We start from the raw sequence: 57671 nt of genomic DNA, 5'->3' as shown, positions 1-57671 counted from the left end.
ATGATGCCAAGGTGGCCGAGGCACCGTAGCGCTAGCTGCGTTGCCAATGCCCGGATATTCCGGGACACCAATGAAACGGGCCGCATCGCGGCCCGTTTTTGTTGGTGTTTCGCTCATCGAGGGAGAAAACGCCGCATCTGCGAGGTGACCGGGGCACCGCGAGCGAATGCCATTGGGTGCGAATGTCCCCCGGCACCGATGACGCCGGTGCCTCCTCCTTTACTTCGCCCCAACGGCATTCGCTCACGTTGTTCCAGCATCACGGCTGTTTGCTGTTTGCGTACCGCGACGATCCGACAGCGGGACCTGCCGGCCTTCGGGGCGAAATAAAGGAGGAGGCCTCCGCCGCAGGCGGGGCCGGGGGACATTCGCCCGGAAGGCCGGCAGGTCCCGCCCCACGCGTCAGATCAGCACCGGCCCAGCGATCGGAAGCATCTTCCCCTTCGCAACGTCACCAGTCGGTCGGCTTGTAGTCCTTCAGGAACTGGCCCCAAACGTGGGTGCCCGTGTTGAAGCCGTCGATGATCGGGTCCACGATCCGCGCCGCACCGTCGATGATGTCCAGCGGCGGATGGAAGCGCTCCTCAAGCGTCTTGCGCGCCGCCAGCTCGGCCGGATCCTCGTCGGTCACCCAGCCGGTGTCGACGCTGTTCATGTGGATGCCGTCGCCGTGGTAATCGGCCGCCGAGGTGCGCGTCATCATGTTCAGCGCGGCCTTGGCCATGTTGGTGTGCGGGTGCCGAGTGGTCTTGAAGTTGCGGTAGAACTGCCCCTCCACCGCCGATACGTTCACGATGTGCTTGTCCCGGGTCGGCTCGCCGCCGTCATCCGCGCGCAGCATCAACGGCTTCAACCGGGCGTTGATCAGGAACGGCGCGATCGCGTTGACCAACTGCACTTCCAGCAATTCCACCGAGGGCACCTCGTGCATCTGCAGGCGCCAGGAATTGCGTCCGCGCAGATCGACCTGCTGCAGATCCTGGTCCAGCCGGCCTTCCGGGAACAGGTGTTTCTGGCCCAGCAGCTCCTCGGCCAACAGCGGCACCTGTGACAGCTCGGCCGCGCGGACCAGTCCGGACATGTCGCTGCCGGTCGCCCGCAGGTCGCCACGCGCGGCGGCGGCCTGCACCGATGCGGACGCCTCGCCCAGCAAGTCCTGGCTGCGCAGACCTTCGTACCGGCCGATAAGTTTGCGCACCGCTTCGGGCGTATCGCGGAGTGCCGCAGTCTCGCCGGCCATCATGTGGGCGTAGAACTCCGGCGGGCGGCGCACCGTCTGGCAGGCGTTGTTGATGATGAAATCCAGTCGCGGTCGCGTCGCCACCAGCTCGGTACAGAAGGCTTCCACGCTGGGTGTATGGCGCAGGTCCAGACCGAAGATCTCCAGCCGGTCGCTCCACTCGCCGAAATCCGGCTCCTGCGCGTAGCGCGCGGCGGAATCGCGCGGGAAGCGGGTCGTCACGATCAAGCCGGCGCCGGCGCGCAGCAGCTTCAGGCCGGCCTGATAGCCGATCTTGACCCGCCCGCCGGTCAGCAGCGCGACCCGGCCGGTCAGGTCCGCCAGCTCGGTGCGCTTGTGGAAATTGAATGCCGCGCACTCGGGGCACAGCTGGTCGTAGAAGTGGTGGACCTGCGTGTATTTCTGCTTGCACACGTAGCAATGCAGCAGCTCGGGCGACTCCGTGCCGGCAGCGGCTGCGTCGGTTTGCGGATGCCCGTCGTGGGGTTGCTCTCCGGGCCCGCGCGGCGGGAAGTAGTTCAACGCGGTAAATACGGGCTTGCGGCGCAGCGCGCGGATGCCGGTCTGGTTCAGGAGCTCGTCGGCACGACGGATGTTCTCGGCGTTGCGCTGGCGCTCCTGAGCCTTGAGCTTTTGCCGGCGCTGTCCGGGCTCGGGGTGGTAGACCCTTGCCACCGCCCGGTGCAATCGGGAGCGGTCCGTTTTCGGCAGCTCGTCCAGGAGCGTGCGATCTGCAGCAACCGCCTCGAGCAGATCCAGCGCCACCTGCAGGCGCTGGGAAAGGGTGGTCGATTCAGGACTGTCGGTGGCAGGCGAGGGGTGTGGCGGGGTGGCGTCAGCGCTGGGCAAGGTGATGGTTTTGATCGGGACAAGACGACCAGTTTACCGGCCGCCGCCACAGGCGGCCCCGATCGATCGGCAATTCCCCGGCCAGCCACTGGCGGCGTCGGCTCCGGGCGCGCAGGTCAGTCGATGCCCAGTTTCTTCAACTTGTAGCGCAAGGCGCGGAAGGTGATGCCCAGCGATGCCGCCGTGCGGGTCTTGTTGTAACGGTTTTCCTGCAACGCGTGCTGGATCGCTGCCCGCTCGATCTCTTCGATGTAGGAGGGCAACGCACTGGTCGCGGTGTCGCGCGGATCGATCGTGCGCGGGTCGATTCCCGCCGCGGCTGCGGCCGCCTGCGGCGTCTGGGCGCCCGATGCGGGCGGCTGCAATGGGGCGGCGCCGGGTTCGCGCGGGGCCGGCCGGGGTGCGCCGTGGGCGGCAGCGTGGGCCGCGGTGGCCTGTGGCAGGTGCAGATCATGCACCTCGAGCCGGTCACCGTCGGCCATGGCCATGGCGCGCTCGAGGATGTTCTCCAACTCGCGCACGTTGCCCGGGAAGGCGTACTGGCCAAGCGCATCCATGGCCTCGGCGGAAAGCGCCGGCGGCTCGCGACCCAGGTCGGAGGCCAGGCGCTGGAGGATCTTGGCGCACAGGCCGGGCAGGTCGGAGAGGCGCTCGCGCAGCGGCGGCACGCGCAACTCGATCACATTGATGCGGTAGTAGAGGTCCTGGCGGAAGCGGCCTTCGGCGACCAGGCCGGCCAGGTCCTTGTGCGTTGCGGAAAGGATGCGTACATCCACCATCGTCTCCGCGTTGGCGCCCACCGGCTTGATGGATTTCTCCTGGATCGCGCGCAGCAGCTTGACCTGCATCGGCAGCGGCAGCTCGGCAACCTCGTCCAGGAACAGCGTGCCGCCGTCAGCGCTGTGGAACAGGCCCGGCTTGTCGGCGTGGGCCCCGGTGAAGCTGCCCTTCTTGTGGCCGAAGAACTCGCTTTCCATCAGTTCGCTGGGGATCGCGCCGCAGTTGACCGGGACGAACGGACCGGAACCGCGGCTTCCCTCGGCGTGGATCGTGCGGGCGACCAGTTCCTTGCCCACGCCCGACTCGCCGGCGATATACACCGGCGCCTGACTCCGCGCCACCTTGGTGATGGTCTCGCGCAGCTGCTGCATCGCGGGCGATTCGCCGTACAGGCGGGTGGCAACGTTTTCCGGGTTGGCACGTAGCGCGGGCTTCTCCTTCAGGTCCAGCGCATGGCGGACCAGGTCACGCAACACCGACAGCTCGACCGGCTTGGCGACAAAATCGAAGGCGCCGGCCTTGAGCGCATCGACGGCGGCATCCACGTTACCGAAGGCGGTAATCATCGCCACGGGGGTTTCGGGAAACTTCTCGGTGATCTCGGCGATCAGATCGATGCCAGAGCCGTCGGGGAGGCGCATGTCAGTCAAGCACAGGTCATAGCGGTTGCGGGCCAGTTGCGCGCGCGCGTCGCCCAGGCTGGACGCGGTATCGCATCGCAATCCCATGCGGCCCAGGGTCATCACCAGCAACTCGCGGATGTCCCGCTCGTCATCGACTACCAAAGCGCTGCGTGTCTCAGCCATCCCGTCCTCCGATCATGAAGGCTAGCTTAAGCGATCACGACGTATGGAGGCAGTGGAGGACAAGCGGATCCGGAAACAGCTGCCCCCGGCGGGCAGGGGGATGAAGTCCAAGGACGCCTGGTTGGCAAGGATCAGTTCGCGTGCGATGTACAGGCCCAGCCCGGTGCCGTGGCCGGAGGTGGTGAAAAATGGCTGGAACAGCTGATGGGCGACCCGTTCGGGAATCCCCGGTCCGCGGTCGGTGACATCGATGATCGGATGCCTGCGATCATCCTGGTGGACGTGCACGGTCACCCGCGCGGGCTCGCCCGGCATGCGGCCGTAGGTCAGCGCGTTGTGCACCAGCACGGTCAGCACCTGCAGCAGGTGGCGCGGATCGACCAGCGCCTGCACCTCGGGCCGCTCCGCCGTGGCCACCAGCGTGTCGTTTTCCAACGGATGGCCGGCGCGGTACTCGTTGACGAATCGGTTCACCAGCGCGACCAGATCCACGTAATCGGGTGAGGCGGGTTCGCGCCGCGCCAATCCCAGAACGTTCTCGACGATGCCGTTCATGCGCTGGCCCTGCTGGCGGATGATCTCCAGCAGGCGGCGGTCGGAGACGGCAATCTCTTCGGACTCCTCCAACAGCTGCACGGCGTAGTTGATCGCCGCCAGTGGGTTGCGGATCTCGTGCGCCAGGCTGGCCGAAAAGCGTCCCAGCGTGGCCAGCGTCATGGATTCGGCGCGGCGCGACAGCAGCGAGGTGTCATCCAGGAAGACCAGCGTCTGGTCGCTACCGGCCAGCAGGCGGGTGAACCGTGGGATCACGTCGTGCTGGTCGGTGGCCACCTGCAGCGGCGTATCGTCGACGACGCCCGACTCGCGCCAGGCCGCGAGGCGGCGGGAGAGCTCCGGCAGCGCCAACGCCAGATCGCGATGGCCGTCGCCGGCTTCGCCCAGCAGCAGCAGGGCCGCCTCGTTGGCCAGCTGCACCCGGTTCTGGCCATCCACCAGCAGCACGCCGGTGCGCAGGCGCCGGATGATCAATTCGTTGACCTCGGTGAGGTGGGCGGTCTGTACCCCACGCGTCTCGGCCAGTTCGTAGCTGTCGCGCATCTGCCGGCCCAGGATGCTGGTGGTGGTCGCAACGGCGAGATACCCGACCGAGAACATCAAGGGCTCGGTGATCGCGCGCTCGCTTTCCTCCAGCAGCGCTGACCAGAAGTGCTCACCGACGATCGCGGCCACGGCCACCATGGCCGCACCAAGGCCCAACCGCGGAGGCAGCAGCAGAGCCGCGGCGCCGACGTTGAACAACAGCATCAGGGCGATGCCGGTGCCGGCGACCGGAATGGCGTGGATGGCCAGGATCCCGAACAGGAGGTCGCAACAGATGCCCGCAAAAGCCTGTCCGCGCAGTTCCCCGCGACGGCCGAACGCAAACAGGACGGCGCCCAGGAACAGGTACGACAGTGCGACCACCCGCGCCATCAGGTCGTGCCGGGGCGCCTCGAGCATCTCCGCCACCGGCCCGAACAGGACCAGCACCAGCAGCGAGCCTTCCAGCAGGCGGTACAGGGTGAAGAAGTAGAGTTCGCGGCGCAGTGCGCTGTCGGCGTCGTCGTTGGCTTGGACGGCGAGGGCTGGCGACACGCGTTTCATCCTTGAGTGTTGATTCGCACGAGTATAGGCATGCGTGTTGCGATGTCGGCCAGCCCGGATTTTGCGGGGGGCGGCGCGATCAGCCACAATAGCGGGCCCCTCGCTCCCGAGCCGTTTCCGGCTGCGCCAGCGAGGGATGTCTTCCACTCCCCTCGGTGACGCATGAATTTTCACGAATACCAGGCAAAGCAGCTGTTTGCCGACTACGGCATTGCCGTGCCGGCCGGGCGCATCGCGCGCACTCCTGAAGAAGCGGTCGAAGCCGCCAAGTCCATCCCCGGCGACCTGTGGGTGGTGAAGGCACAGATCCACGCCGGGGGCCGCGGCAAGGCCGGCGGCGTCAAGCTTGCCAAGTCCTATGACGAGGTCAAGCAGTACACCAAGGCGATGCTCGGTACGTCGATGGAGACCTACCAGACCGCGGGGGTCGCGCTGCCGATCGACTCGGTGCTGATCTGCGAAGGCACCGACATCGACAAGGAGCTGTACCTCTCGGTCCTGGTCGACCGCAGCACCCAGACGGTGACCTTCATCGCCTCCGCCGAAGGCGGCATGGACATCGAGCAGGTCGCCGCCGAGAAGCCGGAGGCGATCAAGACCATCCACGTGAACTACGTGGAAGGCCTGCAGCCCTACCAGTGTCGCGCGCTGGGCTTCGACATGGGCCTGACGGCCAAGCAGGTCAACCAGTTGACCAAGATCATGACCGGCCTGTTCAAGCTGTTCCACGAGAAGGACCTGGCGCTCGTCGAGCTGAACCCGCTGGCGATCCTGACCAATGGCGACCTCGCGGTGCTGGACGGCAAGATCAACTCCGACGACAACGCGACCTACCGTCATCCCGACCTGGCCGGCATGCGTGACATCCGCCAGGAAGACGAGACCGAGGTCAAGGCCAGCCAGCATGACCTCAACTACGTGACCATGGACGGCAACATCGGCTGCATGGTCAACGGCGCAGGCCTGGCGATGGCGACCATGGACGTGATCAAGCTGGAAGGCGGCGAGCCGGCGAACTTCCTCGACGTGGGCGGCGGCGCCACCAAGGAGCGCGTGACCGAGGCGTTCAAGCTGATCCTGTCCAGCGACAAGGTGAAGGCGATCTTCGTGAACATCTTCGGCGGCATCGTGCGCTGCGACATGATCGCCGAGGGCATCATCGCCGCGGTCAAGGAAGTGGACGTCAAGGTGCCGGTGATCGTGCGCCTGGAAGGCACCAACGTGGATGCGGGCAAGGAGTTGCTGAAGAACTCCGGCCTGGCGATCACGTCCGCCGACGACATCAACGATGGCGCCCGCAAGGCCGTTGCCGCCGTTGCCGCCTGATCCACATCACCAGGATTCAATATAAATGAGCGTTTTGATCAACAAAGACACCAAGGTGATCGTGCAGGGCTTCACCGGCTCGCAGGGCACCTTCCACGCCGAGCAGATGCTCGATTACGGCACGAAGGTTGTCGGCGGGGTGACTCCGGGCAAGGGCGGCACCACGCACCTGAACCTGCCGGTCTTCAACACGGTCGCCGATGCGGTCGAGCAGACCGGCGCCAACGCCTCGGTCATCTACGTCCCGCCGGCGTTTGCCGCCGACGCGATCCTGGAAGCCGCCGATGCGGGCATCACCGTCATCGTGTGCATCACCGAAGGTATCCCGGTGCTGGACATGCTGCGGGTCAAGAACGTGCTCAATGATTTCGAGGACGTGGTCCTGATCGGGCCGAACTGCCCCGGCGTGATCACCCCCGGCGAGTGCAAGATCGGCATCATGCCCGGCCACATCCACACCGTGGGCAAGATCGGCATCGTCAGCCGCTCCGGCACCCTGACCTACGAGGCGGTCAAGCAGACCACCGACGCGGGCCTGGGCCAGTCCACCGTAATCGGTATCGGTGGTGACCCGATTCACGGTCTGGACTTCATCGACTGCCTGAAGCTTTTCCAGGACGATGAGCAGACCGAAGGCATCATCATGGTCGGTGAGATCGGCGGCAGCGCCGAGGAAGAGGCTGCCGAGTTCATCGCCCAGTACGTGACCAAGCCGGTCGTTGGCTTCATCGCCGGCGCCAGCGCCCCGGAAGGCAAGCGCATGGGCCACGCCGGTGCGATCGCCTCCGGCGGTCAGGGCACCGCCGAAGGCAAGTTCGCCGCGATGGAGAAGGCGGGCGTGACCACGGTCAAGTCGCCTGGTGATTTGGGCGCGGCGATTGCCAAGCGCCTGGCGAAGTAAGCCACGCGTCATGCTTGATTGAAAAAGGCCACCTTCGGGTGGCCTTTTTTGTGGGTTCCTCGCCCGACTCGGGGGCGCGGGAAGGCATTGCGCGATCGCTGGACTGACTTTGACCGACCGTCGGGGGCGCGACCTGCACGTCTTCCGGGCGAATGTCCCCCGGCTCCCGCCTGCGGCGGGAGTCTCCTCCTTTATTTCGCCCCGAAGACATACAGGTCACGCTTGTGCTGGCGGGTTTGCGCTTCTACATCCACCCGCCAGGCTGGAACGCCGGGGGTGGATGCCCTTGGGGCGAAGTAAAGGAGGAGGCACCGGTTTCACCGGTGCCGGGGGACATTCGCCGCAAGGGCATTCACCCCCGACTCCTCGGCTAGCCTTCAGCTGCCCGGATTTCCTCCGCGTCACCGGCATCGACCGCATCTTCCGCGCCCCACGGCGCCGGCGGAGCGGCAACCGGTTTGGTCAGGTCGAAGCCGACCCGGAACAGGCGGTCCTGGTCGGTGCGGGCCAGTTCGTAGACGAAGCTCTGCTCCGGCTCGATCTCAATCGCCCACACGTTGCTGTTGGACACGTCCATGCCCTCGCGGGTGAACATCGCCTGCGAGAACGCATCGACCGGAAATTCCTGCCGGTTCGCGCTGCCCGCGTTTGCGGTATCGCCGCCATACATGGTCACCGGGTCGTCGCTGCCGTCCTGCAGACGGTGGTCGTGCTTCAGGCGCAGGCCGTCGGCGGTGCGGGTAAGCACCCAGGTGCGCGAGCGGTCGTCGCCGACGTGGAAGGGGATGCGAATCTCCTGCTCGCTGCAGTCGCGGACATGCATCGTCAGGGGCTGGTCGCGGAACGGATCCGGCCCTGCGGCGGCTTCGGGGCGGTCGGTCAGCACACGGCCTTCAAAGGCCTGTCCGCACAGTGCGGTGAGGTGTTGAAAGAAGACTTGCTGGGGATCGGCGGTCGTTGACGCGGTCGCCGTGACTTCGGCGTCACTGATGGTTTCTGTGGCCGGCTGACTGCAGGCGGCGAGGGCGACGGCAAGCGCCGCGGGGAAGGCGATAGGGAAAAGTTTCATCCAGCCACGCTAGCCGGTTTGGCTCGGGGTTGCCATGCCGCGCGGTGGCCGCTTGCCGGCGACAGGTGGTTGTCGCCGGCAAGCTCCTTCCATCGTTCACGCGGTCGCAGTGTGTGCGCTCAGGCCGTCACGGAACGCGGCGTAGTCGAGTCCGAGCGGCTCGGCCGAGGCTGGACGCGCCAGCGCGGTGGCGAGCGCCGGTGGCGGCGCAACCACGTGACCGACCAGCGGTTCGACCACGGTCTCGAACTTGGCCGGATGCGCGGTTGCGACGACCGCCCACGGACGCCGGTCGCCCTTCGCACGCAGTCCCTCCAGCGCATGGAGGCCGATCGCGGTGTGCGGGCAGGGAACCACGCCGTGGCGGTCCGGCGCCGCGCTGATCGCCTGCCGGATCTGGTCATCGTCGACGCTGCAGGCCTGCATTGATGCGCGCACAGCGGCGTCATCGTCATGCCACCAGCGCAGGCGCTCGAAGTTGCTCGGTGCGCCGACATCCATCGCGTTGGCGATCGTCGCCTTGCCGGGCTGCGGCTGGTAATCGGCGCCGGCGAAGTAGCGTGGCAACACGTCGTTGGCGTTGCTGGCCAGCACAATCTCGCCGATCGGCAGGCCCATGCTGCGGGCCAGCCACGCGGCGAGGGCGTTGCCGAGGTTGCCGGTGGGGATGACGAAGTTGAGCGGTTCGCCGTGCTCGGCGCGGAACTGCAGCGAGGCGTGCGCGTAGTACGCCATCTGCGGCAGCAAGCGGCCCAGACTGATGCTGTTGGCCGAACCCAGCACGGCCGTCTCACGCAGCGAGGCATCCGTCAGCGCCTGCTTCACCAGTCGTTGGCAGTCATCGAAGGTGCCGTCCACGCGCAGCACCTGCACGTTGTCACCGAAGCAGCCCAGACCGTGGGCCTGACGCGGCGATACGCGGCCATCGGGATACAGGATCACCACCTGGAAGCCTTCACGGCGATGGAAGGCTGCACCGACCGCGGCGCCGGTATCGCCGGACGTCGCGACCAGGATGGTCGTCGGCGGAGCGTCGGGCGCGCGCAATCGCGACAGCGCCTCGGCGAGGAAGCGCGCGCCGATGTCCTTGAACGCGGCGGTCGGGCCGTGGAACAGCTCCAGCAAATAATCGCCGGACTGTTTCAGTGGTCGCAGCGGGACCGGGAAGTCGAACGCGGACCGGCACATGTCGGGCAGCTGTGCGGCCAGCCGCGAGCCTTCGAAGTAGGGCGCGAGCAGGACCGCCGCGGTGTCCGCCAGCGTGGCGCCGGCATGTGTGATGGTGACCTGCGGGATGGTCACCGGCACATACAGGCCGCCATCCGGGGCCAGACCGGCGGCAAGTGCGTCGTCGATGCCGACCTGTGGCGCCTGTCCGCGGGTGCTGGCGAACTTCATGCCACCAGCTCCGCGCGGGGGCCGTTGACCGGCGAGATATGCACGTCGCTGTCGAGGCCGACGTCGGCAAAAGCCGCCTGCATCGCCGCCGCGGCGATCTGCGCCTGCGCCGCACTGGTGAACCAGCCGAACACGCTGGGACCAGCGCCGGAGATGCTGGCGCCCAGTGCGCCATGGGCCAGTGCGGCGGCCTTGACCTCGGCAAACCCCGGGACCAGAGATGCGCGGCGGGGTTCGACCAGCACGTCGCGCAAGCCTTCAGCGATCAGGGCGAGGTCACCACGCGCCAGACCGGTCAGGAACAGCGCCAGGTGCTCGCTGTGCTGGACCACCTGCCGCAGCGGGTAGGGGGCCGACAACGCCTCGCGTGCGAGCCTGGTCTCAAGCACATGGTGCGGATGCACCACCGCACACACCAACGGCGGTGCCGACAGTGGAATGGCCCGGGTCGGCGTTGCCAACACGACACCGCCAAACAGCATCGGTGCGACGTTGTCGCCGTGCACGCTGCCGCTGGCCACCGACTCACCCAGCAGGGCCAGCGGATACAGCTGGTCGCGGGTCAGCGGCTGGTCGAGCACCGCATTGGCCGCCACCAGCGCCGCCACGCAGGAGGCCGCCGAGCCGCCAAGACCCGAACCCAGCGGGATGCCCTTGTGCAGGCGCAGCTCGAAGCCGTGCGCGATGCCATGTTGCGCACGCAACTCCATCAGCGCGCGACCGGCGGTGTTGCGCTCCGCCTCGCGCGGCAGCTGCGCTGCGCCGTCGCTGTCGCCGTCGATGCCGGTGATGGTCACCGTGGGGGCGTCGATCCGACGCACGAAGGCGCGGTCGCCCGGCCCCTCGATGCTGTGGCCGAGCAGGTCGAACCCCACGCCGATGTTGCCCACGGAGGCCGGCGCGAACGCCGTCGCACCCTCGCGGGCGGGCGAACGCGGACGTTGGGCGGAGGTGCCCAGCACCGCGCTCACAGCCTTGCCCCGAGTGCTTGCGCAATCGCGAGCACGTCGCCGAATACGCCGGCAGCGGTGACCTCCGGGCCGGCGCCGGGGCCCTGGACCACCAGCGGGTTGTCGGTGTATCGACGGGTGTGGAACTGGATCAGGTTGTCGGTCAGGCGGCTGTACAGGCTGGCGTGTCCCGTCGGCGGCACCACCAGCGCGACGCTGGCGCGACCTTCGTTGTCCATGCGGGCGAGGTAGCGCAATGCCCCACCGCTGGCCAGCGCCTCGTCCAGACGCGCCTGCAGCGGTGCGTCCAGCTCCTCAAGCCGGGCGAGGAATTCTTCCAGCGGCACGTTGTGCAGGGCCGGCGGCACCAGGTTTTCGATGTCGACATCCTCCAGCGACAGCATGCGGCCGGCCTCTCGGGCGAGGATCACCAGCTTGCGCGCGACATCGATGCCCGAGAGGTCGTCGCGAGGGTCCGGTTCCGTATAGCCCAGCTCGCGCGCCTCGCGCACCAGTGCGGAGAACGGCACGCTGCCATCAAAGCGGTTGAACAGCCACGCCAGCGTGCCGGAGAGCACTCCCTCGAAGGCGGTCAGTTCATCGCCGGTGTCGAGCTGGTTGCGCAGGGTCATGATGACCGGCAGACCGGCACCGACCGTGGCTTCGTAGAGGAAGCGGCCGCCGTGGCGGGTGGCGGCGCGGATCGCCCGGTAGCGGGCCAGATCGCCGCTGCCGGCGTGCTTGCTCGGGGTGACGACGTGGATGCCGGCGGCGAGCCACTGTGGGTAGTAATCGGCGATGGCATCGCTGCCGCTGCAGTCCACGATCAGTGCGTGCGGCAGATGGCTGGCGCGTACATGGTGCGCGAACGCATCCAGATCCAGGGCTTCGCCCGCTTCCAGAGCTGCCAATGCCTCCTGCGGCGGCAGGTTGCGCGGCGCCAGGCTCATGCGGCGGCTGTTGGCGATCGCGCGCAGCCGCAGGTCGATGCCGCGCTGGCCGTCGCCGGCGAGACGCTGCAGTGATTCGGACAGCTGGCCAAGCAGCGCGCGCCCGACCTTGCCAGGCCCGATGAGGCCAATGGAGAGTGTTTGCGGTGACAGCCAGAACGCCGAATGCACGGCGCGCAGACCGCGCACGGCGTCGGCGGCGTCCAGCGCCACAGAGATGTTGCGCTCACTCGCGCCCTGGGCGATCGCCCGGATGTTGACGCGGGCCTTTGCCAGGCCGTCAAACAGCCGTGCGGCAACACCGGGGGAACCGACCATGCCGTCGCCCACGGCTGCGAGGATGGCGATTCCCGGGGTCACGTCCACGCCGGCGACCAGCCCCTCCTCGATGGCATCGGCGAAGGCACTGGCGACCGCCTCGCGCGCCTGGGCGGCCTGCGCCTCGCGCACCACGCAGCAGATCGAATGCTCACTGGAACCCTGCGAGATCATCGTCACCGAAACGCCGGCGGCGTGCAGGGCGGCGAACATCCGCTCGGCGGTGCCCGGCACCCCGATAAGGCCCGCGCCGCTGAGTTCCAGCAACGCCATTCGCTCCACCAGGCTGAGGCCTTTCACCGGCGAGGCGGCCGGGGCGGACTCCAGGCTGATCACCGTGCCTTTTGCGTCGGGGTTGCGGGTGTTGCGGATCCGTATCGCCAGTCCGGCCTGCAGTGCCGGGGCCATGGTGCGGGGGTGCAGCACGCTGGCGCCGAAATAGGACAGCTCGTTGGCCTCGGCGTAGGACATCGAATCCAGGCACACCGCATCGGGTACCAGTCGCGGGTCGGCGCTGAGCACCCCATCCACGTCGGTCCAGATGGTGAGCTCGGTGGCATTCAGCAGTCGTCCGAACGCGGCTGCCGAATAGTCGCTGCCATTGCGGCCCAGCGTGGTGTTCGCGCCGTCGCCATCGCGGGCGACAAAGCCGGTGATGACGCGGCCACGCGCGCAGTAGTCCTGGCGCTCCGACCATTGCGCAAGGCGCGCCTGGCTGGCCTCCCAGTCCACGGTGACACCCAGCTCGCCGGGGTTGGCGACCAGCACGTCGCGCGCGTCCAGGCGGCCCCAGCCGGCATCGGCGCCACCCAGCGCGACCTGCAACAGCCGCGAGGAGCAGACCTCGCCCAGACCATGCACGCCTGCGATGTCGGCCTCGCTGCGCGCCTGTCCGGCCGCCATCGCCGTCAGCGTGTCGCCCAGCGCGGCGAACTGCGCTTCCAGCCAGGCGTGGAGGCCATGCGTGGCGTCGGCATCCAGCACATCGGCCGCGTCCAGATGGCGCTGGCGAAGTGCCATGAAGGCGGGCTTCCAGTCCGTACCGGACATGCTGGCATCGGCCAGGGCGATCAGGGTGTCGGTGACGCCGTGCATTGCCGAGACGACGACGAACTGAAGGCCGGGTGCCGCCGCATCCAGTCTGTCGAGGAGGGCGGCCACGCGCTGGTAGTGGGCGGCGTCGGCAAGGCTGCTGCCCCCGAACTTGTGCACGTGGACCGGCTTGAGGCCGGGTACGAGGGGCTGCCCCGGATCGGTGCGCGGCGGGGCAAGGGGGGAGGGCATTCGGGAATCCTGTTGGTCTGCGTGGGGGAGGGCGGGGCTTGCGGTTCAGTCGCGCATGCAAACGGCGTAACAGCGGACCTGCAGGTGCTCCAGTACCGCCGCTGTGGCGGCCTGTGTGCCGATCGCAGCGCTGGTGCCGTTGATGTCGGCGGTGAAGGCGCCTGCGTCCAGTGCCTGCGATACCGCCTGCTCCACGCAGTCCGCCTCGTCGTCCAGGCCGAGCGAGTGGCGCAGCAGCATCGCCGCACTGAGTATCGCCGCATACGGGTTGGCGATGCCGCGCCCGGCGATGTCCGGCGCCGAGCCGTGGATCGGCTCGTACAGGCCAGCACCTTCGTCACCGAGGGACGCGGAGGGCAGCAGGCCCATCGAACCGGCCAGCATCGAGGCCTCGTCGGTGAGGATGTCGCCAAACATGTTCTCGGTCACGATCACGTCGTACTCGCGCGGCCGCGACAGCAGGTGCATGGCCATGGAGTCCACCAGCTGGTGCTCCAGGGTGACATCGGGAAACTCCTCGGCGACCACGCGGGTGGCCACTTCGCGCCACAGCCGCGAGGTTTCCAGCACGTTGGCCTTGTCCACCGAGGTCAGGTGGCCGCGGCGCTGGCGGGCCAGTTCGGCGGCGCGGCGGACGACGCGCTCGACTTCGCCGACGCTGTACTCGCACAGGTCGCTGGCGCTGTCGGCGGTGCGCTGTTTCTGGCCGAAATAGATGCCGCCGGTGAGCTCGCGCACCACGACCAGATCCACGCCGTTGAGCAGGTGTGGCTTGATCGGCGAGGCGCCCAGCGCGGCCGGGTGCGGTTTGACCGGGCGCAGGTTGGCGTACAGCCCCAGCGCCTTGCGCAGCGCCAGCAGGCCCTGCTCGGGGCGAACGCTCGCTTTGGGATCGGACCACTTCGGTCCGCCCACGGCGCCCAGCAGTACCGCGTCGGCGGTGCGGCACGCATCCAGCGAGCTCTGCGGCAAGGCCTCACCGGTGGCGTCGATCGCGGAGCCGCCGATCAAATGCTCGTGGAAGCTGAAGCGGTGCCCGTAGGCGGACTCGACCGCGCGCAGTGCCTGCACCGCGGCGGCGGTGACTTCCGGGCCGATCCCGTCGCCGGGCAGGACAACAATGTCAGCGTGCATGGTTCTGTTCCTCGTAGCGAGCGATGGCGGGTTCTTGCTTGAGCAGGTAGCCGAGCTGGTCGACGCCTTCCAGCAGGCAGGTGCGGGCGAATTCATCCAGCGGGAACTCGAACTCCCGCCCGTCCGGCAGGCGGACGGTGCCGCGCGCCACGTCGATGTGCAGCTCGATGCCGGGCTGGGCGAGCAGCTCATCAACCACCGCGTCGGGCAGGACAATCGCCAGCAGGCCGTTCTTGAGCGCGTTGCTGCGGAAGATGTCGGCGATCTGGGCGCTGATCACCGCCCGCAGGCCGAGGTCGAGCAGGGCCCACGGCGCGTGCTCGCGCGATGAGCCGCAGCCGAAGTTGCGGCCTGCAACCAGGATCTGCGCATCGCGGTTGGCCGGGTCATTGAAGGGAAATGCCGGGTCCGGCGTGCCGTCGGCGCGCTGCCGCCAGTCATGGAAGGCGAACCGGCCCAGACCCTTGCGCTCGGTGGTGGTGAGGAAGCGCGCGGGGATGATCTGGTCGGTATCGATGTTGCGTTCGCGCAGGACAACGGTGCGCGAGCGCAGTTCGGTGATGGCGCTCATGGCGTTGCCTCCGCGGCGATGGTGCGGGGTTGTGCATCCACTGCCGGTGGGGACGGGTTCTGCTCACGCAGGAACGCGACCGGGTCGGTGATCTCCCCGCGCACGGCGCAGACCGCGGCGGTCAGCGGAGAGGCGAGCACGGTGCGTGCCCCCTGGCCCTGGCGGCCTTCGAAGTTGCGGTTGCTGGTGGACACCGCCAGTTGCCCCGGAGCGACCAGATCACCGTTCATCGCGATGCACATCGAGCATCCCGGCTCGCGCCACTCGGCGCCGGCGTCCAGGACGATCCGGTCGATCCCCTCGGCCTCGGCGTCGCGCTTGATCTGCACCGAACCGGGTACCACCAGCATGCGCACGCGGGGGTGCACCTTGCGGCCGCGCAGGATCCCCGCCGCTTGGCGCAGGTCGTCCAGACGCGAGTTGGTGCAACTGCCGATGAACACCACGTCCACCGGCTGTCCTGCCAGCGGCTGGCCACCGGTGAAACCCATGTAGGCCAGCGCCTTGGTGTCGTCAACGCTGCCCGAGGGCGGCAGTGGCATATCGATCGCGGTCACCTGGCCGGGGTGCGTGCCCCAGGTCACGGTGGGCCGGATGTCGGCCGCATCGATCCGGACCTCACGGTCGAAGCGCGCGCCCTCGTCGCTGCGCAGCTGGCGCCAGCGCGCGACGGCCTGTTCGAACGCCTCGCCCTGCGGCGCGCGCGGCTTGCCGCGCAGGTATGCGAAGGTGGTTTCATCGGGAGCGATCAGGCCCGCGCGGGCGCCGGCTTCAATCGACATGTTGCATACCGTCATCCGCTCATCCATCGATAGGCCCTGGATGGCGCTGCCGCGGTACTCGATCACGTGGCCGGTGCCGCCGTTGACGCCGATGACCCCGATCACGTGCAGGATCAGGTCCTTGGCGGTGACCGACGGGCCCAGCTGGCCGTCGATGGTGATCGCCAGCGTGCGCGGCTTGCGTTGCAGCAGGCACTGGGTAGCCAGCACGTGGCCGACCTCACTGGTGCCGATGCCGAACGCCAGCGCGCCGAACGCGCCGTGGGTGGCGGTGTGGCTGTCGCCGCAGACCACCGTCATGCCAGGCTGGGTCAGGCCCAGTTCGGGTCCGATCACGTGGACGATGCCGCGATGGTCGCTGTCGAAATCGAACAGTTCGATGCCGTGGCGCGCCGCATTGTCGCGCAGGGTCGCGACCTGCTTCTCGGCTTCGGGCGTCGCGTAGGGCAGGCTGCCGTCCGCGTTGCGCGGCAGGGTCGGGGTGGAGTGGTCCAGCGTGCCCTTGGTCAGCTCCGGGCGGCGTACCTTCAATCCGCGCGCATCCAGCTCGGTGAACGCCTGCGGCGTGGTGACCTCGTGGATCAGGTGCAGGTCGATGTACAGGACAGCGGGCGAGGCCTCGCTCTCCGGGCTGACCAGATGGCTGTCCCACAGCTTGTCGAACAGGGTGCGCGGCGCGCCGCTGCCGGCACGGTGGATGCGGTTGGCGATGTCCAGCCACGCCAGCGCGGAGGCTTCCAGGATATCGGTGCTGGTGCCCGAGCCGGTGTGCTCGACGCCGTCCAGGGTCGCCACGACGCTGGCCTGGCCCTGGGCGTCATCGCCTGCAGTGATGCTGGAGATCTGGAAGCTGTCGATCTCCAGCGGGATCTCCGTAGCCCGCGACAGTGCGGCAAACAACGCATGCACGGGTCCGTCGCCGACGGCCGCCTCTTCGGCGACCGCGCCGCACGGCTTGGTCAGGCGCACGCTGGCGGTCGGCAGCCAGCCGTCACCGACCCCGGTGGAGGAGTGCACCCGCAGCAGCCGGAAGCCGCGTCGCACCGATGCATCGGTACCCAGCACCAGCGTCTCCAGGTCAGCGTCGAAGACCTCGCGCTTCTTCTCGGCCAGCACCTTGAACGCTTCGAAGACCTCGTTCAGGCGGGTGTCGTCGACCGCCAGGCCCAGGGTCTGCAGCCGGTCGCTCAGGGCGGCGCGGCCGCTGTGGCGGCCCATCACCATCTGCGACTCCTCCCAGCCCACGTCCTGCGGACGCATGATCTCGTAGGTGCCGCGGTGCTTGAGCATGCCGTGCTGGTGGATGCCGGACTCGTGGGCAAACGCGTTCTGGCCGACGATCGCCTTGTTGCGCTGCACGTGCATGCCGGTGATCCGCGACAGCAGGCGCGAGGTCGGCACCAGCCGGCGCGTATCGATGCGGGTGGTCGCGTTGAAGTAGCTGCGGCGCACGTTCAGCGCCATCACCAGCTCTTCCAGCGCGCAGTTGCCGGCACGCTCACCGATGCCGTTGACCGTGCACTCGACCTGCCGCGCCCCGCCCTCGATCGCCGCCAGGCTGTTGGCGACCGCCAGTCCCAGGTCGTTGTGGCAGTGGGCGCTGAACACCGCGCGCTCCGCGTCACGCACGTTGGCGCGCAGGTACTCGAACAGCGCGCGGATTTCCGCCGGCGTGGTGTAGCCGACCGTGTCGGGAATGTTCAGCGTGGTCGCGCCGGCGGCGATGGCCGCGCTGCAGACCTCGACCAGGAACTCGGGCTCGGTGCGCAGGGCATCCTCGGCGGAGAACTCGACGTCGTCGAAGTAGCGCCTTGCCATTTCCACGCCCATCACCGCGCGCTCGATCACCTGCTCCTTGCTCAGGCCCAGTTTGTGTTCGCGATGCAGCGGGCTGGTGGACAGGAACACATGCATGCGCGCGTCTTCGGCACCTTCCAGGGCGCGTACGCTGGCTTGGATGTCGCCGGCGTGGCATCGCGCGAGTGCCGCCAGGGTCGAGCCCCGCACTTCCCGCACGATCCGCCGGGTGGCCTCGACTTCCGCCTCCGAGCTGGCCGGGAAGCCGACCTCGATCACGTCCACGCCGAGATCGGCAAGCGCGTGGGCAAAACGCAGCTTCTGCGGCGCGGTCATGCTGCAGCCGGGGGACTGTTCGCCATCGCGCAGGCTGGTGTCGAAGATGCGTACGTGCTCGGCCGCTACAGGTTTGGTAATGACTACGTCGGGTTCGTGGGTGCTCATGCTGGAACTACCTCGGGAGTGGGCGCTGCCGTGGGTTCGTCCACGGGGCGGGACGGCGCGGAGGCCGTGCTGGCAGGGGAAAGGGGGCGTACCGCAGGGGTATGGGTGGGCGGCGCGATGTCGCGGCTGCGACGACGTGGGCGGCGCGGTGCGCGCGGGCGGACCTCGGAGAGCAGTTGGGCCAGCACGCTGGCGTCGATGTTGCCGCCCGACACGACCGCGCATTTGCGCCGCCCGGCGACCCGGCGGCCGGCGGCCAGGGCCAGCGCGCCGGCACCTTCGGCGATGACGTGCTCTTCCAGCGCGAGCCGGACCAGCGTCTCGCGCAGCTCGGCCTCGCGCACAATGACGATGTCGTCCAGCAGCTCGGCCAGCAGTTGGCGGGTAAGCAGGCCCGGCTCCTTGACCCGGACGCCGTCGGCGAGGGTGGCGGCACTCTCGCGCAGCTCGAAGTCGCCGCGCAGCGCGCGCGCCATCGAGTCCACGCCTTCGACCTGGGCGCCGACGATGCGCACGCCCTGCGACTTCAGCGCCAGCGCCACGCCGGAGGCCAGCCCGCCGCCACCGATCGGCACCAGCACGACGTCAGGTGCCAGCGCGGCCATCTCCAGGCCAACGGTGCCCTGGCCGGCGATCACGTCGGGATCGTCGAAGGCCGACAGCAGGCGGTAGTCGTTCTGCTCGGCCAGCTCGGCGGCGAAGGCCTTGGCCTCGTCATAGGTGTCGCCATGCAGGCGGACGGTGGCGCTCCAGTGGGCGACACCGGCGATCTTGGTCTGCGGCGCGTTGTTGGGCATGACTGCGATGACCGGCACCCGCAGCCGGTAGCCGGCCCAGGCCAGCCCCTGCGCATGGTTGCCGGCCGACGCGGCGATCACCGGACGCTGATCGCCGCGCTCGCGCATCGCCAGCAACGCGTTCATTGCCCCACGCACCTTGTAGGAACCCGTGCGCTGCAGGTTTTCCAGCTTCAACCAGCAGCCGAAGCGTTCGGCATAGTGCAGGGGCGTTGCGGCCAGGTAGGGCCGCAACCGCGCCTGCGCCGCCAGCACGGCGGAAGCATTCACACCTGCAAGGGCCATTGCCTCAGTCACGGGGCAGGCCTACATCCGTCAGCCACGCGCGGTGACTGGTGTCCACGCCGGTGACCACGTCGCGGTACAGCTGGGCGATTTCCCGGCCGCGTTTGTCGGATGCGAAGCGGTGCTCGTTGAGGATGTTGATAGGCGTCACTTCCGCCGCGGTGCCGCAGACGAAGACCTCGTCGGCCTCCATCAGCTCGGCCAGCGGGACCGCGCGAGACTCGGCACCGGTCAACGCGATCACCGTGTCGCGGGTGATGCCGGGCAGGGCGTCGGCGTGCTCCACAGCGGTCAGCTTGTCGCCATTGAGCATGAACACGTTGGCCCCGGTGCACTCCACGACCATGCCCGCCTCGTCGACAAACAGGGCCTCGTCGAAGCCGCGGGTCTTGGCCTCGTGCTTGGCCAGGATCGAGTTGACGTACGCCCCGCACAGCTTCAGTGGCGGCAGCGAGGTAGCCGGATTGCGCCGCCACGACGACACGCCCAGCTTCACCGCGCTGCCCGACAGGTGCACCACGGTGCCGAAGGTGGCGACCATCAGGTGCTTGCTCAGCGGCGCCACGTCCAGGCCGATCGAGCCGGTGCCGCACCAGGCCAGGGGCCGGATGTAGGCCGCGCTCTGGCGGTTTGCGCGCAGCACCTGCAAGGTCGCATCGGTGGCGCGCTGGACGTCGAAGTCGATCCCCAGCAGCTCACAGCCCTTGCGCATCCGCTCCATGTGTTCGGGCAGGCGGAACACGGCCGAGCCGCCATCGGCGGTTTCGTAGCTGCGGATGCCCTCAAACACGCCGCTGCCGTAATGCAGGGCATGCGTGGTCAGCGGCGCCAGCGGCGCATCGGCCCGGACCAGCTCGCCGTCAAACCACAATTGCAGCACCGGGTTGCCGGCGGCGTCGGTCAGCGACATGGGGAGACCTCCACCGCGAGGCAATCGTGCAGCTTGCGCAGCTGGGCCTGCAAACCCTCGCCCGAGCGCTGGCCTTCCACGTTCATGCGCAGGTGCCAGTGCTCGCCGTCGGACTGGAGCCCGCCGTCGACGTCGATGGGCTGGAAGCCGCGGCGTTCGGCGGTGCCGATCACCCGGGCCAGCGCGCCCTCCGCGCGCCGCATGATGAGGTCAATCTGGTAGCGCATGTGCGTTCTCCGGGTGGGATGAGGGGGGTTGGGGTACGGGCGCCGGGGCGGCTGCGGGTGGAGTGGCGACGGTCGCGGGCGAGGTCGCACCCGGAGTCGCGGATTCGTGGAGCATCTGTGCGTTGTTGTGGTTGGGCGGCACCAGCGGCCAGACGTTGGCGTGGGCGTCGATGGAGACGTGCAGCAGCGCCGGTCCAGGCGCAGCGATCAAACGCTGCAGGGCGGCTTCGCAGTCGTCCGCGCGGTCCAGCGCGAAGGCCTGGATCCCGAACGCTGCGGCGACCGCGACGAAGTCGGGGTTGTCCGACAGGTCGGTTTCCGAATAACGGTGCTCGAAGAACAGCTCCTGCCACTGCCGGACCATGCCCAGGCGCTGGTTGTCCAGCAGCACGATCTTCACCGGCAGCCGATAGCGCACGATGGTCGCCAGCTCCTGCACGTTCATCAGGAAGGACCCATCGCCGCTGACGCAGAACACCTGCGCCTGCGGGTCGGCCATCTGCGCACCGATCGCCGCCGGCAGGCCGAAGCCCATCGCGCCCAGTCCACCGCTGGTCAGGTGCTTGCGTGGATCGTTGAATCCCCAGTGCTGGGCGACCCACATCTGGTGCTGGCCGACATCGCAACTGACCACGGCCGCCGGCGCGAGCTCCGACAGCCGCCGCAGCAGTGCCGGGGCGTAGACGGTGGCGGTGGGGGCGTCGTAGCGCGCCGCATACTGGCGTTTTCGCGACTGGCAGGTGGTCCGCCACGCCGAGCATTCCGGCATCGCGGTGGCCAACTGGTTGAGGCTGTGCTGCAGCTCGCCGTGCAACACCGCATCGCAGTGACGCAGCTTGTTGAACTCGGCCGGGTCCACGTCCAGGTGGATGACCTTCGCGATCGGCGCGAACTGGTCCAGGCGTCCGGTGGCGCGGTCATCGAAGCGGGCGCCGACCACCACCAGCAGGTCGGCCTCCTGCACGGCCATGTTGGCCGCCCGCGTGCCGTGCATGCCGAGCATGCCGAGATTCAGCGGATGCGCGTCAGGCAGGGCACCCAGACCGCGCAGGGTCAGCACCGTGGGCACCTGCACGGATTCCACGAAGGTGCGGAACTCGGCCACCGCGTCGCCCAGGGCGATGCCACCGCCACCATAGATGACCGGACGGCGAGCCTTGGACAGCAGCTCCAGCGCCGTCACCAGGTCGACGTTGGTTGCCGGCGGGTTGGGGTCCACCGGAGCGGGTACGTGGGCCGGCAAATGCGCCGCCCCCGCCAGCTGCACATCCTTGGGCAGGTCGATCAGCACCGGTCCCGGCCGGCCGCTGCGGGCCAGCCGGAACGCTTCGCGCACCACCTCGGGCAGCTGGTCGACGCTGCGCGGGATGAAGCTGTGCTTCACCACTGGCAGGGTCATGCCGAACACGTCGACTTCCTGGAACGCGTCGGTGCCCATCAACGTGGTGGCCACCTGGCCGGTGATCACCACCATCGGCACCGAATCGAGCATCGCATCGGCGATCCCGGTCACCAGGTTGGTCGCCCCGGGACCGGAGGTGGCGATGCACACTCCGACCCGGCCGCTGGCGCGGGCGTACCCATTTGCCGCGAATGCCGCGCCCTGCTCGTGGCGGACCAGGACGTGCTTCAGCGGGCAGCCGTACAACGCATCGTAGAACGGCATGATCGCGCCACCCGGGTAGCCGAACAGCGTGTCCACGCCTTCCGCGGACAGTGCCTCCACCAGCCAGCGCGCGCCGTTCATGCCGAGGCCGGCTCGGCGCGCTCGCCCACCGCCTTGGGAGCGTTTGCCGACGCAGCGGCATCGGCCTGCGGCGCATCGCCCAACCACGGCATCGCCGCGCGCAGCTTGCGGCCGGTCACCTCGATCGGGTGATCCAGGTCGGCCTGCTTCAACGCCTGGTAGTTGGCGTTGCCCGACTTGTACTCGGCGATCCACTGGCGCGCGAACGTGCCGTCCTGGATTTCGGTCAGCACCTTGCGCATCTGTGCGCGCGTGTTGTCGTCAACCACGTAGGAGCCGCGGGTCAGCGCGCCGTACTGCGCGGTCTCGCTGATGAACTCGTGCATGCGGGTGACGCCACCCTCGTAGAACAGGTCGACGATCAGCTTCAGCTCGTGCAGACACTCGTAGTAGGCAACTTCGGGCTGGTAACCGGCCTCGACCAAAGTCTCGAAACCGGCCTGGACCAGCTTGGTCGCGCCGCCGCACAGGACCGCCTGCTCGCCGAACAGGTCGGTTTCGGTCTCTTCCTTGAAGGTGGTCTTGATCGCGTTCTGGCGCGCCCCGCCGATGCCGGCGCAATAGGTCAGCGCGAGCTTCTCGGCATTGCCGCTGGCGTCCTGATGCACGGCATACACCGCCGGCACGCCGCGGCCGATCTCGAACTCGCGCCGTACCAGTGCGCCCGGCCCCTTGGGCGCGACCAGCACGACGTCCAGATCCGCGCGCGGGGTGACCTGGCCGTAATGGACGTTGAAGCCGTGGGCGAACAGCAGGCACGCGCCCTGGGTGATGTTGGGCTCGATCACCTGGGTGTAGAGGTCGGCCTGGACCATGTCCGGGGTCAGCACCGCGACGATCTCGGCGCCGGCAACCGCCTCGGCCGGCGTGCTCACGCTGAAGCCGTCGGCCATCGCCTTGATCGAGGTCGGGCCACCCGGGCGCAGGCCGATGGTGACGTCAAAGCCCGAGTCGCGCAGGTTCAGTGCGTGGGCGCGGCCCTGGCTGCCGTAACCGATGACGGCGACGCGAGGACGATGGGCGGTGGTGTCGGTGTTGCTCATGGGGATGATTCCTGTGGAGTGGGTTGAAGATGGAAGGAAGGGGGAGAGGTTGATCGGGTTCGCGCCGGGATTCAGGTCGTGGCGAGAGTGGCTTCGGGTTCCCCGGCCGAATCGCCGGTGACGAGGGTTGCCGGAATGCCGCGGCCGCTCAGTGGGCCGGGTGCGGTGACCGCGCCCAGCGAGGCCGAGCTGACCAGCTGCGCGTACTTCGCCAGCACGCCGGTGGTGACGCGCGGTGCGATCCGGGCAGGCGTCCGCGAGGCGAGGTCGGCATCGACGTCGATGCGTCGGGTGGCGACGTCGATGCGGATCACGTCGCCGTCGCGGATCTTCGCAATCGGGCCGCCGTGGGCGGCTTCCGGCGACACGTGCCCGACCATGAAACCGCGGGTGGCGCCGCTGAAACGGCCGTCGGTGATCAGGGCGACGTCATCGCTCAGGCCCTGGCCGACCAGTGCTGCGGTGACCGCCAGCATCTCGCGCATGCCGGGGCCGCCGGCGGGTCCTTCGAATCGGATCACCACCACGTCGCCGGCCTTGACCGTGCGCTCCTGCACTGCCGCGAAGCAGCTTTCCTCGGAGTTGAACACCCGCGCCGGGCCTTCAAAATGGTTCTGGCCGTGGCCGGCCAACTTGACGATGCAGCCTTCCGGGGCGAGGTCGCCGTACAGGATCGAGAATCCGCCGGTCGGCTTGATCGGATCGGATACCGGCCGCACCGCATCCTGCTGGCCGGCCGCGGGCAACGCGTCCAGCTCCTCGAACAGGCTGCGGCCAGTGACCGTGGGCATGTCGTCGATCAGGCCTGCGGCGCGCAGCTCGTCGGCGACCAGCGCCACGCCGCCGAAGGTGAACAGCTCCGCGGCGGTATAGCGTCCACCCGGCTTGAGATCGGCGATGACCGGGACCGCCGACGCCTGCTGGAACTCCTCCAGGTCGAAGGCCACGCCGGCCTCGTGCGCGATCGCCAACAGGTGCATCGCACAATTGGTCGAGCCGGCCGTGGCCGACACCGCGCGGGCGGCGTTGCGCAGCGAGACCGGGCTCAGCAACTGCCGCGGCAGCGGTCCACCCCGGCCCAGCTGCTCCATCACCATCCGGCCGCAGGCATGCGCCGCGCCAGGCTTGTCGTCATGCGTGGCGGGGATGTCGTTGAGCTGCAGCGGCGACAGGCCCAGGAAGGTCAGGACCATGGCCATCGTGTTGGCGGTGAACTGGCCGCCGCAGGCGCCAGCGCCGGGGCAGGCGTGGCGCTCGACATCCGCCAGCTCGGCGTCGTTGATGTGGCCGGCCGCGTGCGCGCCGACCGCTTCGAACACGTCCTGCACCGTCAGCGACTTCTCCCCGGTCGGGCACTTGCCCGGCATGATCGTGCCGCCGTAGAGGATCACGGTGGGGATATCCAGTCGCGCGGCCGCCATCGCCGCTGCCGGGATCGTCTTGTCGCAACCGACCAGCAGCACCATCGCGTCCAGGCAATGGCCCATCACCGCCAGCTCGATCGAATCGGCGATCGTCTCGCGCGAGGCCAGCGAGGCACGCATGCCGTCGCTACCCATCGCGATGCCGTCGGTGACCGCGATGGTGTTGAACTCCACCGGCGTGCCGCCACCTTCGCGCACGCCGTCCGCCGCGTGCCGGGCCAGATCGCGCAGGTTGATGTTGCACGGCGAGACATCCGTCCACGTGTGCACGATCGCAACCAGCGGCTTGGCGATCGCCGCATCGTCCATGCCGGTGGCGCGCAGCATGGCGCGGGCCGGGGCATGGGCGGGGCCTGACTTGATGGCGTTGCTTCTCACGTTGGGTTTCCTTTCGCTGCCGGCGGTTCCGGCTGGGTGGATGGAGGGAATCGCGATGCCTGAAACGAAAAACCCCGCGCCTTTTGGGGCGCGGGGTCCGGTTCCTGTTACTGGGTTTGTGTGGTCTACACGTACCCGAACCCCGCGCCTGTAAGGACGGTAATAAGGAGGGTTACGAGAATGAGGAGGCCGGTGGTCAGCGCGGCGCTGCCGCGGTCGACCGCATGGGGCGGTGCCGGAGGCGGGGCCGTCATGGTTCCGGCGGGATGGATGCTGCGCTGCGTCATGAGTCGACCTAATCATGCGGTGGCGCCGCTGTCAACTATTTTATCGGCGCAATTTCCCTGACCCCCGATACGCAAGGCAAACAGCATCTCCGGCGACTTTGTCCGGACAGCTTCCGTCGTCCGGACTGCGCCAAATCTTGAGGCAACTCTGGTCGCTGGCGGCCGTCCATGTTCCAATGCGGCCACAAGCGGGGGTACCGCGCGCCAGATCCACTGCGCGGTTGAGAAACACCCTTCGAACCTGACGCGGTTGATACCGCCGTAGGGAGCTTTGCCGGACGCCTCGGGTCCGTGCGCCTCCGCTTCGTGTGCCTGCGAACCCTTCGCATCAGCCCGCCCCGTGCGGCCTGCCACATTCAGCGGAAGAATCACGATGACTGCAATGTCCCCCAACCCCGCCGGCGCGCCGGCCTCCCAGCTGGCCGACCCGCTGCCCACCAGTGCCCTGGTCAAAGAGACAGACAGACTGTCCTCGGACGTGGTCCGGCCCATGCCGGGATCGCGCAAGGTCCATCTTCCCGGTTCCCGCCCCGACCTTCGCGTCGCGATGCGCGAGGTCGTACTGGACCGCACGCCGACCGTTTTCGGCGGTGAGGACAATGCGCCGCTGGCGATCTACGACACCTCGGGCCCCTACACCGATCCCGACGCGCGCATCGACCTGTCGGCGGGCCTCGCGCCGCTGAGAGCCCCCTGGATTGCCGAACGCGGCGATACCGAAGTGCTGGCCGGGCTCAGTTCCAGCTTCGGCCGCGTGCGTGCAGGTGATACGCGTCTGGACGCGGTGCGCTTCGGCAACCGTCCACAGCCACGCCGCGCGGTTGCCGGGGCCAACGTCACCCAGATGCACTACGCGCGCCGCGGTATCGTCACCCCGGAGATGGAATACATCGCGATCCGCGAAAACCAGCGCATGGACGCGATCACCGAGGCGCACCTGCTTGACCAGCACCCCGGGCACAGCTTCGGCGCCAACATCCAGAAGCGGATCACCCCGGAGTTTGTGCGCGACGAGGTGGCCCGCGGTCGCGCCATCATCCCGTGCAACATCAACCATCCCGAAAGCGAGCCGATGATCATCGGCCGCAACTTCCTGACCAAGGTCAACGCCAACATCGGCAATTCGGCGGTGTCCTCGGGCATCGCCGAAGAAGTCGAGAAGCTGGTGTGGGCGATCCGGTGGGGCGCCGACAATGTCATGGACCTGTCCACCGGCAAGCACATCCACGAGACCCGCGAGTGGATCATCCGCAACTCACCGGTGCCGATCGGGACGGTGCCGATCTACCAGGCACTGGAGAAGGTCGACGGCCGCGCCGAGGAGCTGACCTGGGAGATCTTCCGCGACACCCTGATCGAGCAGGCAGAGCAGGGCGTGGACTACTTCACCATCCACGCCGGCGTATTGCTGCGCTACGTGCCGCTGACCGCGAAACGCGTCACCGGCATCGTCTCCCGCGGCGGTTCGATCATGGCCAAGTGGTGCCTGGCCCACCACAAGGAGAGCTTCCTCTACGAGCACTTCGAGGACATCTGCGAGATCATGAAGGCGTACGACGTCGCCTTCAGCCTGGGCGATGGCCTGCGGCCCGGCTCGATCGCCGATGCCAACGACGCCGCTCAGTTTGCCGAGCTGGAGACCCTTGGCGAGCTGACGCAGATCGCCTGGAAGCACGATGTGCAGACCATGGTCGAGGGGCCCGGCCACGTGCCGATGCACCTGATCAAGGAAAACATGGACAAGCAGCTGGAGTCCTGCGGCGAGGCGCCGTTCTATACGCTGGGCCCGCTGACCACTGACATTGCGCCCGGCTACGACCACATTACTTCGGCCATCGGGGCGGCCATGATCGGCTGGTACGGCTGCGCGATGCTCTGCTATGTCACGCCGAAGGAGCACCTGGGCCTGCCCAACAAGCAGGATGTGCGCGAGGGCCTGATGGCCTACAAGATCGCCGCCCACGCCGCGGACCTGGCCAAGGGCCATCCGGGTGCTCAGGCGCGTGACAACGCCCTGTCCAAGGCGCGGTTCGAGTTCCGCTGGCAGGACCAGTTCAATCTGGGCCTGGATCCGGAGCGCGCGACCGAGTACCACGACGAGACCCTGCCCAAGGATGCCCACAAGTCCGCGCACTTCTGTTCCATGTGCGGCCCGAGCTTCTGCTCGATGAAGATCACCCAGGACGTGCGCAACGAATTCGGTGGCAAGGCTTCGGTCCCCGACGAGGACACCGGCGTACCGATGGACAGCCAGGCGATTGCCGAAGGCATGGCGGAGAAGGCGGCCGAGTTCCGCGCGGCCGGCGCGGAGATCTACTCCAAGGTGTGACCGCAGGGCAGGGCAGCCGCGCAGAGCGGTTGTCCGGCATCTGCAGCTAAGCGTCACGGCGGTGCGCAGCGGTGCTATCGTTTGCTGGATGAAGTCCAGAGATTTGCCGACCCTGCCGGTAGTGGACTTTGGGCATATGGCGAAATGGCTTCGCACCCGGATAATCGTGCGTATTCATGTTGCCGCCTGACGCGTCCCCCTCGCCTGAAAGACTGCGCATTGGTCAATGCACGGTCGACGTGTTGTCGCGCGAAATCCACGCTCCCGGTGCCCGCCGCCCGTTCCGGGTCACGCCCAAGGCGATGGCCGTCCTGCTGGTATTGGTGGACAGCGCGGACCGCGTAGTCAGCCGCGAGGCACTTCTGGAGCAGGTCTGGCCCGACACCCTCCCCAGTGATGACGTGCTGACCCAGGCGGTGACCCAGCTGCGCAAGGCCTTCCAGGAGGTGCGTGGTGATCCCCGATACATCGAAACGATCGCCAAGGGCGGCTATCGGCTGCTCGCCAGCGTCGAGAGTCCCGCCCCGCCGACGTCCGCCCCCGCAGCGAGCGACGTGGCTGGCGCCGAAGCGGTGCTCGAACCGCCTGTTGCGCCGGAGCCGGGCGTCGTTGCCGATGAGCCACCCGGCGTCGCCGCGACGGTTCCGCCGGCTCCGATCGCTACAGCCGCGCCCCAGCGACCCTCAAGCGCGCCGCAAGATACGTTGGATGTTGCAAACACGCGGCACGGTGGCTCCCGATGGCGCGTTTGGTCGATCCTCGCAGCGGCGCTGCTGGTGCTCGGATTTGCCATTATCGCTGTCTGGTGGCTGGTCAGCCGGTCGTCAAATGCATTGAGCGAGGACGCATCGGCAGATGCGCGGCCGGCGACCACCGAGCGGATCGAGCCGTACCTGATCACCTCCGCACCCGGATTCGAGCTGGCGCCCACGCTCAGTCCCGGCGGCGGGCTGGTGGCCTACATGGCCATTCCGCAAGGCCAGCGCAACATTTCAATAATGATGCAGACAACCGCTCCGGTCGCGCCGCGCCAGTTGACCTTTCCCGAAGGCATGGCCGAGGACTCCTCCCCCCAGTGGTCGCCCGACGCGCGCGACATCGCCTTCCTGCGGGTCACGCCGGGCCAGGACTGCCGATTGATGGTGGTGCGCGCGACAGGACGCGGAGAGCGCACTGTCGCCGCCTGCGATCCCGACAAGCAGCCGAATTTCAGCTGGACGCCCGGAGGCGACGGTTTCATCCTGGACGGTGGCGACGGCCCGGGATTGCAGGTGCTTGATCTTGCAAGCGGCGAACTCCGTCCGATTGAATACGATGCCAACCCCGATCGTCTTGACTCGTCCCCGCGCTACTCGCCGGATGGCCAGTGGATCGTATTCCTGCGCAACTCGCCACTGGCCGACTTCTGGCGCATACCGGCCGCCGGAGGCAGCGCCGAACGCCTGACCCGGATGGGCGCCGAATTCCTCGGTTGGGACTGGCTCCCCGACAGCAGCGGATTGGTGTATGCCCGCCGCACCGAAGGCGTCAGTCATCTTTTCCGCTTTGACATTGCCAGTGGGAATCACGTCGAGCTGGGCGTGGAGGATGGCGAGCAGCCCGCCGTCGCTCGCGACGTCGCGTCCATCGCCTACGTTCTGCGGCACCCCCGATTTGGTATCTATCGCTTCAGCGGTAGCGGTGAGCAAATCGGCGGGCGCCTGTTCGCGTCGTCCGGCCGCGACCGCGTGCCGTCCATCGCGCCTGATGGTCGCCAACTGGTGTTCGCCTCCGATCGCGCCGGCCCCTTCGGACTGTGGTGGGGCGATGTGGACGATCCCGGCTCGCTCCGGATGCTGGAAGGCATACAGCCCGACTCGCGTCAGCCCGCGTCATGGTCCAGCGACAGCAAGCGGATCGTGCTGGTCGGCAGCCGGCGCGGGGCATCGCCCGAATCGGATGCATCCGGCGTGTTCGCGGTGCTCGCCGACAGTGGTCGCATCACCCGCTTGCGCTTGCCGGTCAGCAAACCCGTCCAGGCGGCATTCGCCCCGGGCCCTGACGGTCCGGATCAGCGGTTGCTGGTATTGGCCGACCGCGGTGATGGCCGGTTGCGCCTTAGCCTGTTTGCTGACACGGACCGGCCCGGCGAGCCGCTCACGACCATGGATGACGTGACCCGGGTGCAGGTGGATGGACCACGCAACCGCGTCATTTTCTCCCGACTCGGCGATCCGGGCCTATGGCAGATGGATGTGGACTTGGAACCGGAAAGCATCCGGCCTCTGGAGTTGCCGGAGGGCCTTTCACGCTGGCACCACGCCTGGGCCGCGGCCAGCGATGGCGGAACGTACCTGGTCCGGCGTACACCCGACTGCCCCGCGTTGATGGTAAACGTCCGCAATGGCGAGGGGCAGCAGGTCTGCCTCGACGCCGACCGTAGGGCCGCGACCCGCGCCTTTACGTTCAACCCGCGCACCGCGCAGCTGTTCATCACCCTGGCCGAGTACGACGGGGGCGATATCGGTTTTGCCACGCTGAGTCCGACGGAGTAGAAAGTATGCCCGTCGTTCAGCAAGCCATTGAAATTCAATGGTAAATTGCTTTCGGAACTTTGTCGGCAGCTGATTCGGCACGATTTCGTGCAAATTTTTGCAAACCCACGGGACTCTCCGGGCTGATCAGGCAAATATGCCGGCCTTGTCAGGCACGTTGTCCAGGAGTTCAAGATGGAAAGTCTGGTGTGGGCTGATCGCGGTCAGCAGTTGCAGGTAGAACCCTCTGATAACGAGGCGCAGGTCCGCTGCATGGCTGTGTCCCGTCTGGGCAGCCTGCAGCTACCACCGACGGTTTTTTCCGTCTGGGTCCAAGTGCGCGGGACGTCATGGGTTGAAGCGCGGGAAGGCAAGTTCCGCCTGCGCCGCGGCGACTGGATCGCCTTCGAACGTGACTCCCGACCCAACATCCAGTCAGACCGCCATGGGCTCTGCGTCGGGATCGGCCTGGGTGCCGAGATGGTGCAGGCAGCCGGCGAGCTTGCCGAGCCTGGTCTCTATCCAGGACGCGGACACCTCCGGCTCGACGAGGTGCGCATGTTCCTCGACCTGTGGCGTTCCGCCGCCCGTCGTCTGTTGGCGGCACCGGCGATCGACGCCGCGGCGACGGTCGGAACCCTGCGGCCGCTGCTGTTGAAGCTGGCGTCCATGCAGAGCGAGATGAGCGCGAACATCCCCTTGTGCCCGGGCCGTTCACGCCGTCGCAAGCGCCAGGTATTTGGTCGCCTGCAGCGCGCGCACATGTACCTGTATGGCAATCGCGACCGCGTGGTGCGGATCAGCGAACTGGCCGAGCTGACCAGCTTCTCCAGCTGGTACTTCTCCAAGACCTTCCACGGACTGTATGGGGAGAGCCCGCAATCGGCCTCCGCCCGGATGCGGCTTGAGCAGGCGGCGGAGCTGCTCCGCAACAGCCAGATGATGGTCGGCGAGGTCGCTGCCGCCTCCGGCTTCGACAACTGCTGCAGCTTTGCCCGTGCCTTCCGGGCGCGCTACAAGACCTCGGCCACCAACTACCGGAAAGCCGCTGCAATCTCCGGGAGGGCAGGATCGGCAAAGTTACAGGATGAACTAAGCAAAGCATGAATGTCGGTTGAGTCGTAGCGTGTTCGGTGCGTTTAACACGCCCATAACGTTATTGGAGATAGACCCCGATGAACTACCGCAATTTGCGCCCTGCGCTGCGTCTCGGCATGCTGCCGGCCGCCGTCGCCGTGGCACTTGTGCCGGCTATTGCCGGCGCACAGGAAGCTCCCGCTTCCCAGGCCACCACCCTCGACCGCATTGAAGTCACCGGTTCGCGTATCAAACGCGTGGACATGGAGACAGCAGCTCCGATCACTACCATTAGCCGCCAGGACATTGAGGCAGCCGGTGAGTTGTCGGTCTCCGACTTCCTGCGAAACAACGTGTACAACTCTTTCGGTTCCACCCGGGAATCGTCCGGCTCCGCAACCGGCTCGTTCTCCACCATCAGTCTGCGCGGCCTCGGTTCCGCGTACACCTTGGTGTTGCTGGACGGACGTCGCATGACCGCCTCCGGCTCCTTGGACGGTGGCGCGGCCAATATCAATATGATCCCGACCTCCGCGGTTGAGCGGATCGAGATCCTTCGCGAAGGCGCTGGCGCCATCTACGGTTCCGACGCTATCGGTGGCGTGGTGAACATCATCCTGCGCAAGGACTATGAAGGTCTGACCGTGGCTGCCGGCTACGAGACGTCGTCGGGCCCGGGTCCAAACGGCAACACTTTCAGTGTCTCCGGTGGCGTGAGCTCGGATCGTGGCAACGTCACGTTCGTTCTTGACCACCAAGAGCGCGACATGATGTACAACCGTGACATCCGGGGCCAGCTCGCGGACGCGGGCTACGCATTCGGCCTGAGCACTTACAACTCTTCGGCCACCTTCGCAGGGCCGGGCGGTCTTGTCAGCGCGCCGAACTGCGATACGTTCGAGAACAGCTACCGCATCTCGCCCACACGTTGCGGCTTCGATCACGGCGCTACCTCGGCCAACGAGTCCTCGCTGTCGCGTGACGCGCTCCTGATCAACGGCAACTTTGATCTCACTGACAATACGTCGGCGTTTTTTCGTGGCCTGAACTCGAACACCGAAAGCCTGGGCGTCTACGCTTCGGCGCCGGTCGACAATGCCGGTCGCGGCCCGGGCGTGCTGCCAACCATTGCGGCCAGCAACCCCTTCAACCCATTTGGGGTCGATGGGACGTTGTATTACCGCTTTACCCCGCTGGGCACCCGCGATTCGGTTCGTCGCGACACCCATCGCGAGTACACCCTGGGCCTTAAGGGCATGAACGACCTCTTCGGCGGCGCCGATTGGGAGCTCGCGGTCACCCACGGCAAGTCCGCCCTCAGCAGCGTCAATTACAACTACGGCATCGGCAGCACGCTGCAGGCGCTGATTGACGCCGGCCAGTACAACCCGTTTGATCCGACCCACCCGAGCGTCGCAGCAGCGGGTCCGATGGTCGGCCACACCGTGCTGGTCGAGACCGCCAACCGCTCCTTCGGTGCTGACGGCCACATCGGATTCGACCTGTTCGACATGCCGGCCGGGGCGGTCAGCGTCGTGACCGGCTTCGAATACCGCGATGACCGCCTCGATGTCGTATATGACGCGCAGAGCGCGGCCGGCAACGTGTTTGGGTCGGCAGGCGCGGGTGCCAACGGTGAGCGCGCTTACTACGCGGGCTACTTTGAGGCCCTGATTCCGGTGTTGGATACGCTGGACTTCACATTGGCTGGTCGTTATGACAGCTACAACGACGTTGGCAGCAAGTTCTCGCCGCGCGTGTCGATGGAGTTCCGTCCGATCGATTCCCTGCTGTTCCGCGGATCGTGGGGCGAAGGCTTCCGTGCGCCAACCTTGGCTGACCTGTATGGCGCAAGTTCGGCCACCAATCTCAACAGTCCTCCGGTCAGCACCGCCAATCCGCCCCATCCGGGTGGTGATGAGTTGGCATGTGCCGCGCTGCAAGCGGCCCAGACTGCTATAGGCAATCCGGCTTACCAGCCTTATCCGGTCAACCCCTGCGCCAGTACTGATCAGTATGTGTGGATTGTCTCGTCCAACGAGAATCTGATTCCAGAAGAGTCCACCAACTGGGGCTTGGGTGCGGTTTGGAGTCCGAACGCAAACGTCTCCGTCGCGCTGGATTACTACGACGTCGAACTCGAGAACGTGATCTCGACTGTCCCGCGCGGCGTGGCATTCCGCAACGGCGACAATGGCGTGCCGGGTTACGGCGTTATTCGCGGCAACCCGATTATCGCGCCGAACGGTGCAGTTCTCCCGGGTATACCGAACCAGATCATGCTTCCGGTTGATAACGGCGCGGTGCAGACCGTCCGTGGCGTGGACTTTGAAGCCAACTACCGCGTAGACACCGGTGCGGCTGGTAGCTTCAACGGCAAGTTGACCTGGTCGCACACGCTGGAGTACGACTTCACTCCAATCGTTGGCGGAACGATTGAGTACGCTGGCACTGCCGGTTACCCTGAGGACCGCGCTTCGCTCGCTCTGGGTTGGTCCCGAGGTGACTTCGACGTAACGCTGATCACGAACTACATCGGGAGCAGCTCCAACGATGCGCCGGACGAGAGCCTGCCATCGTGGGTCACTTACGACCTTCAGGCTGGCGTCAACCTGCCTTGGAACGCCCGTGTTGCGCTGGGTGCGCGTAACCTAGCCAATAAGCAGCCACCGTACAATGACAATCTGTACGGATTCCCGTACTACGACAACGGTCTTTACAACATCTACGGCCGCATGATGTACATGAACTACACTCAGAATTTCTGATTGATTCATAGTTTCATGTAACAGCAAAACGGCCCGCTTAGCGCGGGCCGTTTTTTTTCCCGTGAGGGACGCATTAGCCACCGGTACTCTGTTTGTATATCCACGAGTAGCTGCGCAATCCCGCAATTAATATGCACCCTATGTTCAACATCACCCCAGCCCATCTCAGGGCAAAGTTAGCCACCTCAATGCCAGCTGGTTCCCGATCTTCTGTGTCCAACTATGTGACTCTAGCGCGGAGCTGAACGGCTCGGCGCGCGTTTACAACCCCAGTGGAGCGCGCGACGTTACGGGATCCGCCAAGCAGGAATCTTCAGACGCCGTACCAGCTGCTCCGCGGCAATTGCGCCACACGCCGGAATGCGCCGATTTTTCCTATCATTCCCACTGAGAATTTGCATACGATAGACTGTCCACGCATCGTCGTCGCCCGTAAAACTTGCGCGGTTGGCGTGCGCAGTCGGAGGCTTCCAGACACCGCTGCTCCCGATCATCATCCAACGAATCTAAAGATCTCCTGATGCCGTCCTCGTCTGAAGGTTTCACCGCGGCGCCATGGTCCAGGCTCTGGCGAGCCGGTGTACTCCACTCGTGCGCAACCGCCATCACCGGAAATTATGACGGTGAAATACACCGGTTCTGGACGGAACAGTTCCTGACGCTTGCCGACGGCGCCTGTGTGCTAGATGTTGGCACCGGGAACGGCGCAGTTGCAGTGTTGGCTCGTGATCATGCGCGCGAGCGCGCTGTGGAATTCGACATCCACGGCATAGACGTGGCGGATATTTCACCAGTTGCGAGCAGGACTGGTGGGTCGGGATTCTACCGGGGCATCGAATTCCATCCCCGGACATCGATCGACAAGACGCCGTTCAAGAATGGAAGCGTCGATCTGGTCTGTTGTCAGTACGTTTTCGAGTACACCTCAATCCCCGCCTCAATCGCCGAGATGCACCGGATATTGAAGGCTCATGGGCGGATCGCGATGATCCTTCACAGCGATGACTCGGTGATTGCCCGGGTATCACTCAAGCAACTGGAAGGCTGCGACTACCTTCTATCCAACACCCCGACAGTGGAGCGGACCCGTAAACTGCTGGAACTCTTCCTGACCACTCCATATCCGGAGCAAAGGCGACAGCTCGCCAATGACTCGAGTGCCGAGGCAATTCGTAGCAGCTTCAACATGTCTGCCGCTGAGGTAATGGACCGGGTTGCTGCAAAGGATTGCCCTGAGGTGCTCAGAACATTTGCGCAGCGACTTGTCGGTATTGTCCGGCAGGGGGTTCAGGATCCGCGCGGGGCCCTGTCCGCGCTGGATGACGCAGTAGACTCCCTTGTAGATGAGCGCGAGCGCCTGCGGCAAATGCGTGCCGCGCTCCTTGACGAGGCTGCCTTGCTCGAGATTGCTGCACGGTTTGGGGCGCTTGGGTACGGGGTGGCTTGCGGTTCGCTTCGTCAGGAAGGCGATGTGAAAATGGGATGGACGCTGGTTGCGACCAATGGATGACGCGGCGTGCGCCCGTCAACTGCACCTTGGGGGGCGCCTCGTCGAAGCAGTGGAGTGGTATGCCCGCGCCGCATTGCAGCAGCCGGACGATGTACAGCTGAAGCACGATTACGCAGTAGCGCTGATGCAGCTTGGTCGCGAAAGTGACGCCGCTGTTCTGTTTGAGTCGGTGCTGAGTGATTCTCCTGCGCGCGCTGACAGTGCGATGGCGTTAGCGCTCTGCCTGCGCGCGATCGGCGACCTCCTACCGGCCCGTGAAGCTGCGGCACAGGCGGCAAATCTGGCGCCGGATGACCCACACGCGTGGCTGGTGCTGGGGTCTTTGCAAGTTGGAACAGGTGCCGTGCGTGACGGCGAACAGTCGCTACGTCGCTGTTTGCAGTTGGCGCCCGCGTTCGCGGAGGCATCGCACTATCTCGGCGAAGCGCTGCAACTGCAGGAACGCTGGGTGGAGGCGGCTCACGCGTACCGCAATGCGATGCGGGCGCAGCCGACCGAGGTCATGAACGTAGCAATCTGTGCAGAGCGCGCAGGTGATTTGGTGGCCGCACGAGCCGGCTACATCCAGATGTGTCAACTGCGTCCTGGCCGCAGTGATTCTCTGCTCCGGCTGGCGCAAGTGTGTTCGCTGCTGTGCGAATTCGAGCAAGAAGCACAAGTCTTAGGATTGCTTGAGGCGACACTTCGGCTCGAGGAACGTGAGCCCGACGATGTCCCGGAAGTCTTTCCTATCTCCTACCTTCAGCTCTCACAATCGGCGCGGATGGCGATCCTTGATCGCTACGTTGCTCGTGTGCAACAGCAGGCAAACGGGCTTGCGGACAGCAGTGATGTCCACGCGCGCCCGGCAGGGCGGATTCGCATCGGCTACCTATCCGCGGACTTCTGCGAGCATGCCGTTGGCACTTTGCTGGATGGGTTTTTTGCTGCCCATGACCGTGCGGCATTCCTGGTCTTCGGGTATTCGCTGCGCGCTTCCCGCTCGCGTCTTGGCGTGAGTCTGCGCGGTGAATTTGACGTCCACCATGAGTGCGGCGATATCGCAGATGATGCGGTCGCAAGGCTTGTTGCGGACGATAGGATTGACGTGCTGTTCGATCTTACCGGCTTCACTGCAGGGTCGCGCCCCGGCATTCTCGCGCGGCGTCCTGCACCCGTTCAGATCGGATGGCTTGGATTCATTCATGGGCAGCAGGCTCCTTGGCTGGACGGCATCCTGATGGATGAGCACGTGCAGCCCGAGCACGCCGACTGGGCATACGACGATCGCGTGTTGCGAATGCCGGGCTTCATGCTGCCCTCGGGGCGGGCACCAAAGGGCCAGCCCAGAAGGAGCGATTTCGGTATTCCCGAGGGTGTCCCCGTGTTCGCCAGCTTCAACAATGCCTACAAGCTGGATGTCGAGCTGGTTGCGGCATGGGCGGAAATAACGAGCCGTGCCACCGATCTTCACCTGCTGATATATCTGAATCCCGCCGCGCGTGCGGGATTTGTGCGGAAGTGGTCCGAACTCGGTGGCGATCCGCGCAGGTTGATGCTGGTCGACGAAGTGTCATGGCAGGATCAGGCGGATCGAGCGGCTAGTTGTGACCTGATGCTGGACGCCTTCAGATATCAGGCGGGCGCAACTGCGCTGGGATGCGCATCGGCAGGACTGCCGGTATTGTCGCGTATGGGCGCGACTGCGCTTGGCAGGCTCAGCGTCAGCATGAACCGGTTTCTCGGCATGGAGGATTTGATCTGCGACACCACGGAGGAGTACATCCAGACGGCTGTTCGGCTGGCCAATTGCACAGACGCGTTGGAGCTTGTGCGACGCGAATTCCGCGCGAACGTCGTACGTACCGGGCTTCTGGCGCCCCGTCGCGCCGCTGCTGCGGTTGAAAGCGTTGTAAAAACCCTGCTAGGAGAGGGTGCTGGATAACGGCCATGAGTGTGCGTGATGCTTGACTTTGTTGGAGCTCGACGATGATTGGCATATCGGTGATAGAGGACGCGCGAGCGGCGCTGCAGGAGGGCAGTGTGGATCAGGTGTTCCAGATCCTGGACGATAGCGCCCTCCGGTCCATTGACAGCGGCGAAGCACACGCACTTCTTGGGTTGGCGCACCTTCGGAAGCAGCAGTATGGACAAGCCATTGCCAACTTCGACGCCGCGCTTGAAAGGAATCCGGATTCGCCAGCGCTCATTTTCAATCGTGCGATGGCCTACAGCGCCGCAGGTCGCTCCGACTCGGCGATTACGGAATTCGCCCGTGTCATTGAACTGGTGCCCGATAACTTGGAGGCAATCGTCAACACGGGCATTATCCATCTGCGCGACGAGAACTATGGCAAAGCGGTCGACTTCCTTGAGCGTGCGCTGACCCTGCGTCCGAAGTTCCCCCAGTTGATGCGCAGCCTAGCCAACGCGCTGGGTGGGGATGGACGCTTGGACGACGCTTTGCGACTGCATGCTGAGGTGGAGTCGATGACCGGGAGTGACCCCGCGGCGTTGACAGATTTCGGATACTGCCTGGTATCATCCGGGCGATTTACCGAGGCGACGCGCCGCTTTGAGAGGGCACTGCGCCTTGTGCCAGAGGACCAGAGCGCGTTGGCGGGGCTCTATTTGGCAGCAAATGAGTCCGGTCGGCATGATCAAGCGGCTGCGTTGATGGATTATGGCCGATTGATGGCGGAGGATCGTGACGCGTTTGAGCTTGTCGATCTTTTCACGCTAAGGGAGGCCGCGCTGGCCCATCCCGATCTGCAGTGGGAGCCGTCGGGACGTTCGACACGCTTCGGTCGACAAACGCCGATGTTGGACTCGACTCCCCAGTCGCCGTTCTATTCCGTATTCGCTCGGTTGGAAGCGTTCGTTGCACGTCGCCTGGACGCGCTTGGGAGCGATGCTGGACTGTCGCAGCATCCCTGGATCCTCGGGATCCCGAAGCACTGGCGTATCCAAGCGTGGTGTACCGTTTTGCGTGAGGGAGGGTGTCAAAGTTCGCACATTCACCCGGCCGGGTGGATGAGCGGAGTGGTGTACATCGACTCCGGCGATCCGACACACCAAGGAGATGGCCAATTGATCTTTGGCCATCCGCCGACGCGACTGTCATTGGACGGGCAACCTCTTGAACTGGTGCACAGCCCGGCCAGCGGGCAACTGCTCTGCTTTCCTTCCTACTTCTTTCACCACACCACACCTTATTCCGGGACCCGGCCACGCATAAGCCTGGCCTTTGACGTTATCCCGGAAGCTTGAGCAGGGGTCGGTTCGAGATCATACCTCCGGCTTGTCAGATTGCCGCGTTCGCCGCAACGTCCGCCTCGTGACGCTTCATTGCATCCACCAGCACGGCCTTGGCCTCGGCGGCATTGCCCCAGCCGTCCAGCTTGACCCACTTGTCCTTCTCCAGGTCCTTGTAGTGCTCGAAGAAGTGGCCGATGCGCTCGCACCAGTGCGGGCTCACCTGGTCGATGTCGTGGATGTGCCCGTAGCCGGCGAACACCTTGGCGACCGGTACCGCGAGGATCTTCTCGTCCTTGCCGGCCTCGTCGCTCATGTTCAGCACGCCAACCGGGCGGCAGCGGATGACCGAACCGGGGATCAGCGGCAGCGGCAGGATCACCATCACGTCGGCGGGGTCACCGTCGCCGCACAGGGTGTGGGGCACGTAGCCGTAATTGCATGGGTAGCGCATCGGCGTGGACAGGATGCGGTCGACGAAGATCGCTCCCGACTCCTTGTCGACCTCGTACTTCACCGGCTCGGCATCCTTCGGGATCTCGATGATGACGTTGATTTCTTCCGGTGGATTGTCGCCGGTGGTGACGTGGTCCAGACCCATGATTGCTCCAGGATGTAGGGCGTCATCAGCGACGCCGGGAAAGCCGATCATTTTACCCCTCCCACTGCTGCGATGCAGCAAGCTGCGAGTTGCCCCTGATGTGGATGGTTCTAGCACGTTGCGTGGGCCGCCCTCGGGTATGCCCCAGCTTGGCGCCGTCCGTACCAGTGCGTATCTATATGGCAAGTCCACTGAACCGGTACCTGTCATGTCCCTGTCGCTCAACCTGTCCGCCACCCAGTCCCACGCCGATCCGCGCCTGCAGGCGAACGATTATTGGAACAATCCGGCCGAGCGTGAATCCGCGCCGCTGACCTGCATCTCCACAGCAGATCCTGTCGGTGAGGGAAGCGGCAAGGCAGCTGACGCGGTGGAGATCCAGGGCAGCTCGCGCGGCAAGCCGCTGCCACCGGACAGCACCCCGGACGGCAAGACCGTCGAGCGTGCCGAGATCCACAAGGGTGAGCAGGTCGACATCACCCGCGAGCAGACCATGGCCGATGCCGGCTACGGCCGCACCTACGTCAGCAGCGATCAGCTGGTGCTGACCACCGGCGCGGGCGATGACCGGATCAATGTCGGTCAGCGCGACGATGGCACGCTGGATGTCTCGGTCAACGGCGAGCAGTACGAGATGCGCCTGGGCGAAAGCCAGGAGCTGACCATCCGCGCCGGCGCCGGTGATGACGTGATCTGCGTCGCGCCCAACGTCAAGGTCAACATCGTGGTCGACGGCGGCGATGGCAACGACTTCATCCAGACCGGCGCCGGCGATGACCGCATCGACGGCGGCGCCGGTGACGACACGATCATCACCACCGGGGGGCGCAACGACGTCTTTGGCAACAGCGGTAATGACACCATTCACGGCGGCGGCGCGGTGGACGTCATTCACGGCGGTGATGGTGATGACACCATCCACGGCGGAGCCGGCGACAACTTCATCGAAGGTGGCGCGGGCAACGACGTCATCCAGGGAGGCAACGGCAACAACATCATCTCCGGTGGACGCGGCGACGACGTGATCCGCAGCGGCACCGGTAATGACGTGATCTACACCGGATCCGGCAGCAATCGCGTCGACACCGCAGGTGGCAACAATGTCATCCACGCGCAATCGGTCGGTGACCTGATCAATTCAGCCACCGCAGCCAACGACACCGTGGTGAACGTTGAGATCGATCCCTCGCTGGGCCAGAGCATCAAGGTCGAGGGCTCGGATGCCTTCACCCAGCGCATAGGTGCCGAGCTGGACATGCTGCGGGCATCGCCGGTCGGCCAGAAGATGCTGGCGGAGTTCGACGCAGCGGCCGAGAAGAAGGGCAACGTCGTGACCATCCGGGAGCTCGCCAACGAGCAGAACGGCTACGCCCAGACCTTCAGCCGCGATGCGGACATCGTCAACGGTCGCCCGGGAGCGGGCGGTGACGTGACCATCAGCTACAACCCAAGCTTCCACATGGACGCGTTCCCGACCCCGATCGGCGTGCTCTACCACGAGATGTCGCACGCCTATAACGGCGTCAACGGTACGTTCCAGCCCGGCATCTACCGCGGTGAAGGACCGGATTCGGGCAGCGTGCCGAACGCCGAGCGGCAGGCGGTTGGCCTGGAGACGAGCGCTCCCGCCTTCGACTTTGACGGCGATCCGTCCACGCCGCCCACCACTGCCAACCCCGACCATCTCACCGAGAACGGTTTCCGCGAGGAGCTCGGCTTGCCGGACCGGCCGAATTACACCCTGTAAGATCGGGCCAAACGCGGAGTCTGCATGACTAATCTTCGTAACGGCCGACCCGTGCCACGTTCGACCATTGCGGCGGCTCTCGCCGCAATGGTCGTATTGGCAACGGGTTGTGCCTCCCCAGCGGCGCCGGCAGTATCGGGTGTTGCCGGACCGACCCAACAGGCCGGTGCGGCCGACCCGTCCCCGAGCGTTCCGGAGCCTGATTCAATGTCCACAAGCCGCGCTGTCACTACCGAAGCCACCGGAACCCTCGCGGCCGTGAAAGCGACCTTCGACTATTCGCCCTCCAAGCGGTTGTTGAAGGTGGCGTACCGGATCGACAATGCCAGCGATGAAGCGGTGGCGGTGTTTGATCGCGGCGACCGTCACGCCGTGCTGTCGCGGCAGCACGCCGCGGGTGCGGTGCCGGCGCCGTTCTTCGCGGTGGACGAGGAGGGCGGGGTGACGCTCAGTCATGAGGCCTTGCCGTTGCCAACTCCGGCGCCAACCTCGCCGCCAACGCCGCTGGCGGCCAAGCTGGCCCCAGGAGCCAGTGTGGAAGGCAGCTTCGAGTTCGCGCTGCCGGTGTCGCTTGAGGGCGACCGGCTGCGCTGGTGCGTGGGCGTGGCGCCTTTTACCGACGACGACTTCAGCGCGGGCGAGAAGGTGGACGGGGTTGACCTCTGGCGGGCTTCGTTTGCGGTGGTGGAGAGCCAGCAACGCGTGTGCACCGCGTGGTTCGATCTGGATCGTGGCGTGTTTGCGGATTCGACCCCCTGACCGTTTGCGCCGCAGGCCTGTGAAGGCCGTGCAATAAAAAGCCCCGCCGAAGCGGGGCTTTTTTTACTCCGGTCACCGTGACGGGCGCCTGTCGATCAAAGCAGCGGCACCATCAGCAAGGCCACGATGTTGATGATCTTGATCAGCGGGTTGATCGCCGGACCGGCGGTGTCCTTGTAGGGATCGCCGACGGTATCGCCGGTCACCGCGGCCATGTGCGCTTCGCTGCCCTTGCCGCCAAAGTTGCCGTCCTCGATGTACTTCTTGGCGTTGTCCCAGGCGCCGCCGCCGGTGGTCATCGAGATCGCCACGAACAGGCCGGTGACGATGGTGCCGATGAGAACGCCGCCCAGCGCCACAGGACCGAGCACCAGGCCGACCACAATCGGCACGGCGACGGGCAGGAGCGACGGCAGGATCATTTCCTTGATCGCCGACTTGGTCAGCATATCGACTGCGCGCGAGTAGTCGGGCCTGGCCGTACCGGCCATGATCCCCGGGATCTCGCGGAACTGGCGGCGCACTTCCTCCACCACCGCACCGGCCGCGCGTCCGACCGCCTCCATCGCCATCGCCCCGAACAGGTATGGGATCAGGCCTCCGATGAGCAGCCCGATGATCACGCGGTAGTCCGACAGGTCGAAGGTGAAGATCTCGCCCGGATTGTTGGTCTGCAGGTTGTGGGTGTAGTCGGCGAACAGCACCAGCGCCGCCAGCGCCGCCGAACCGATCGCGTAGCCCTTGGTCACGGCCTTGGTTGTATTGCCAACGGCGTCCAGCGGATCGGTGATGTCGCGCACCTCGGGTGGCAGGTCGGCCATCTCGGCGATGCCACCGGCGTTGTCGGTGATCGGGCCATAGGCATCCAGAGCCACGATCATTCCGGCCATCGAGAGCATCGCCGTCGCCGCCGTCGCGATGCCGTACAGGCCACCCAGCATCTGGCAGGCCCAGATCGCGGCACACACCGAGAGGACCGGCCACGCGGTGGACTTCATCGAGATGCCCAGCCCGGCGATGATGTTGGTCCCGTGCCCCGTGGTCGAGGCCTGCGCAATATGCCGCACCGGCGTGTACTGGGTGCCGGTGTAGTACTCGGTGATCCAGACGATCGCGCCGGTCAATGCCAAGCCCACCAGCGCGCACAGGTACAGGTTGAGCGTACCGCCGCTGAAGTCGGCCATCAGAATCGTGGTGACCGGGTAGAACGCGATCGCCGAAAGCACCGCGGACACGATGACGCCCTTGTACAACGCGCCCATGATCGACCCGCCAGCCTTCACCTTCACGAACAGGGTGCCGATGATCGAGGCGATGATGGAGACGCCCCCCAACACCAGCGGGTACAGCGCGCCATTGGCGCCGACCTCATCCACCATCAGGTAGCCCAGCAGCATCGTGGCGATGACCGTCACCGCGTAGGTCTCGAACAGGTCGGCGGCCATGCCCGCGCAATCACCGACGTTGTCGCCGACGTTGTCCGCGATCACCGCCGGGTTGCGCGGGTCATCCTCCGGGATCCCGGCTTCGACCTTGCCGACAAGGTCCGCGCCCACGTCCGCACCCTTGGTGAAGATGCCGCCGCCCAGTCGCGCAAAAATCGATATCAGCGAGGAGCCGAACGCGAGCCCGATCAGGGCGTGCAAGGCCGGCTCGCCAACAATGCCCACCCGGGCCAGCAGCAGCCAGTAACCCGCTACGCCAAGCAGGCCCAGTCCGACCACCAGCATGCCGGTGATCGCGCCGCCCCGGAACGCCACGTCCATCGCCGGACCGATGCCGCGCCTCGCGGCCTCGGCGGTACGCACGTTGGCGCGGACCGACACGTTCATGCCGATGTAGCCGGCCGCGCCCGACAGGATCGCCCCCAATGCGAAACCGCCCGCCGTCCACCAGCCGAGCATCACGCCGATCAAAACGAACAAGACCACCCCCGCGACGGAGATGGTCAGGTATTGCCGGTTGAGATACGCGCGAGCCCCTTCCTGGATCGCCCCGGCGATCTCCTGCATGCGTGCGTTGCCGGCGGGCTGCGCGTTGATCCAACGCGCCGAGATGATCCCGTACAGGATCGCGATGACGGCGCAGCCAAGCGCCAGGAACAGACCGTAATGCTCCAGCATGAACCTCTCCCCAGATAGAAGTGGACGACGTGGAATTTCCGATTGCCCGGCGACTATGGCACAGCGTGAAATCCGTTATTCGTGCCAGGGCGCAAGCCGTGCGGGTACGGCCACATTTTTCAGCGTGACGTATTCGGGTAGCCCGTCCGTGCCGTACGGCGGCGGCGCTTCGCCACGGATCAAGGGACCCAGATAGGCTCGCGCCTTGTCGGTGATGCCATAGCCATCGCGGCGGATGAAGCCGGCAGGGAGGGTTTTCTCCTTGTTGGCGATTTTCGACAGCGGGGCGGCTTCGACTTTCCACCCGTAGGGTGCATCGCCGGTGCGAACGATCACGGGCATCATCGCGTTCATTCCATCCAGCGCGTACTCCACCGCGGCGGCGCCGACGGCCTGCGCGTGCTCCAGGTCGGTTCTGGACGCAAGGTGGCGGGCCGAACGCTGCAGGTAATCCGGCAGCGCCCAGTGGACCTTGTAGCCCAGCGTGTCCTGCACGCGACCAGCCAGGTGCGAGGCGACGCCGCCCAGCTGCTTGTGCCCGAACGAGTCGGTGCGCCCGCCCGCGTCGGCGATGAACGCGCCATCGGCATTGCGGATGCCTTCGCTGGCAACCACGACGCAATAGCCGACGCGCTCGACCGTGGCTTTCACCCTGGCCAGGAAATCTGCCTCATCAAAGGTCCGTTCCGGCAACAGGATCAGGTGGGGTGCCTGGTTGGGACCTTCGCCGGCGAGCCCGGCCGAGGCGGCCAGCCAGCCGGCGTGGCGCCCCATCGCCTCGTAGATGAAGACCTTGGTGGAGGTCTCGGCCATCGCCGCGACGTCCAGCGTCGCCTCGCGCACCGACACCGCGGTGTACTTCGCTGCCGATCCGAAGCCCGGGCTGCAGTCGGTCAGCGCCAGGTCGTTGTCGATGGTCTTGGGCACCCCGATGCAGTGCAGCGGGTAGTCGTACTCGGCGGCCAGGCTGGACACCTTCAATGCGGTGTCCGCCGAATCGTTGCCGCCGTTGTAGAGGAACCAGCGCACGTTGTGGGCGCGGAAGACCTCGAGCAATCGCTCGTACTTGGAACGGTCCTCCTCCAGCGACTTGAGTTTGAGTCGGCACGAACCAAACGCGCCGCCGGGGGTGTGGGCGAGGGCGCGGATGTCGGCAATCGACTCCTTGGAAGTGTCAATGAGCTCCTCGCGCAACACCCCAAGGATGCCGTCGCGCGCGGCCAGCACCTTGACCTTGCGCTTGCGCGCGGTCTGGATGACCGCCGAGGCAGTGGCATTGATAACGGCAGTGACGCCACCCGACTGGGCGTACAGCAGTGTTCCAGTAGACATGGGGATTCCAGAAATATGAACGCCGGCGGCCGGCAAGGATGCGTTAAGCTGATTGCCGTTTGCCCGGGCTGGTTGAGAGGCTGCTGCGAGTGTAGCGCCGGCCCCGTATGGCACAGGTACACACGCCTGGCCAGCGCCATATTCAGACACAGGAGACAGCGATGCGATTGGTACTTCTCGGCCCCCCCGGTTCCGGCAAGGGCACCCAGGCCGTGCGCCTCAAGGAACACCTGCAGGTCCCGCACATTTCCACCGGCGACCTGTTGCGCGCCGAGGTGGCTGCGGAAAGCAAGCTGGGCATCGAGGCCAGGGAAGTGATGGCCCGTGGCGAGCTGGTCTCTGACGAGATCTTGCTCGGCATGCTGGAAAACCGTTTCTCCCAGCAGGACACCAAGGGCGGCTTCATCCTGGACGGCTATCCGCGCAACCTGGCCCAGGCCGATGCGCTGACCGCACTGCTGGAGCGCATCGGACAGCCGATGGACGCCGCCGTGCAGCTGGACGTACCCTCCGAGCTGCTGGTGGAGCGTATCGCCGGACGCGCCAAGGCCGAAGGCCGCGCCGACGACACCCCCGAGTCGGTCCGCACGCGCCTGAAGGTGTACTCGGACCAGACCGAGCCGGTCGTGGACTTCTTCCGCCAGCGCGGCAAGCTCAGCGTCGTCGATGGCGTCGGCTCGCTGGACGAGGTGTTCGCACGGATCGTCTCGGCGTTGAAACCGGTGCCCGAGGTCGGCTGATCGCGCGATGAAACTGCATATCCTTGGCGTCGCCGGTACGTTCATGGGCGGCGTGGCAACGCTCGCCCGCGAGTTGGGGCATCAGGTGGAAGGCAGCGACCAGGCGGTCTATCCGCCGATGTCCACGCTGCTGGAAACGCTGGGCATCGAGCTGCGTCAAGGGTACGAGCCGCGCAACATCTCCGATGACTGCGCCCAGATCGTGGTTGGCAACGCGCTGTCGAGGGGCAATCCGGCGGTCGAGCAGGTGCTCGATGACGGCCGCGACTACACCTCCGGCGCGCAGTGGCTGGCAGAGAACGTGCTGCCGGGGCGGGACGTTCTGGCCGTCGCTGGCACTCACGGCAAGACCACCACGACATCGATCCTCATGTGGCTGCTGGAGGCCGCGGGACGAGGGCCGGGCTTTCTGATCGGCGGTGTGGCCGAGGACTTCGGGGTGTCGGCGCGGGTGGGCACGGGTCGTGAGTTCGTGGTCGAAGCGGACGAATACGACACCGCCTTCTTCGACAAGCGCAGCAAGTTCGTCCATTATCGCCCGCTGGTCGCGATCCTCAACAATCTGGAGTTCGACCACGCCGACATTTTCCCCGACGTGGCCGCGATCCAACGCCAGTTCCACCATCTCGTGCGAACGGTGCCGCGCCGCGGCTGCCTGGTTGTCAACGGCGAGGACGCGCATCTGGCCGAAGTGCTGGCGATGGGTTGCTGGACGCCGGTGCAGACCTTCGGCCTGGATGCCGCGGGGGCGATCGCTCCGGTGTCGCCGGCGTTTGCGTTCAACTGGACCGCCCGACTGCTGGCCAACGATGGCAGCCGATTCGTCGTCATCCACGACGGCGTGGAGGTGGGCGAAGTGACGTGGCCGTTGCTGGGCCGGCACAACGTCATGAACGCGTTGGCGGCCCTGGCGACCGCGCACCGGGTTGGCGTCGACCTGCCCGGAGTGCTCGGCGCGCTGGCCGGGTTCAACAGCGTCAAACGGCGGATGGAACGGGTTGGCGAGTACGCCGGCATCACAGTCCACGACGATTTCGCCCACCACCCCACTGCCATCGCGACCACCCTGGCCGGCCTGCGCGCCAGGGTCGGTGACGCCCGCATCGTGGCGGCGCTGGAGCCGCGCAGCAATTCGATGCGGCTGGGTGCGCATGCCGATGCACTGGCGCCTTCGCTGGCCCAGGCGGATGCCGTCGTGTTCCTGCATCGCCCGGAGTTGGCCTGGGACGCGGGTGCGGTGGTCGCGGGGCTGCGTGGTGAAGGCAGCACGGCGCCGGATGTCGAGAGGCTGGTGGCCGATCTCGTCGCGCAAGTGCGGCCCGGTGACCATGTCTTGTTCATGTCCAATGGCGGTTTCGACAATGCGCCGCGCCGCTTTCTGGCCGCGCTTCAGGAGCGGCCGCCGCTGCGCTAGGCTGGGGCGATGGCCATGGATACCACCTCCGAGATGCTTCCCCTGTTCCCGTTGCCCACCGTGCTCCTGCCGGGCGCGCCGCTGGGGCTGCGGGTGTTCGAGCCGCGCTATCTGGACATGATCCGGGAGTGTGGCCGCAACCAATCGGGGTTTGGCGTTTGCCTGATCCTCGAGGACGACGGCGACGGCAAGACCCACGGCGCTGCGGCGGCCTACGGCACGGAAGCGCGCATCGAGGATTTCGACCTCGGCGAGGACGGCCTGCTCACACTGCAGGTGCGCGGGACACGCAGGTTCCGGGTGCGCGACGTACGCATCCGCGACAACGGCCTGCAGGTCGCGCGGATCGACTGGTGCGAGCCGGAGCCGGTATCGATGCTGTCGCCCGAGCACGGGCTGCTCTCGACCCTTCTGCGCGGCATTCTGGAGCGTTTCGGCGGCGAGTACGCCAAGGCCGAGCAGGCCCTGTTTGACGATGCGTCATGGATTGGCTGGCGGCTGGCAGAACTGTTGCCACTGGCGGATGAGCAGCGCCAGCAGCTGTTGCAGATCGACGATCCCCATGAGCGCCTCGACCGTCTGCTGGTGCTGTTGCCGGACGAAGCCTGACGCCGGATCCGCCGCTCAGGGGCTGGTTTGCAATCGGACCACATTGACGCCGTTGTGCGGGTGCAGGCCCTGCTGCATATCAAAGCCGGCCAGATCCGCAGTCAGCACTGCGTGCGCCTCGCCGTCGTGCGGGCGTGGCAGCCACAAAACCGCCGCGCCGAGCGGCTTGCTCAGGTGCAGGGTCTGGGTCGTGCCAAGCCACAACGGCGCGCCGTCCTCCAGCATCACGGGGGCGGACCACAGGCGCAGTGCGTAGCGCTCGTGTGGCGTGCGCCCGGGATGGAGCATCAACAGGCTTTCGGCATGCGCATCCAGGGTCGCCGGCAGGACCACCTGCTCGCCGATTGGAGTGTCGTCGTCCAGCAGGTTGAGGGTCGCGGCCCAGTCCGCCTGCGGCTGCACCTGCCAGCCAGCGGCTTCCAGCGCGGCCTGCAAAGGCGCCAGTGAACCTGCGACCTGGACGTCGAGCGGCCAGCGGCGGCGGGCATCGTTTTCATTGCGTTGCGCAGGGAGTCTGGTCCAGCCATCGCGCCACCAGGTGTCCCGATCCACAGAGATGGTTGGTGCCGGGGGCTCGAACAACGGCAACAGCCGGTCGGCCGCGCGCGGTGCGTGCCACAGCCCCGCGGCGACGAAGGTGAGGTAGAACACCGCCGCCAACGGGCGCATCCAGAAAGAGCGGGCGACATGGCTGCGATAGGCAATGCCCAGAATCAGCAGCCAGACCAGCCCGAACAGCGCGCTGCCGACCAGATCGCTGAACCAGTGCGCGCCCAGATACAGCCGTGCGAAGGCGACCACCGCGGTGATCACGCCCGCCAGCAGGTAGGGCCAGACCCGCTTGCGTCCCGGCAGCTCGCGGGCAATCAGTACGGCGAAGAAGCCGAACACGATCGTGGTCATCGTCACCGTCACCGACGGAAACCCGAATCCTGCGGGCGCGGTAGGCGGACGCGGCATGTCGATCACTGCTTCCAGCAACGCCGTCAGCGCCAGACCGAACACCAGTGCGGCCAGCCAGTGCGCAGCGGCCATCCAGCGCCGCCGCCAGAGCAGGTACGCCAAGGCCACCGCCGCCGCCGCTCCCAGCACCTGCATATCGCCCAGGCTCGCCAGACCGGCCATCAGGCCATCGGCGAGCGGGTTGCGCAGGCCCCACATCACGTCGTTGATGTGGTGGTCCAGCGCCAGTGGCCCGCCGCTGGCGAGCAGGGTCGCCAACAACGCGAAGCAGCCCCAGCTGATCGCCAGCAACGAGACCGCCAGCATCACCAGCGAGGCGGATTCCGGCCGATTGGGATCGACAAGGGCGCGGGCGTACCGGCCCAGCTTGGGGTGGCGACGGGTCCACGCCAGCAGGCGCGCCAGTGACAGGTCGGCGTTCTGGGCGAACCACCGCCAGCTGTAGAGCACCACCGCCCAGACCAGCGCAATTGCAACGGCCAGCCCACCCAAAGCGAGTGCGAGGCGGTCAGCGACCGCTGCGACCGCGTCGTAGGAAGCGCCCAGCACCCAGCCGGGGGCGAGGAACAATCCGGCCCAGACAAACGCGGCGAAGGCGCTGGGGAGTGCGTAGCGCTTGACCGGCATGTGCAGCATGCCGGCGATGGCGGGCACGAACGGCCGCACCGCGCCGACGAAGCGCGCGATCAGGATGCTCTTCACGCCGTGCCGGCGGAACATCGTCTCGCCACGGTCGAGCCATTGCGGGTAACGCAGGAACGGCCAGTGCGCGCGCAACCGCTGCGGCCCCAGGTGACGGCCGAACCAGTAGCTCAAGCCGTCGCCGGCAAACGCTCCGGCGGCGGCGCATACGAGTGCATAGGGGCCGTTGACATGGCCCAGACCGATCAGGGCGCCCGCGGCGAAGAGCAGCGGCAAGGCGGGCACCACAATGCCGACGATCACCAGCGCATCGCAGAAGGCGATCAGGAAGATGAGCGCGCCGGCTGCGATGGGATGGGTACCGATCCATTCGGTAATGGTTTCGAGCCACGCGGGATTCATCACGGCATTATGGCAGCGGGCAGCGCGACGGGCGCATGCACGGGTGCCGGTGAAGCGCCTGCACCGCCGATCAGTTTGGGCATGATTCATGGCCGAGTCGGCCTGGCGCAGGTGCGTACCACTCGCCGGGCGATGGCACCTGCGGGAGGCAAGTCCGTAGACTTGCGCCTCATGTCCGTCAGCAAACCTCCGTTGGATAGCACCGGTGCAGCCGTCGAGGTGGAGGCGCTCAAGGCCGACAGTTTCGGGCGCATCTCCTTGATGCGCGGTCCGCAGGGCGTGTTCGTGCGCCGGGATCTGGGCCATGTGCCGCTGTGGCTGCGCTTGCCGGCATGGTGGTTGGCCCGGCGCGAGGCGCGGGGTTTGCAGCGCGTCATCGGAATGCAGGACGTGCCGCTGCTGCTCAACTGGGACGGACGACGGCTTGACCGCAGCTACATGGCAGGAGCGCCGATGTATCTGTCGCCGCCACACGGCGATCTGGCCTACTTCCGTCAGGCGCGACGGCTTCTGGGGCAATTGCACCGGTGCGGGCTGGCCCACAACGACCTGGCCAAGGAGGCCAACTGGCTGGTCCTGGACGACGGTCGCCCAGGCATCATCGATTTCCAGCTGGCGGTCCGTGGCAACCCGCGCTCTCGATGGATGCGCCTGCTCGCACGCGAAGACCTGCGCCACCTGCTCAAGCACAAGCGCACCTACTGCCCGCAGCACATCACACCGGTAGAGCGGCGGGTACTCAAGCGCCATTCGTGGGTGCGCGATGCCTGGTTCGCCACCGGCAAACCGGTGTACCGGTTCGTCACCCGCCGCCTGCTGAAGTGGGAAGACAACGAAGGCCGCGGCCCGCAACCCTGACCGGGCGATCGGCGGATCGAAGGGCCGCCGGCCTACAATGGCCGCCTTCCCCAACCAGTCGAGCTGCCATGGCCACCCTGTCCGGCAAGACCCTGTTCATTACCGGCGCGTCGCGCGGCATCGGTCGCGCCATCGCGCTGCGCGCCGCGCGCGACGGTGCCAATGTCGCCATAGCGTCCAAGTCCTCCACGCCCAATCCCAAGCTGGCCGGCACGATCCACTCGGTCGCCGCCGAGGTGGATGCCGCCGGCGGCAAGGGGCTCGCGCTCAAGTGCGATATCCGGGATGAGGACCAGGTCCTGGCCGCCGTCGCGGCAACCGTGGACGCGTTCGGCGGGATCGACATCCTGGTCAACAACGCCAGCGCGATCTGGCTCCGCGGCACGCTCGACACGCCGATGAAGCGTTTCGACCTGATGCAACAGGTCAACGCGCGCGGCAGCTTCCTGTGCGCGCAGGCCTGCCTGCCGCACCTGCTGGGGGCAGCCAATCCACACATCCTGAGCCTCGCGCCGCCGCCGAGCCTGGATCCCAAGTGGTGGGGCCCGCATACCGGCTACACCCTGGCCAAGATGGGAATGAGCTTCGTGACCATCGGCCTGGCGGCCGAATTCGGCCCGCAGGGCGTCGCCGTCAACGCCTTGTGGCCGCGCACGATCATCGCCACTGACGCGCTGAACATGATTCCCGGCGTGGACATGGCCGGCTGCCGCACTCCGGAGATCGTCGCCGATGCCGCCCATGCCGTCCTGGTGCGCGAGGCGGCCGGATTCCATGGCCGGTTCCTGATCGATGACGAGGTGCTTGCCGAGGCCGGCGTGGAGGACTTCTCCGGCTACGCGGTTGATCCGTCGCGCGAGCTCCTGCCCGACCTGTTCCTGTGACCGCGCCCGCTCGCAAGCAATAGCGCGCTTCCCGCGCCAACGAGGAGAATTCAATGAAATACCTGCACGCGATGCTGCGCGTCCATGATCTGGAGGCGACCAGCCGGTTTTTCACCGAAGGCCTGGGCCTGAAGCAGACCCGTCGGATGGACAGCGAGGAGGGTAAATTCACCCTCGTGTATTTCGGCGCACCGGAGAATCCGGAGGTCGAGATCGAACTGACCCACAACTGGGGGTCGGATGAGGATTACGGCAACGCCCGCAACTTCGGCCACCTCGCCTTTGAAGTCGACGATATCTATGCGACCTGCGCGCACCTGCAGTCGCTGGGCGTGACCATCAACCGTCCGCCGCGCGATGGACGCATGGCGTTCGTGCTGTCACCCGACCGGATCTCCATAGAGTTGCTGCAAAAGGGTGAGCGCCTGCCGCCCGCGGAGCCTTGGGCCTCCATGCCCAACACCGGTCAGTGGTAGGCGCTTCCCGGTCAGTCCATATGCTCGGGTAGCGCGCCGCCACAACGTCGGCAGTAGCGCGCGTCCGGCTCGTGTCCTTCCAGGCCGCACACCGGGCAGCCACGGTTGTCATGGCGCTCGCGCTCCTTGCCTTTTGCCCGACGCATGCTGGTGGCCAGTTCGGCGGTATAGATCCCGGTCGGCACGGCGATGATGCTGTAGCCGATCAGGATCAGGGTCGAGGTGATCAGCCGGCCGATGCCGGTCTGCGGGGCGAGGTCGCCGAAGCCCACCGTGGCCATGGTCACGATGGCCCAGTACATCCCGGTGGGAATGGTGCTGAAGCCGTACTCCGGACCTTCGATGACGTACATCAGCGCACCGAAGATCAGCGCGATTGTCAGCAGCACACTGACAAACAGGAAGATCTTGCGACGGCTGCGCCACAGGGCGCCGGTCAGCACGCTGCCTTCCTCGACGTAGCGGGTCAGCTTGAGGATCCGGAACACCCGCAGCACCCGCAGGATGCGCACCACCAGCAGCGCCTGCGTGCCAGGTAAAAAGAAAGAAAGGTAGGTCGGCAGGATCGACAGCAGGTCGATCACGCCCCACATGCTGAGCGCGTACCGCAGCGGGCGCTTGACCACCACCAGCCGCAGCAGGTACTCCGCGGTGAACACCAGGGTGAAGCCCCATTCGATCCGGTACAGCGCCTGGGCGTGGTCGATGTGCAGCCACGGATCGCTGTCGAGCATGATCACGATCACGCTGGCGAGGATCGTCAGGATCAGCAGCAGGTCGAAGTTGCGCGCCGGCGGGGTGTCGTGGTGGTAGATGATCTCGAACCAGCGCCGCCGCCAGCCGCTTTCGGTGGCGGGGTTGAGTTGAGGCGTGAACAACAGGCGCATCGTGTTCCTCCGAGGGCACCGCGCCCGGCAGGACGGGACCGGCAGGGCGTGACCGGCAGGAATGGCAAGCCGGGCGGGGCGTGTATCGGGGAGAATACCTGCTCGCCCACCGCCTACCCGAGTGCCATGACCGATCCCGCCAAACTCCACCAGCTCAGTGAACGCTACTACCTGCCGGTGTACCGGCCGCACCGTATCGTGCTCGATCGTGGCCAGGGGTCACGCGTGTGGGACAGCGTCGGCCGCGAATACGTCGACTTCGGCGCCGGCATCGCGGTCAACGCGCTCGGCCATGCGCATCCGGCACTGATCGCCGCGCTGACCGCCCAGGCCGAAAAGCTGTGGCACACCAGCAACGTGTTCGTCAGCGCGCCGCCGCTGAAACTGGCGCAGGCCTTGGTGGACGCGGCCGGGTTTGCCGAGCAGGTGTTCTTCTGCAACTCCGGCGCGGAGGCCAACGAGGCCGCGATCAAGCTGGCGCGGCAGTGGGCGGCCGCGCAGGGCCGCGCGCCCGGCAGCCGCGTCATCCTGACCTTCCGCGGCGGTTTCCACGGACGCACCCTGGCCACGGTGACGGCCACCGCGCAACCGAAATACCAGGCCGGTTTCGAGCCGCTCCCGGGCGGGTTCCGCTACAGCGACTTCAACGACCTGGAGGCCGCGGAAGCAGCAATGGCCGCCGGGGACGTATGCGCCGTCCTGATTGAGCCAATCCAGGGCGAGGGCGGCGTCACCCCGGCGAGCGACACTTTCCTGCATGGCCTGCGGGCCCTGTGTGATCGCCACGGCGCACTGCTGATGCTGGATGAGATCCAGTGCGGGATGGGTCGCACCGGCACGCTGTTCGCCTGCGACGGCTACGGCGTGCGCCCGGACGTGGTGACCTTGGCGAAGGCGCTGGGAGCCGGTTTTCCGATCGGCGCGATGCTGGTCGGTCCGGCGGCCGTCGGGGCGATGGGGTTCGGCCAGCACGGCAGTACATTCGGCGGCAACCCGTTGGCGGCGGCGGTGGCTTTGGTGGCACTGCGCGAAATCTCATCACCCGCTGTGCTGGCGAATGTGGCGCGTCAGGCGCAGGCGCTGCGTGCCGGCCTGGACGAAATCAATCGGGAGCTGGGCGTTTTCGGCGAGATCCGTGGCCGCGGCTTGATGATCGGCGCGCAGTTGCAGCCGGCCCGCTCCGGCGAGGCCGGCACCGTCCTTGAACGCTGTCTGGAGCACGGCCTGCTGTTGCTGCAGGCCGGACCGGACGTGCTGCGCTTTGTGCCCGCTTTGAACATCGGCGATGACGACGTGGCCGAGGGCCTGCAGCGCCTCCGCGCGGCGCTGCAAGTGCATGTGGCCGCGCCACGGGGTGACGCGCCGTAAGTCAACGCGCTGTACTTGGACGGCGGGGAGTCGTGAGCGCCCAGGCGGCACATGCCACGGGATCAACTGGGCGCGGTCCGGCGGCGACCGTCACCCCGCCGCACGATCACGCGGTTACGCGGTCACGCCGCGGCGATCTCCGCGAACGCGCCACGTGCCGCTTCCAGGGTCTGGGCGATTTCCGTCTCGCCGTGGGCGCTGGACATGAAGCCGGCCTCGAACGCTGACGGCGCGAGGTAGACGCCGCGCTCCAGCATCGCGTGGAAGAACCGGCCGAAGCGTTTCGCATCCGACCCCGCCGAATCCTCGAAGGTCTCCACCGGGCCCTCGCGGAAATACAGGCCGAACATGCCCGGCGCGCGTGTTGTGTGGAACGCGACGCCTGCCTCGCGTGCAATCTCCTCCAGTCCGTCGCACAGCGCGTGTGTGCTCGCCTCCAGCGCTGCATGGAAGCCCGGAGCCTGGATCAGATCCAGCGTGGCCAGCCCGGCGGCCATCGCCACCGGATTGCCGCTCAGCGTGCCCGCCTGGTAGATCGGCCCGCTGGGCGCCACCTGGCTCATCAGGTCGCGACGGCCGCCGTATGCACCGACCGGCATCCCGCCGCCAATGATCTTGCCGAAGGTGCTCAGGTCAGGGGTAATGCCGTAGCGTTCCTGGGCACCGCCCAGCGCCACCCGGAAGCCGGTCATCACCTCGTCGAAGATCAGCAGCGCGCCGTGGCGTGTGCACAGGTCGCGCAGGTGCTGCAGGTAGCCCTCGCGCGGCAGGATGCAGTTTGCATTGCCGACGATCGGTTCGATGATGAGCCCTGCGATTTCCTCGCCGACTTCCTCAAACAGCGCCGTTGCCGCGTCGAAGTCGTTGTAGGGCAGGGTCAGGGTGAGGTCGGCCAGGGCCTTGGGCACGCCCGGGGAGTTGGGCAGGCCGAAGGTCAATGCGCCGCTGCCTGCCTTGACCAGGAAACTGTCGCCATGGCCGTGGTAGCAGCCCTCGAACTTGACGATCCGCGAGCGCCCGGTGGCGCCGCGGGCCACCCGGATCGCCGACAGGGTCGCCTCGGTGCCGGAGTTCACCATGCGCAGCATCTCCATCGCCGGCACGATGCGGGTGATCGCCTCGGCCATCTCGACTTCCAACGCGTTGGGAACGCCGAAGCTGAGCCCGTCGCGCATGGTCCGCGCGACCGCATCCAGCACCTGGGGATGCGCGTGGCCGGCAATCATCGGACCCCAAGAGCCGACATAGTCGACGTAGCGGTTGCCGTCCACATCGAACAGGTGCGGCCCGAGTGCTCGCGCAGCGAAAAACGGCTCACCGCCGACCGACTTGAATGCGCGTACCGGCGAGTTCACGCCACCGGGAAGCAACTCGGAGGCGCGGGTGAAGAGGTCGTGCGAACGGTCGTGGGTCATCGATTTACTCGTAAGGGATGTGGGGTCGGATGGTGTGCGGTTGGAAGGTGCGCCGGCTGCAACGGCGACGAGCGATCAAGGTGCGGCTGCGCCGGTCCGGAAGCACCCCAGGTAGCCGCGCACCGCAGCGGCCGGGTCGGGCGCATCAAAGACGCCGCTGATGACGGCCAGCAGGTCCGCGCCCGCCTCGACCAGTTGACGGCCATTCTCGGCGGTGATGCCCCCGATCGCCACCCGCGGCACGTTCAGCGAGGACGCCGCACCAAGCAGGTCCGGCGTCGCGCGCCGTGCCAGCGGCTTGGTCGCGGACGCGAAAAACGCCCCGAAGGCGACGTAGCTGGCGCCAGCCGCGACGGCGCGTTGGGCAAGCTCCAGACGGTCATAGCACGAGGCACCGAGAATCGCCGACGCGCCGAGCGCGGCGCGCGCCTCCGCCAGCTCGCCATCGTCTTTCCCCAAGTGGGCGCCATCGGCTCCCATCGACACCGCCAGTCGCCAGTCGTCGTTGATGATCAGCGCGACGCCGTATCGGGCGCACAGCGGTTGCAGGGCCGCCACCTGCTGCCGGCGCAGCTTCTCGTCGGCGCGCTTGTTGCGGTATTGCAGCCATGTCGCCCCCGCCGCCAAGACGATATCGACCCGCGACAGCAGGCGGGCGGTGTCCGTCTCGTCCGGGGTGATCGCATACAGGCCACGCGGGCTGCGAGTCTCATTCATCTGGGCGTGTTGACCTCAGGCGGGGTGGTGGGACAATCGGGTCTTTCCGCGCAGCATTATCCCACCATGACCCAGAACACCACCTCCGCCGACTACCGCACGTGGATGTGCGTGGTCTGCGGCTTCATGTACGAGGAAGCCGACGGCCTTCCCGAAGAGGGCATCGCCCCCGGTACGCGCTGGGAGGACGTTCCCGAGACCTGGACCTGTCCGGATTGCGGCGTGACCAAGGACGACTTCGAGATGATCGAGGTCTAGCGTTCGGTATGTGCGTTCGTCTCGGGCACGGCGATAGAAGGTGAAATCACCAGCACAGCGCCATTGCGCAGCCCTATCTTTGCCGCCTGACCGGCATTGAGCTCCAGCACGAACCGCGCCGGTGCCTCGCTGGGGTACGGGGGGCAACGGTCTCCCGCCGAACAGGGCGGCACGTCACGTTGCTGGGAGACGAGCCGGCGCTCGTTGTCGAAGTACAGGATGTCCAGCGGGATGCGGGTGTTTTTCATCCAGTACGCCTGGGGCGCCTGTTCGTCGTGGATGAAGAGCATTCCATGGCCGTCAGCGAGGGAGTCCCGGTACATCAGCCCCTGCGCGCGGCTGGCCGCGTCTGCCGCTACCTCCACCCGGTAGCGCTGTCCTTCCAGCTCGACCCACCGCTCCATGCCCGATGCGCAACCCGATAACAGCCATCCCACCAGTACAGCCAATGCAATCCGCCCCGCGTGTGCCATGCGCCGATCCATCCGTCTAAAAGTCGATGGGACCTTCCGGCAGCTGCATGCGCTGCGTCAAGCGCTGCTGCGCAAGCCCCCACTGGACGCACCACGTCGAGGAAGCACTGATCGACAAATAATCCAACACCCCTTCACAATCGTATCGCGAGCGTGCATACTTCGCGGCCCGCCCCGGTCGAGACGACGCGGCAGGGTGAGGCGCCCGGTTCAGGTTTGCTTGTTGACGGA

General features: G+C 66.6%; 43 protein-coding genes, 1 pseudogene and 1 riboswitch (1 of these 45 running past the window's edge). Of the genes and pseudogenes, 20 read left to right on the top strand and 24 right to left on the bottom strand.

Annotation, left to right across the window (positions count from 1 at the left end):
* Positions 1–29: the 3' end of an alpha/beta hydrolase family protein gene (locus tag KZ491_RS09300; RefSeq protein WP_222565615.1), read on the top strand. The gene continues 2476 nt to the left of window position 1, outside the view; 29 of the gene's 2505 nt are visible here — the last part of the coding sequence; its start codon lies off the left edge, out of view; the stop codon is at positions 27–29.
* 422 nt (positions 30–451) lie between these two features.
* Here the strand turns inward: KZ491_RS09300 and KZ491_RS09295 are convergent, their stop codons facing one another.
* The 3 genes from KZ491_RS09295 to KZ491_RS09285 form a co-directional block, all read right to left on the bottom strand.
* Positions 452–2089 (bottom strand): SDR family NAD(P)-dependent oxidoreductase, encoded by a 1638-nt coding sequence (locus KZ491_RS09295; protein WP_222565614.1) that lies wholly within the window; start codon positions 2087–2089, stop codon positions 452–454.
* Between the two features lie 116 nt (positions 2090–2205).
* A complete protein-coding gene (locus tag KZ491_RS09290) occupies positions 2206–3675 on the bottom strand; it encodes a sigma-54-dependent transcriptional regulator (RefSeq protein WP_222565613.1) in 1470 nt (489 codons plus the stop codon).
* Positions 3676–3696: 21 nt separating this feature from the next.
* Positions 3697–5310, bottom strand: a complete 1614-nt coding sequence (locus KZ491_RS09285) for a sensor histidine kinase (RefSeq protein WP_343225593.1) — start codon at positions 5308–5310, stop codon at positions 3697–3699.
* Between the two features lie 171 nt (positions 5311–5481).
* On the opposite strand from KZ491_RS09285, the gene sucC reads away from it, so the two are divergent.
* On the top strand, positions 5482–6645 hold the full coding sequence (sucC, locus tag KZ491_RS09280) for an ADP-forming succinate--CoA ligase subunit beta (protein ID WP_222565611.1): 1164 nt from the start codon (positions 5482–5484) through the stop codon (positions 6643–6645).
* Positions 6646–6670: 25 nt separating this feature from the next.
* On the top strand, positions 6671–7546 hold the full coding sequence (sucD, locus tag KZ491_RS09275) for a succinate--CoA ligase subunit alpha (protein WP_222565610.1): 876 nt from the start codon (positions 6671–6673) through the stop codon (positions 7544–7546).
* Positions 7547–7916: 370 nt separating this feature from the next.
* On the opposite strand, the gene KZ491_RS09270 is transcribed toward sucD, so the two are convergent.
* The 13 genes and pseudogenes from KZ491_RS09270 to ilvD form a co-directional block, all read right to left on the bottom strand.
* Positions 7917–8615: a hypothetical protein gene (locus KZ491_RS09270; RefSeq protein WP_222565609.1), complete on the bottom strand. Its 699-nt coding sequence runs from the start codon at positions 8613–8615 to the stop codon at positions 7917–7919.
* Positions 8616–8711: 96 nt separating this feature from the next.
* Complete coding sequence (thrC, locus tag KZ491_RS09265; protein WP_222565608.1) at positions 8712–10013, bottom strand: threonine synthase; 1302 nt, start codon at positions 10011–10013, stop codon at positions 8712–8714.
* On the bottom strand, positions 10010–10984 hold the full coding sequence (locus KZ491_RS09260) for a homoserine kinase (protein ID WP_222565607.1): 975 nt from the start codon (positions 10982–10984) through the stop codon (positions 10010–10012). The genes thrC and KZ491_RS09260 overlap by 4 nt, the downstream gene beginning before the upstream one ends.
* Complete coding sequence (gene thrA, locus KZ491_RS09255; RefSeq protein WP_222565606.1) at positions 10981–13515, bottom strand: bifunctional aspartate kinase/homoserine dehydrogenase I; 2535 nt, start codon at positions 13513–13515, stop codon at positions 10981–10983. The genes KZ491_RS09260 and thrA overlap by 4 nt, the downstream gene beginning before the upstream one ends.
* Positions 13516–13560: 45 nt before the next feature.
* Entirely contained in the window at positions 13561–14649 is a 1089-nt protein-coding gene (gene leuB, locus KZ491_RS09250; RefSeq protein ID WP_222565605.1) for a 3-isopropylmalate dehydrogenase, read from the bottom strand.
* Positions 14639–15220 (bottom strand): 3-isopropylmalate dehydratase small subunit, encoded by a 582-nt coding sequence (leuD, locus tag KZ491_RS09245; protein ID WP_043957751.1) that lies wholly within the window; start codon positions 15218–15220, stop codon positions 14639–14641. The genes leuB and leuD overlap by 11 nt, the downstream gene beginning before the upstream one ends.
* Positions 15217–18243: a 2-isopropylmalate synthase gene (locus KZ491_RS12975; RefSeq protein WP_222565604.1), complete on the bottom strand. Its 3027-nt coding sequence runs from the start codon at positions 18241–18243 to the stop codon at positions 15217–15219. Before KZ491_RS12975 ends, leuD begins: the two co-directional genes overlap by 4 nt.
* Positions 18240–19325 (bottom strand): threonine dehydratase, encoded by a 1086-nt coding sequence (locus tag KZ491_RS09235; RefSeq protein ID WP_222565603.1) that lies wholly within the window; start codon positions 19323–19325, stop codon positions 18240–18242. Before KZ491_RS09235 ends, KZ491_RS12975 begins: the two co-directional genes overlap by 4 nt.
* Positions 19326–19329: 4 nt before the next feature.
* Entirely contained in the window at positions 19330–20235 is a 906-nt protein-coding gene (locus KZ491_RS09230; RefSeq protein ID WP_222565602.1) for an aminotransferase class IV, read from the bottom strand.
* Positions 20226–20462, bottom strand: a complete 237-nt coding sequence (locus KZ491_RS09225; protein ID WP_222565601.1) for an ACT domain-containing protein — start codon at positions 20460–20462, stop codon at positions 20226–20228. Before KZ491_RS09225 ends, KZ491_RS09230 begins: the two co-directional genes overlap by 10 nt.
* A gap of 52 nt (positions 20463–20514) precedes the next feature.
* Positions 20515–22209 (bottom strand): annotated as a pseudogene (ilvG, locus tag KZ491_RS09220) (acetolactate synthase 2 catalytic subunit); the annotation flags it as partial.
* On the bottom strand, positions 22206–23252 hold the full coding sequence (gene ilvC / locus KZ491_RS09215; RefSeq protein ID WP_222565599.1) for a ketol-acid reductoisomerase: 1047 nt from the start codon (positions 23250–23252) through the stop codon (positions 22206–22208). The pseudogene ilvG and the gene ilvC, both read right to left, overlap by 4 nt.
* A 71-nt stretch (positions 23253–23323) precedes the next feature.
* Entirely contained in the window at positions 23324–25054 is a 1731-nt protein-coding gene (gene ilvD, locus KZ491_RS09210) for a dihydroxy-acid dehydratase (RefSeq protein ID WP_222565598.1), read from the bottom strand.
* Positions 25055–25521: 467 nt separating this feature from the next.
* Positions 25522–25626: riboswitch (TPP riboswitch) on the top strand.
* Positions 25627–25714: 88 nt separating this feature from the next.
* Here ilvD and thiC point away from each other — a divergent pair.
* From thiC to KZ491_RS09175, 7 genes are all read left to right on the top strand, one after another.
* Positions 25715–27670 carry a phosphomethylpyrimidine synthase ThiC gene (gene thiC / locus KZ491_RS09205; protein WP_425493134.1) on the top strand — a complete coding sequence of 652 codons (1956 nt, stop codon included), beginning with the start codon at positions 25715–25717 and terminating at the stop codon, positions 27668–27670.
* Between the two features lie 176 nt (positions 27671–27846).
* Positions 27847–30204, top strand: coding sequence for a winged helix-turn-helix domain-containing protein (locus KZ491_RS09200; protein WP_222565597.1), 2358 nt, complete (start codon positions 27847–27849; stop codon positions 30202–30204).
* 174 nt (positions 30205–30378) lie between these two features.
* Positions 30379–31290: a helix-turn-helix domain-containing protein gene (locus KZ491_RS09195; RefSeq protein ID WP_222565596.1), complete on the top strand. Its 912-nt coding sequence runs from the start codon at positions 30379–30381 to the stop codon at positions 31288–31290.
* 68 nt (positions 31291–31358) lie between these two features.
* Complete coding sequence (locus KZ491_RS09190; protein WP_222565595.1) at positions 31359–34028, top strand: TonB-dependent receptor plug domain-containing protein; 2670 nt, start codon at positions 31359–31361, stop codon at positions 34026–34028.
* A 520-nt stretch (positions 34029–34548) separates the two neighbouring features.
* Entirely contained in the window at positions 34549–35538 is a 990-nt protein-coding gene (locus tag KZ491_RS09185; RefSeq protein ID WP_222565594.1) for a class I SAM-dependent methyltransferase, read from the top strand.
* Positions 35531–37462, top strand: coding sequence for an O-linked N-acetylglucosamine transferase, SPINDLY family protein (locus tag KZ491_RS09180; RefSeq protein WP_222565593.1), 1932 nt, complete (start codon positions 35531–35533; stop codon positions 37460–37462). Before KZ491_RS09185 ends, KZ491_RS09180 begins: the two co-directional genes overlap by 8 nt.
* A gap of 44 nt (positions 37463–37506) precedes the next feature.
* Complete coding sequence (locus KZ491_RS09175) at positions 37507–38787, top strand: tetratricopeptide repeat protein (RefSeq protein WP_222565592.1); 1281 nt, start codon at positions 37507–37509, stop codon at positions 38785–38787.
* Between the two features lie 34 nt (positions 38788–38821).
* Here the strand turns inward: KZ491_RS09175 and ppa are convergent, their stop codons facing one another.
* A complete protein-coding gene (gene ppa / locus KZ491_RS09170; protein ID WP_222565591.1) occupies positions 38822–39373 on the bottom strand; it encodes an inorganic diphosphatase in 552 nt (183 codons plus the stop codon).
* 208 nt (positions 39374–39581) lie between these two features.
* Between ppa and KZ491_RS09165 the strand changes: the two genes are divergently transcribed.
* Both KZ491_RS09165 and KZ491_RS09160 read left to right on the top strand, forming a co-directional pair.
* Positions 39582–41120, top strand: coding sequence for a M91 family zinc metallopeptidase (locus KZ491_RS09165; protein ID WP_222565590.1), 1539 nt, complete (start codon positions 39582–39584; stop codon positions 41118–41120).
* A 207-nt stretch (positions 41121–41327) separates the two neighbouring features.
* Positions 41328–41879: a hypothetical protein gene (locus tag KZ491_RS09160; RefSeq protein WP_222565589.1), complete on the top strand. Its 552-nt coding sequence runs from the start codon at positions 41328–41330 to the stop codon at positions 41877–41879.
* 95 nt (positions 41880–41974) lie between these two features.
* Here the strand turns inward: KZ491_RS09160 and KZ491_RS09155 are convergent, their stop codons facing one another.
* Positions 41975–44002 carry a sodium-translocating pyrophosphatase gene (locus tag KZ491_RS09155; protein WP_222565588.1) on the bottom strand — a complete coding sequence of 676 codons (2028 nt, stop codon included), beginning with the start codon at positions 44000–44002 and terminating at the stop codon, positions 41975–41977.
* Between the two features lie 75 nt (positions 44003–44077).
* Positions 44078–45334: a 6-phosphofructokinase gene (locus tag KZ491_RS09150; protein WP_222565587.1), complete on the bottom strand. Its 1257-nt coding sequence runs from the start codon at positions 45332–45334 to the stop codon at positions 44078–44080.
* Between the two features lie 161 nt (positions 45335–45495).
* Here KZ491_RS09150 and KZ491_RS09145 point away from each other — a divergent pair, with 161 nt between their 5' ends.
* Genes KZ491_RS09145 through KZ491_RS09135 form a run of 3 tightly spaced genes read left to right on the top strand, consistent with a single transcriptional unit; the run spans position 45496 to position 48097 of the window.
* Positions 45496–46074, top strand: coding sequence for an adenylate kinase (locus tag KZ491_RS09145; RefSeq protein ID WP_222565586.1), 579 nt, complete (start codon positions 45496–45498; stop codon positions 46072–46074).
* A 7-nt stretch (positions 46075–46081) separates the two neighbouring features.
* Positions 46082–47488 carry a UDP-N-acetylmuramate:L-alanyl-gamma-D-glutamyl-meso-diaminopimelate ligase gene (gene mpl / locus KZ491_RS09140; protein ID WP_222565585.1) on the top strand — a complete coding sequence of 469 codons (1407 nt, stop codon included), beginning with the start codon at positions 46082–46084 and terminating at the stop codon, positions 47486–47488.
* A 9-nt stretch (positions 47489–47497) separates the two neighbouring features.
* The gene (locus tag KZ491_RS09135) at positions 47498–48097 is read left to right on the top strand and encodes an LON peptidase substrate-binding domain-containing protein (RefSeq protein WP_222565584.1); all 600 of its coding nucleotides are present in this window, start codon (positions 47498–47500) and stop codon (positions 48095–48097) included.
* Positions 48098–48112: 15 nt separating this feature from the next.
* Here the strand turns inward: KZ491_RS09135 and KZ491_RS09130 are convergent, their stop codons facing one another.
* On the bottom strand, positions 48113–50104 hold the full coding sequence (locus KZ491_RS09130) for a bifunctional DedA family/phosphatase PAP2 family protein (protein ID WP_222565583.1): 1992 nt from the start codon (positions 50102–50104) through the stop codon (positions 48113–48115).
* Positions 50105–50296: 192 nt separating this feature from the next.
* Here KZ491_RS09130 and KZ491_RS09125 point away from each other — a divergent pair, with 192 nt between their 5' ends.
* The 3 genes from KZ491_RS09125 to KZ491_RS09115 all read left to right on the top strand — a co-directional run bounded on the left by KZ491_RS09125 (position 50297) and on the right by KZ491_RS09115 (position 52322).
* Positions 50297–50962 (top strand): protein kinase family protein, encoded by a 666-nt coding sequence (locus tag KZ491_RS09125; protein ID WP_425493133.1) that lies wholly within the window; start codon positions 50297–50299, stop codon positions 50960–50962.
* Between the two features lie 68 nt (positions 50963–51030).
* Complete coding sequence (locus KZ491_RS09120) at positions 51031–51846, top strand: SDR family oxidoreductase (RefSeq protein WP_222565581.1); 816 nt, start codon at positions 51031–51033, stop codon at positions 51844–51846.
* Between the two features lie 53 nt (positions 51847–51899).
* Positions 51900–52322 carry a VOC family protein gene (locus KZ491_RS09115; protein ID WP_222565580.1) on the top strand — a complete coding sequence of 141 codons (423 nt, stop codon included), beginning with the start codon at positions 51900–51902 and terminating at the stop codon, positions 52320–52322.
* 11 nt (positions 52323–52333) lie between these two features.
* Here KZ491_RS09115 and KZ491_RS09110 read toward each other — a convergent pair whose 3' ends face one another.
* Entirely contained in the window at positions 52334–53209 is an 876-nt protein-coding gene (locus KZ491_RS09110; RefSeq protein WP_222565579.1) for an ion transporter, read from the bottom strand.
* Between the two features lie 126 nt (positions 53210–53335).
* Between KZ491_RS09110 and KZ491_RS09105 the strand changes: the two genes are divergently transcribed.
* Positions 53336–54577 carry an acetylornithine/succinylornithine family transaminase gene (locus KZ491_RS09105; RefSeq protein WP_222565578.1) on the top strand — a complete coding sequence of 414 codons (1242 nt, stop codon included), beginning with the start codon at positions 53336–53338 and terminating at the stop codon, positions 54575–54577.
* Between the two features lie 122 nt (positions 54578–54699).
* Here KZ491_RS09105 and hemL read toward each other — a convergent pair whose 3' ends face one another.
* Positions 54700–55992, bottom strand: a complete 1293-nt coding sequence (gene hemL / locus KZ491_RS09100; protein WP_222565577.1) for a glutamate-1-semialdehyde 2,1-aminomutase — start codon at positions 55990–55992, stop codon at positions 54700–54702.
* 75 nt (positions 55993–56067) lie between these two features.
* Positions 56068–56709 (bottom strand): thiamine phosphate synthase, encoded by a 642-nt coding sequence (gene thiE / locus KZ491_RS09095; RefSeq protein ID WP_222565576.1) that lies wholly within the window; start codon positions 56707–56709, stop codon positions 56068–56070.
* A gap of 66 nt (positions 56710–56775) precedes the next feature.
* Here thiE and KZ491_RS09090 point away from each other — a divergent pair, with 66 nt between their 5' ends.
* Complete coding sequence (locus tag KZ491_RS09090) at positions 56776–56967, top strand: rubredoxin (RefSeq protein WP_222565575.1); 192 nt, start codon at positions 56776–56778, stop codon at positions 56965–56967.
* On the opposite strand, the gene KZ491_RS09085 is transcribed toward KZ491_RS09090, so the two are convergent.
* On the bottom strand, positions 56964–57440 hold the full coding sequence (locus KZ491_RS09085; RefSeq protein WP_222565574.1) for a DUF192 domain-containing protein: 477 nt from the start codon (positions 57438–57440) through the stop codon (positions 56964–56966). The genes KZ491_RS09090 and KZ491_RS09085 overlap by 4 nt on opposite strands.
* Between the last annotated feature and the right edge of the window lie 231 nt (positions 57441–57671).

Source organism: Novilysobacter antarcticus, assembly GCF_019802285.1.
In the GTDB taxonomy this organism is placed as follows: domain Bacteria; phylum Pseudomonadota; class Gammaproteobacteria; order Xanthomonadales; family Xanthomonadaceae; genus Novilysobacter; species Novilysobacter antarcticus.
Note: the sequence above shows the minus strand (reverse complement) of the source record. Positions and strands in the feature narration are given on the sequence as shown.

Bases quoted from the DNA above. Each gene is read 5' to 3' on its own strand.
- KZ491_RS09150 (WP_222565587.1), bottom strand. From the start codon at position 45,334: ATGTCTACTGGAACACTGCTGTACGCCCAGTCGGGTGGCGTCACTGCC.
- KZ491_RS09235 (WP_222565603.1), bottom strand. From the start codon at position 19,325: ATGGCCCTTGCAGGTGTGAATGCTTCCGCCGTGCTGGCGGCGCAGGCG.
- thiC (WP_425493134.1), top strand. From the start codon at position 25,715: ATGACTGCAATGTCCCCCAACCCCGCCGGCGCGCCGGCCTCCCAGCTG.
- KZ491_RS09290 (WP_222565613.1), bottom strand. From the start codon at position 3,675: ATGGCTGAGACACGCAGCGCTTTGGTAGTCGATGACGAGCGGGACATC.
- sucC (WP_222565611.1), top strand. From the start codon at position 5,482: ATGAATTTTCACGAATACCAGGCAAAGCAGCTGTTTGCCGACTACGGC.
- thrC (WP_222565608.1), bottom strand. From the start codon at position 10,013: ATGAAGTTCGCCAGCACCCGCGGACAGGCGCCACAGGTCGGCATCGAC.
- KZ491_RS09180 (WP_222565593.1), top strand. From the start codon at position 35,531: ATGGATGACGCGGCGTGCGCCCGTCAACTGCACCTTGGGGGGCGCCTC.
- leuD (WP_043957751.1), bottom strand. From the start codon at position 15,220: ATGAGCGCCATCACCGAACTGCGCTCGCGCACCGTTGTCCTGCGCGAA.
- KZ491_RS09085 (WP_222565574.1), bottom strand. From the start codon at position 57,440: ATGGCACACGCGGGGCGGATTGCATTGGCTGTACTGGTGGGATGGCTG.
- KZ491_RS09120 (WP_222565581.1), top strand. From the start codon at position 51,031: ATGGCCACCCTGTCCGGCAAGACCCTGTTCATTACCGGCGCGTCGCGC.
- KZ491_RS09190 (WP_222565595.1), top strand. From the start codon at position 31,359: ATGAACTACCGCAATTTGCGCCCTGCGCTGCGTCTCGGCATGCTGCCG.
- KZ491_RS09130 (WP_222565583.1), bottom strand. From the start codon at position 50,104: ATGAATCCCGCGTGGCTCGAAACCATTACCGAATGGATCGGTACCCAT.
- hemL (WP_222565577.1), bottom strand. From the start codon at position 55,992: ATGACCCACGACCGTTCGCACGACCTCTTCACCCGCGCCTCCGAGTTG.
- KZ491_RS09270 (WP_222565609.1), bottom strand. From the start codon at position 8,615: ATGAAACTTTTCCCTATCGCCTTCCCCGCGGCGCTTGCCGTCGCCCTC.
- KZ491_RS09155 (WP_222565588.1), bottom strand. From the start codon at position 44,002: ATGCTGGAGCATTACGGTCTGTTCCTGGCGCTTGGCTGCGCCGTCATC.
- KZ491_RS09195 (WP_222565596.1), top strand. From the start codon at position 30,379: ATGGAAAGTCTGGTGTGGGCTGATCGCGGTCAGCAGTTGCAGGTAGAA.
- KZ491_RS09230 (WP_222565602.1), bottom strand. From the start codon at position 20,235: ATGTCGCTGACCGACGCCGCCGGCAACCCGGTGCTGCAATTGTGGTTT.
- KZ491_RS12975 (WP_222565604.1), bottom strand. From the start codon at position 18,243: ATGAGCACCCACGAACCCGACGTAGTCATTACCAAACCTGTAGCGGCC.
- KZ491_RS09145 (WP_222565586.1), top strand. From the start codon at position 45,496: ATGCGATTGGTACTTCTCGGCCCCCCCGGTTCCGGCAAGGGCACCCAG.
- KZ491_RS09165 (WP_222565590.1), top strand. From the start codon at position 39,582: ATGTCCCTGTCGCTCAACCTGTCCGCCACCCAGTCCCACGCCGATCCG.
- KZ491_RS09185 (WP_222565594.1), top strand. From the start codon at position 34,549: ATGCCGTCCTCGTCTGAAGGTTTCACCGCGGCGCCATGGTCCAGGCTC.
- mpl (WP_222565585.1), top strand. From the start codon at position 46,082: ATGAAACTGCATATCCTTGGCGTCGCCGGTACGTTCATGGGCGGCGTG.
- leuB (WP_222565605.1), bottom strand. From the start codon at position 14,649: ATGCACGCTGACATTGTTGTCCTGCCCGGCGACGGGATCGGCCCGGAA.
- KZ491_RS09225 (WP_222565601.1), bottom strand. From the start codon at position 20,462: ATGCGCTACCAGATTGACCTCATCATGCGGCGCGCGGAGGGCGCGCTG.
- KZ491_RS09090 (WP_222565575.1), top strand. From the start codon at position 56,776: ATGACCCAGAACACCACCTCCGCCGACTACCGCACGTGGATGTGCGTG.
- thrA (WP_222565606.1), bottom strand. From the start codon at position 13,515: ATGCCCTCCCCCCTTGCCCCGCCGCGCACCGATCCGGGGCAGCCCCTC.
- KZ491_RS09200 (WP_222565597.1), top strand. From the start codon at position 27,847: ATGTTGCCGCCTGACGCGTCCCCCTCGCCTGAAAGACTGCGCATTGGT.
- sucD (WP_222565610.1), top strand. From the start codon at position 6,671: ATGAGCGTTTTGATCAACAAAGACACCAAGGTGATCGTGCAGGGCTTC.
- ilvC (WP_222565599.1), bottom strand. From the start codon at position 23,252: ATGAGCAACACCGACACCACCGCCCATCGTCCTCGCGTCGCCGTCATC.
- KZ491_RS09160 (WP_222565589.1), top strand. From the start codon at position 41,328: ATGTCCACAAGCCGCGCTGTCACTACCGAAGCCACCGGAACCCTCGCG.
- KZ491_RS09135 (WP_222565584.1), top strand. From the start codon at position 47,498: ATGGCCATGGATACCACCTCCGAGATGCTTCCCCTGTTCCCGTTGCCC.
- KZ491_RS09105 (WP_222565578.1), top strand. From the start codon at position 53,336: ATGACCGATCCCGCCAAACTCCACCAGCTCAGTGAACGCTACTACCTG.
- KZ491_RS09175 (WP_222565592.1), top strand. From the start codon at position 37,507: ATGATTGGCATATCGGTGATAGAGGACGCGCGAGCGGCGCTGCAGGAG.
- ppa (WP_222565591.1), bottom strand. From the start codon at position 39,373: ATGGGTCTGGACCACGTCACCACCGGCGACAATCCACCGGAAGAAATC.
- KZ491_RS09110 (WP_222565579.1), bottom strand. From the start codon at position 53,209: ATGCGCCTGTTGTTCACGCCTCAACTCAACCCCGCCACCGAAAGCGGC.
- KZ491_RS09115 (WP_222565580.1), top strand. From the start codon at position 51,900: ATGAAATACCTGCACGCGATGCTGCGCGTCCATGATCTGGAGGCGACC.
- thiE (WP_222565576.1), bottom strand. From the start codon at position 56,709: ATGAATGAGACTCGCAGCCCGCGTGGCCTGTATGCGATCACCCCGGAC.